Genomic DNA, 57,671 nt, shown 5'->3' on the forward strand with positions numbered 1-57,671 from the left:
CCTTCTGAGGCAAAAAACAGGCTCTGGCCATTGGGATGAATAAAGGGTGAGGCCTCATTCGAAGCCGTATTGACAGGTTCTCCCAGATTGACAGGCTCGGTCCATTCGCCATTAGTATCCCGGTCACTGCGCCAGATGTCGCGACGTCCTTTGCCACCCGGTCGGTCTGAAACAAAGTAAAGTTGCCGTCCATCGGCCGAGAGGGCGGGTTGGGATTCATAATAACGGGTATTGATCGTTGCGCCTAAATTTTCGGGACTCGACCAGTCGTTGCCGGTTTTGTGGCTCATATAGAGGTCGCAGCTACCAAAACCTTTACGACCCTGGCAGGCTGTAAAGACAATCGTGCGTCCATCGGCCGAAAGGCTGGCCGTACCTTCATTTTCGGGGGTATTAATACTACCTGCCAATGAGGTAGGAGGGGACCAGGTTTCGCCATTGAAGGTAGCCGTCATCAGGTCTTCGTCGCCTTCGGGTTTCAGAGCGGTAAAGACCAGGGTTTGTTCATCGGCCGTAAGAACGGGGAAGTATTGTGATGGGGTCGTTTGCAGTACCGATGATAAGGGTTTGGGATCAACAGCCTGTGGATGTTGCATGGCTTCCAGGCCAAACCGGGCGGTTTCCAGCTGACGGGCAATCCGTTTGGCCTGGGTGGACTGGGGGGCAAACAGCGTTTGAAATTTTTCGAGAAAAGGAATGGCTTCGTTGTAGCGACCTAATCGAAGCAGGGTATTGCTCAGGGCCTGATAGGCTGACCCTGAAGCCGGATTGTCGGGTTGAAGTCGGACGGCATTCCGATAGGCAGCCAGAGCAGGATCGTACCGCCTGGTGAATTCGTACAACTGACCGAGTTTCAGATAGGCATCCGTAAAGTTCGGGTCTTCCTTTACGGCCTGCTCCATAAACGGAATGGCATCTGCCGCTTTCCGCTCACTAAACAGTCGGATGGACTGGTCGTAAAGCTCCTTCGCCTTTTTGGTTTGCGCCTGGAGACTGGTGCCGAGGGCCAGGAGCAGAGAAATCAGTAACGTGTTTAGGGCGAAGGACAAAAAGAAACGGTTGCGTCCTGCCGTAGGCACCCTGCCCTCTGCCTTTATGGAATATCCATGTATTTGTGCGTCTGCAACGAGATTTGCCATTGCGGATTATTTTTTACGTAATCAACGATACGAGGCAGCATTTCATTGGAGCGGCTCCACTCTGTTTGCAAAAAGAGTTTACAGTCGGGTCGTAAAAAGGGTACAAAGGACTCTGCAAATGCAAAATCGGACAGGTTATATATGATAACCTTCAGTTCGTCCGCTTTCGCAAAAATGGCTGGATTGGGTTTCTTAAACTTTTTAGGTGAAAAGCAAATCCAGTCCCATGATCCCGTAACGACCTGACAAACCCCCGACGTTTCGATATTGGTACGGAATCCGGCAGCCTGTAGCGAAGCTGTCAGTTCGGTAAGGTCGTGCATAAGTGGTTCGCCCCCGGTAATAACGGCCATTCGACCCGGATACTGCAAAGCGCCTGCCAGAATTGTATCGACCGATAATTTGGGGTGGGCATCGGCATCCCACGATTCTTTAACGTCGCACCAGTGGCAGCCTACGTCGCACCCACCGAGCCGGATAAAATACGCAGCCCGACCCGTGTGGGCGCCTTCGCCCTGAAGGGTATAAAACGCTTCCATGACGGGTAGCGAAGAGGCCGGGTTGTTGTTGAGATGGATGGGTTGTTTCTGTTCTGCTAGCATGATACAAAGATACGAAGGTTCGGTGGAATGGTTATTTTTGTTGCCATGCTCCAAGCCGTAACCACCTTTCTGAATCGGCCAATAGCCGAAGATTTTCGCTTTAAAACCCAGATCTGGCAGGCGATCCAGACAGGTATTTATGTATTCCTGTTTATTTATTTTTTTGGTGGTCCGTCATTCGGGGCGCCTAATCGGGCTGGGATGCTGGCCCTGTTTGGAGCCGGTTGTGCCGTATCAACCCTGATGGCCAATTGGCTTGTTCCGATCCTGTTTAGCCGGATTTATGACGAAGACCGTTGGGTGGTTTGGAAATACATCCTTCATACGCTGTTCGTTTTGTTTTGTATCAGCGTCGGTAATCAACTCCTGCTGGTACTAACCCAGAATGACTATCCGCCGTTCATACAGATGTATCTGATCGTGACGCTGATCGGCTTTTTCCCAATCATAAGTGGGGTATTTGTGACCGAGCGTCGTCGGCTTAAACGAAATCTGGCGCAAGCACAGGCACTCAATCGCCAACTGACGCAGCGAGCCGAACCGCCACTGCCGGACCTGTCGGATTCCCGACCGACAAAAGCAGAGATCGCCACTGAAGTTGAATCGAAACCCCTGGTGTTGAGTTCAGAAAGTGGCAAAGAGCGACTAACGCTGCAACCCGAGCAGTTACTATTCGTTGAATCGGTCGGAAACTACGTAGAGGTGCATTGGCTGAATCGGAACGAAGTTCAGAAAACCGTTCTTCGAAGTACACTTAAAGAAGTGGCCGATGCGCTTCGCACTTATCCGCAATTTTTCCGCTGCCATCGGGCGTTTCTGGTGAATCTGAAATGCATTCATCAAACCGAAGGTAATGCCCGTGGGTATCAGTTGACCATTAGCGCTGTTTCAACAAAAATTCCTGTATCCCGTAGTTATCTGGATGCGTTTGATACCCGGATAAACGAGGTTTTGTAGGCTTCCCGATTGTCCCTGCTACGCCCAAATATCCCTAAAACTACCTGTTTGTCCCGCTATCGAAACGCCCATCCCAGGCTATTGTGCGGCTGTTTCTGCCGATTCAGTTTTGTGTCAGTCAATCGAAACAAAACTGAATCGCCATGCTGAACACACTGAAAATTACCCGCTCGGACTTAGCCAACGTTAACTGGAAATCGGTTAGTAGTTTTTACCTGCTGGCTTGTTCGCTCTCGTATGGATTACATTTCTTACCCAACCTGAATAAAGGGATTCTGCCCGTTCATAATGTATTTACGTATGGCATGGGTCCATTGCTGGCGGCTGTAGTTTGCCGGTTTCTGTTTCCACGTCAGCCACGCACACTTTCGGTATTCGGCTCCGCACCGCTAAAAGCTATTGTATTGGTAATGACCCCAATTTTGCTTTCTGCTATAATCGGCGTTCCGAATAAAGCAGGTCAGAACGTTCATCTTTTTGGATTCCTGCTTGGGGTTTCGGGATTGCTCTATGGGTTTGGTGAAGAGATGGGCTGGCGCGGCTACCTGCAGGAGGCTCTTCGGCCGTTGCCCACGTTTTACCGAGTTACGTTGATTGGCGTACTCCATGCGGGCTGGCATTTGACCTTCCTCTCCGATTTGTCCGGCATAGTCGGTGGGCAGACAACTGGATGGATGGTAGTTGGGGTGCTGATTTTGATGGCCTGGGGGTTAGGGGCACTAGTCGATACGACAAAGTCGGTTTTGGTGGTTGCCTCTGCCCACGAACTGATGAACATTGCCGTACATCCGGTTGCCCTCGCAATCACGTTACTGGTCTGGATTGGGCTAGTACGAAACTGGCGGAAACAACGCCCGCATTTTAAGAATTTTCTTTTTACCTTTGTGCCATGATTTCAAAACGGGACACTCATTCGCCTTTCCGACATCGTCGTCACCATTCGGGCTGCTAATCTGGCCTGCCACTACGTTGTTGTATCCCCGTTTTCCTGTAGGTTTGCCCCCTGATTTTCTGGCCGCATGCTGTATGAAAAATAAGTTGCGGGATACAGCTTCAAAACTAACGTATTACGGGAGGTGTGGGGCATCTCATACATCCTATCTCATACATCCTACATCAAGTAATGTCTTCTGTATTACGAATTGCCTTACAAAAATCGGGTCGGCTGAGCGAAGATTCGTATCAGCTTTTTAAAGAGTGTGGTATCCGTTTCGACTATGGGACCGGTAAACTCAAATCAGTGTCATCCAACTTCCCGGCAGAGTTTCTTTTTTTACGCGACGACGATATTCCTGGTTACGTCGAAGATGGCGTTGCTGATCTGGGCATCGTGGGCGAAAACGTAGCGGTCGAAATGGGCCGCCAGGTACAAACGATTCATAAACTTGGGTTCTCTAAATGCCGGTTGTCTATTGCTGTGCCACGGGGTACCGACTGGACGGGTATTCAGTGCCTGGAAGGAAAGAATATCGCTACCTCGTACCCGAATCTGTTGGGAAACTACCTGACCGAACAGGGGGTTCAGGCCGAAATTCACGAGATCAGCGGGTCGGTAGAGATTGCTCCCAGCATCGGGCTGGCGGAGGCTGTCTGTGACATTGTTAGTTCGGGAAGTACATTGCTCAGTAATGGCCTGAAAGAAGTGGAAACCATCTTTCGTTCAGAAGCCATCCTGATTGCCCCAAACGAGCTGAACGCAGAGAAACAGGAACTAATCGATAAACTGCTCTTCCGCATCAAAGCGGTACAGGTGGCCAAGAATAATAAATACATCGTCCTGAATGCTCCGAACCACTCACTCGATCAGATTACGGCCTTGCTCCCCGGTATGAAAAGCCCCACGGTTACGCCATTGGCTACCGAAGGCTGGAGTTCCGTACATTCGGTGCTGAATGAAAATGAGTTCTGGGAAAATATCGAAGCCATCCGGGCCGCTGGTGCCGAAGGCATCCTCGTGATTCCGATTGAGAAAATGATTTATTAACATTAAGTAGACAGGAGTGATGAGCGAGGAGTGAGAATAGCTGACGCAGGAAACTTATTAATGCGTCAGCTATTCCCGCTCCTCACTCCTCGCTCCTCGCTCCTAGAAAATGAATATCATTCCTTTTCCCGCCCGAACGGAATGGCCAGCCTTGTTGGCCCGTCCGGTGCAGTCGACGCAACAGATCGAAGCGGCTGTAGCTCCGATTTTGGCTCAGGTGAAAGCCGAGGGTGATGTGGCCTTGCTGGCCCTGGCTAAAAAATTCGACAAGCTTGACCTGACAACCGCGCAACTGCGTGTCGATAACACCGAATTGGAGGCTGCCGAAGCGCAGTTAAGTAGTGAACTGAAAATGGCTATACAACAAGCCTATCAGAACATTCGCCTGTTTCATGAAAAGCAGAAGCAGCCTGTCGAAAAGATTGAGACCATGCCGGGGGTAACCTGCTGGCGGAAAAGCGTCGGAATCGAAAAAGTGGGGCTATATATTCCGGGAGGAACGGCACCGTTGTTTAGTACGGTGCTTATGCTGGGCATACCGGCTCAACTGGCTGGTTGTCAGGAGATCGTTCTATGCACCCCGAGCAACCATCCCGCCATCTATTTTGCCGCCAAACTAGTGGGCGTTACACAGGTGTTTCGGATTGGTGGGGCGCAGGCTATAGCGGCTATGGCTTACGGAACCGAGTCAGTGCCGCAGGTGTACAAAATTTTTGGGCCGGGAAATCAGTACGTTACGGCTGCAAAGATGCTGGTCGCCAAAGAGGGTATGGCTATCGATATGCCCGCCGGGCCAAGTGAAGTGGCGGTCTACGCCGATGATTCGGCTGTTCCATCGTTTGTAGCGGCTGACCTGCTCTCACAGGCCGAACATGGTGCCGATAGTCAGGTGCTGCTGGTGTCGACCAGTAAAAAACTGCTGACCAGTGTAAACCTGACTCTGTCGACCCAGCTTGGCCGATTGCCCCGGCAGGATATGGCCGCTAAAGCACTGGAAAATAGTAAAATGATATTGCTTGAAAGTCAGGAAGATGCCGTTGATCTGTTGAATCAATATGCTGCCGAACACCTCATTCTAAGTATAGAGAATGCGGAAGAAGTGGCCGATCAAATTATCAATGCGGGTTCGATTTTCCTTGGTAACTACACCCCCGAATCGGCGGGTGATTATGCCTCGGGAACCAATCATACGCTGCCAACCAATGGCTTTGCACGCGCCTACAGTGGGGTATCGCTGGATAGCTTCGTGAAGAAGATAACCGTACAGCATATTACCCCCGCCGGGTTGCAGCAAGTCGGTCCTGTAGTGGAAGCGATGGCCGAAGCCGAATCGCTGGAAGCTCACAAGCGTGCGGTGAGCCTGCGATTGGCTAGCCTGGAAGAAACGAATCTCGTTTGATTTCGTTATTTTGCTAAAAAAAGTACAGCTATGAGTCAGTTAGTCATTGAGATCGATAATCCAGAAGATGAAGCACTATTGATCCGTTTATTGCCTAAGCTAAATGGGCGAATTGTCTCTAAAGAAGCTAGTACAGCTATAAATGATCGCAAGGAGAAGTTGTCGGCTATTTTTGATCGACTAAGGGACAGCGGAGTTGCTGAGAAATATGGTGACCCATCAGAATGGCAACGAGAAGTGCGACAGGATCGACCTTTAGCTGGCCGCGAAGATGATTATTGACAGTAACGTCATCATTTATTCGATTCGGCCTGAGTATAGACAATTGCAGGCTTATCTGCTCAAGCACAGTAATGTGTTGCAGGTATCAGCAATCACCAGACTTGAGGTAGTTGGCTTTTACAAATTAGCTGAGGAAGAAAAAGAACAGTTTGAGCAATTTTTTACTACCATTCTCATTCTTCCCATAACGGATGAAGTCATTACCGAAGCCATTCGGCTCCGCCAACAACGCAAGCGGTCGCTGGCGGATTCCCTTATTGCCGCAACAGGAATTCTGTATAAGCTACCCGTTCTGACAAATAATGTAGCCGATTTCTCGGACATTGAAGGTCTACAGATTATTCCGCTGTCCGACATTTTAAACACATGAAACATCTCGCTGATCTGCTGCTTCTGGGCGACCCACGCTTATACGAAACCTGCGAACCTGTACTGGAATCTGAACTGCCACTGGTAGCTGGCTGGGTAGCCGATCTGCATAATGTGATGGAGGAAATCCGGGCGAAATATCAGTTTGGGCGGGGTATTGCCGCTCCCCAACTGGGAATTATGAAGCGCCTGATCTACCTGAATATAGACCGTCCCCAGGTAGTCATCAATCCCGAACTGATCGCCCTCAGCGATGATATGAACGAGCTTTGGGACGATTGTATGAGCTTTCCAAACTTACTGGTGCGTGTTCGTCGGCATCGAAAGCTGACGATGATCTACCGGGATGAAAACTGGCAAACGCATACATGGGAAGTAAACGACTGGGCCTTGTCGGAACTGATACAACATGAATACGACCATCTGAACGGGGTTTTATGTACCATGCGGGCGATCGACGAGCAGGCATTTCGCTGGCGACCAACCCCCAATCCTTAATTCGAATAACCACTTATGTTTAATCTTAGTACGATTCTACGCCCACATATTCTTTCGTTGACACCGTATTCATCGGCTCGTGATGAGTATACGGGTACGATCGGCGTGTTTCTGGACGCCAACGAGAACCCAATTGGCTCAACGACTGATGCGGGTACTTACAACCGCTATCCTGATCCGCATCAGTGGGCCATCAAACAACGGCTGGCACCGATCAAAGGGGTTCGGGTGGGGCAGATTTTTCTAGGCAACGGTTCCGACGAACCCATCGATCTGCTGGTACGGGCCACCTGCGTACCGGGCCAGGATAACCTACTGATTATGCCGCCCACATACGGGATGTATGAGGTATCAGCAGCTCTCAACGATGTGGCTTTGCTCAAAGTACCACTCACGCCCGACTTTCAGGTGGATACGGAGGCTGTGCTAGGGGCTATCACCAAAAACACGAAGCTGATCTGGCTTTGCTCCCCCAACAATCCGTCGGGCAATCTATTACAGCCCGAAGCCATCCGCCGGATTCTCGAAGCGGCCGAGCATTCACTGGTGATTGTTGATGAAGCGTATATTGATTTTGCCGATACACCTTCCTGGACAACCCAACTAGACAGGTATCCGAATCTGGTAGTGCTGCAAACCTTCTCCAAAGCCTGGGGACTGGCGGCTTTGCGGCTGGGTATGTGCTTTGCGTCGGAAGAATTGATTCAAGTCCTGAACAAGATCAAACCTCCCTACAATATCTCAGCACCCACCCAGGCACTTGCGCTGGAAGCGCTGACGCAGGGCGCGAAAAAGGAGGGAATGGTGGCCCAAATTTTGGCCGACAGGCAGATTTTGGCAGAAAAACTACGTTCTTTGCCCAATGTACAAGTGGTACACCCGTCTGATGCCAACTTCCTGCTCGTTCAGTTCGACGATGCAAAACAGGTATTCGAACAACTGATCGAACAACAGGTTATTGTCCGTGACCGATCGAAGGTGAAGCTCTGCGAAGGGTGTCTGCGCATTTCGGTGGGTACGCACGAAGAAAACGAACGGCTGCTTGACGTGCTTGGGCAGATGAGTCAAAATCCGGAAGAGCCGATAGAAACCAGCCAGAAAGCTGCCAAACCCGAACTGGTGTCGAAAACCTGATTGTTTTGTCGAATAAGCTGGTTACGTGGGTGGGTTCCGGTAGTCTAAGAGTGATTAATGTTTGCTCTATGAGAAAATCGTTGTTGATAACAGGTCTGGCCCTCCTCGGGCTTTTGGTGCAGACTCCTGAGGTCTGTGCACAGTATAACAATTGGTCATTGGGGTTCCGAATAGGGGAGCCCTCCGGTATTAATGTCCGTAAATATTTCGGAAACAATCATGCCTTTGATCTGAATATCGGGACCTATGGTGGTATTTACGGAACTAACCGTAGCTATCGTTCGGGCGATTATAAGACCGTTGGCCTCTCGATTCAGGGACATTATCTATGGCATACGGCGCTCACCAAAAGTGAGAGTATCCGGGCTTATTATGGCTTTGGAGGGCAGATAAACAATCGTCGGTATTATCCAGACTATCTGGCTGGTCAGTCCGTTAATTATGTGAAAGGAAATATTTCACTGGGTGGATCGGGTATTGCTGGCATTGAGTTCTTTCCGCCCAACAAACCGTATTCATTCTTTCTGGAAACCGGCGCTTACGTCGAACTCTTGCAAGCTCCCTTCTTCCTGAGTTTAAATACAGGGTTGGGATTGAGGTATAATTTTTAAAGGAGTGAGTAGTTAGGAGTGAGGAGTGAGAATGGCTGGCGTATAAAACTGATTGATGCGTCAGCCATTCTCAATCCCCGCTCCTCACTCCTCACTCCTAACGACTATGTTCAAAGTCTACAGTTCTTCGGCGGGGTCGGGTAAGACGTACACGCTTACCAAAGAGTACCTGAAACTGGCCTTGCAACCAGAAGCGAAGGACGATTATTTCCGGCATATTCTGGCGGTAACCTTTACCAACGCGGCCGCCAATGAGATGAAGAACCGGATACTGGAACGGCTTTCCGACATGGCCGGAGAAAAAGAGCTGGCCCTCCTCGATGAACTGGTCGTTGACCTCTACGGTACAACGATCGATTCAGAGGGGTTCGAAATAGCCAAGACCAGTCTTCGACGGAAAGCCGCTTCGGTCTTCAAAACGATCCTTCATCGTTACGCCGATTTTAGCGTTACAACCATCGATTCGTTTACCCAGCGCATTGTAATGGCGTTTACCGATGAACTGGGTTTGCCCTATTCATTTGAAGTTGAACTGGAAACCGACGAAGTACTCGAACTGGCAATCGATAACCTGATCGAAAAGGCCGGAACCGAGGAGATGGAGGAAATTACCACCATTCTGAGTGAGTACTATACCCATGTAGCTGCCGAAGGGAAAAGCTGGAACCAACTGCCCGACGTGCTGAAAGAGTTTGGCCGTAACCTAACCTCCGACCAATTTTATGAAGCGGTCAATGCTGCCCAGGAATTGTCGCCAGGTGCGTTGCGGATTATTCGCGAGCAGTTAATCCAGCACAATCAGCAGGTTGAAGCCGACATTGTTCTTTGTGGCCAACGAGCCTGGCAACGGATTATTGATGCGGGTTTATCGGAAGCTGATTTTACCTATGGCTCAAGCGGTGTAGCAGGTTTTATTAAGGTCGTGGCCGAAGGGAATGCCCAGAAAGAACCGGGTACCCGGGTGTATAATGCCATTCAAAAGGGGGAGTGGTACGGAAAAAAAACACCGTTGCCCGTTCAGGGAATGATCGACGCCATGGCCGACGAACTGACCGAATGCCTGACCCAAATCAATACCATTCGGGAGAAGAATGGCCGGGAGGTTACCCTGTTTGAGTGCCTGTTGCCCCATTTACAGAAACTCGCCTTGTTGAAACAGATGCGGGTTGAGTTCGATGAACTGCTGCGAAAAGATGGCCGGGTACACATTTCCGAATTCAATAAGAAAATCCTGTCCATTGTGGCGTCGGAGCCGGTTCCGTTTCTGTATGAACGACTGGGGGTACGGTACAATCATATACTGATCGACGAATTTCAGGATACCTCCCGACTGCAATTTGCCAATCTATTACCTCTGATTGAAAATGCACTTGGGGGAGATCATTTCAATCTGGCGGTGGGCGATGGTAAACAGGCGATTTATCGATTTCGGGGGGGCGATATGGACCAGATTGTGGCCTTGCATCGCCGGGATTTGGCAACCCTGAAAGAGGCTCATAATCCCGAGTCGTGGACTGCCGATCGAATCGACATGCTTGATGGGCATCTACAGCCCGAAATGCTTAATACCAACTGGCGAAGTGCCGAACCGATTGTTCGGTTCAACAATGACTTCTTTGAGTTTACGGCTCGTCGGTTTGAACATCAACACCCTAAAGTAGCCGACGTTTTTGATCCCGAACAGCAATTTCACCAAACCCCTTCGCCCAAAGCCCGGCAGGCTGGTCATGTGCAGCTCGACTTTGTGGTTAAAGAGGAGGAGGCTGAAAAAGACCTGACCACGCTGATGCTCGAAAAGACCATCGAACACCTGAATGGAGCGTTGTCCGATGGGTATCGATACGGTGATATCGCCATTCTTTGTCGTAAGAAATCGCAGGCCAAAGCATTGGCCAACGAATTGAATGCTCGGCAGATTCCACTGGTATCTGCCGACTCGTTATCGCTGGAGTTTTCGGACCCGGTAAAGTGGCTGGTTACGTTTATGCAGGTATTGCAACGCCCCGACCAGCGTATGCTTCGTTATGAAATGCTGTACCTGTTTCATCGCGTGGTGCAGGGTATTTTTCCCGATGATGCCCTCACGGAGAAACTGCGAGCGGTAGCCGAAGGGCATATACTGGCGATGTACGACTACCTCGCCGATCAAGGGTATGTGCTGGATATGTATGCGTTGGGTCAGTTAAATCCCTACGAACTGGCCGAACGGCTGACGGCTCAGTTTGGCCTTTTCAATCAGGCCGAGCATAATCCGTTTCTCTTTCGGTTTCTGGACGAAGTGCTGACGTTTAACCAGAAGCGGAGTGGGCATCTGAGCGATTTCCTGGTGTACTGGGAAAGCGTGCGGCAAAAAATTTCAGTAGAAGGCAGTACCCGAAATGCAGTCAGTATCCAGACTATTCACAAATCGAAAGGGCTGGAGTTTCCGGTTGTCATTATTCCATTTGCCAACTGGCGGGTCGAACCCATAAGCGATAGCACCATCTGGCTCAATCTCAATCAGATTCAGGCTGATGTTCTCACCCATTCGACCGATAAAGGCCAGTCGGTCCGACTCCTGACTGCTCCCGTCAACACAACAGGTAAACTCCGCGCAGCGCCTGAGTCCATTGCCGTTCAGTACGAAGAGGAATTGACCCGTACGTTTCTGGAAAATATGAACCTGCTCTACGTGGCCTTTACCCGCCCCACCGATCGGCTTTATGTGATCAGCGAAGCCAGAGATTTTGGCAAAGGACCTCAGAATACCGTTGGGCACTGGCTCCATGCGTTTTTGCGGGATAGTGAAGTGGCCCGCAACTGTGGTTGTACCTGGCAGGAAGGGGTGTATTCCTATCCGGTTAGCGTTTGTAACGACGTATGGTCGCATAAACGCGTAGAGGAGTTTTCCGAAGAAATTGTCCTGAACGATATTGTGAGCGGACACCGGGGCCAGGATTTGCAATTGCGCCGACTGGCCGACCGTATTTTTGATGTAGCCACGTTTGAACACACCCGCGAACGCGACCGGAAACTATGCGCGGCCCTGAGCCTGATTAAAGGCCCGGAAACGATAGATTCCGTACTGCGCCGGCTCGTCAGTGAAGGGCTGGTCAGGAAGGTTGAGTGCGAACTGATGAAAGAGAACCTGCTGGCTATTATTTTACACCCCGATCTGGTCCATCTCTTTGACTCCCGGTTGCGTGTTGATACGGATCGAACCATTTTAAGTAGTAAACGCATTCACGGTGCTCCCCACCGTGTTGTCCATTTTCCAGATGGGCGTGTTGTCCTGGTGCAGTACGAATCAGTGACGATTGCTCCGGCAGGGGAAGCATCGGACGGTCAAGGTGAATCGATCAGAAATCCAACGGCTTCGTTGAAATACTTTACAAACCTGTATCGCGATATGGGGTTCGCAGAGGTAGAAGGACGACTGGTTTATCTGACCGAGAAACCTGAAGTAATACGGGTATAATAGCTAAATAATTAAAACGGTATGGCGCAAATGAGTAAGCAGATGGGAATTTTGTCGAAGTGGATGGGGCAGCGAAAGCGCATGTTTGTAGGGCTTTTTTTCATATATCTGTCAACAGCAAGCAGTGCCAGCGCGCAGTCACCCTATCAACTTCGTACAGGTCGAGAGGTGGGTTTGATCGGAGCAGGTGCCTTAACCCTTGGGGCATCGGTGGCATTAACCAAGGCCATCGACCCACTCACACCGGCTGAAATAGCGTCGCTCAATCGGGGAGATATTTCTTCGTTTGACCGAAATGCAACCTTTCATTGGTCTACGTCGGCCGATAAATGGAGTGATGTGGCTTTAGTGGGTACGGTTGGGGCGGCCGGAGTAGTAGCTCTGGGTTTACCAACGGTGCGGCAGGACTTTAAGACCGTGGCCGTGATGTACATTGAAACCTTGCTTCTGGCGAATGGGATTGAACGGACGGTGAAATCAGTCACGCAACGCACCCGGCCGTATGTGTATAACCCGCTGGTTCCCCTGGATGAGAAGCTGGATCGAACCTCCCGGCAGTCCTTTTTTTCGGGGCATGCCACCAATGCGTTTGCCTCGGCTGTGTTTACAAGTGAAGTTTTTCGACATTATTTTCCCCATTCTAAGTTAAAGCCTGTCGTTTGGGTAGGAACGCTCGGTCTGGCGTCGGCTACGGCTCTGTTTCGGTATGAAGCCGGGCTGCACTATCCGACCGATTTACTGGCTGGTGCTGCGTTTGGGTCGTTGGTGGGTTGGGGAATTCCCAAAATTCATCAGATCAAAAACGGTAGTCAGTTAGGGAAACGGCTGGATGTGCAGCCCTGGAGCAACGGTATGGCCAACGGAATCTATATGCGCTTAGCCGTGTTTTCGCGTTAACAGGGGCTTGCCAGGGGCTGCGTATCCGGCAATTGTTTTTTGGACTGATGACTAAAATTACCGATCATATAAAAGCCGCGAACGGCAAACCTATCTTTTCGATTGAAGTTATACCGCCCATCAAAGGCGATAATCTTAAGAACCTGCTCGACAACATCGAGCCGTTGATGGAATTTAAACCGCCATTTATCGACGTTACCTATCACCGGGAAGAATACATCGAACGCCCTTTGCCCGATGGAACCATTCAGAAGATAGTAACCCGCAAACGTCCCGGTACAGTAGGCATTTGTGCGGCTATCATGCATAAGTTTGGGGTCGATCCAGTACCACATGTGCTCTGTGGCGGCTTTACCCGCGAAGAAACCGAAGACTTCCTGATCGATTTACATTATCTGGGCATCGATAATGCGCTGGTGCTGCGAGGTGATCCGGCCAAGCCATTTTCGACCTTCAAGCCGAAAGAGAACGGCTACTCCTATGCGAGCGAACTGGTAGAACAGGTGGCTAATATGAATCGGGGCGTCTATCTACATGAAGAAGATACGGCGTTGGCTCCCAGTGATTTCTGTATTGGCGTGGCCGCTTACCCTGAAAAGCATTTTGAAGCGCTCGATCACGATATTGATTTTCATTACCTCAAGCAGAAAATTGATAAAGGGGCGCATTACATCGTGACGCAAATGTTTTTCGATACTAAAAAGTTTCTGGATTTTGTGGCTCGGTGTCGTCAGGAAGGCATTACGGTGCCGATCATACCGGGTCTGAAACCCCTCAGTACACGGAAGCAACTTCAGATCCTGCCCAAACTATTTCATCTGGAAATACCAGAGGAGTTGCGAAAGGCCGTCGAGTCCTGCGAGAACGACCAACAGGCCCGACAGGTGGGTGTAGAATGGTGTATTCAGCAATGCCGCGAACTGACAGCGGCTGGTGCACCGGTTCTGCATTTTTACACAATGGGGAAAGCCGATAACATCATGAAAATTGCCCGTGAACTGTTCTAGTGTAGGGTAGTGCAGCAAAGGTAAAGGGAATAGTATGCTACGTGAAGCCGAGGTTAATCAGTTTATCCGCGACGGATTTGTCCGAATCGACCATGCATTTCCCCGCGATCTGGCAGACGCAGGTCGGGCTATTTTGTGGAAAGACACGGGCTGTGATCCGGCCGATTCTACGACCTGGACTCAACCCGTCATTCGGCTGGGGGGCTATGCGCAGGAGCCATTCCGGCTGGCGGTCAATACGCCCAGGCTGCACGAAGCCTTTGATCAGTTGGTCGGGAAAGGGCGTTGGGAGCCTCGCAATAGTTTAGGGACGTTTCCCGTTCGATTTCCAAATCCCGACGATCCAGGCGATACGGGCTGGCATGCCGAAGCCAGTTTTGCGGGCGACGATGGTTCCTGGCGGTTGAACGTTTCGTCTAAAGGCCGGGCTTTGCTGATGCTGTTTCTGTTTTCGGATGTAGGCCCTGACGACGCTCCAACCCGAATACTAGTGGGGTCACATCTGGATGTGCCGAAATGGCTCTATCCGGCTGGCGAGACGGGTTTATCGTTTATCGAGCTGGCTCAGCAATTTGACGACATCACCCTGAATCGCCCTGTAGAATTAGCCACTGGTGAAGCCGGAACGGTTTATCTCTGCCATCCGTTTCTGGTTCATGCTGCCCAGCCGCACCACGGTTCTGAGCCTCGGTTTATGGCCCAGCCCCCATTACATCCAACTGAGCCGCTACAACTTTACCGGGCCGACGGGGCCTACTCGCCAGTCGAGCAAGCGATTCGCATGGGCCTGAACGAAAAAAACGGCCGCATTCTCGGTTGACCTGAGAAGCGGCCGTTTTTTTTATCCTCAGATAGGGTGAATGAATGGACGAATTTTCTTTATGGTTTAAAGAGAATTGCCAATTCCCACCAGGACGATTGAAATAAGGATCACAACAATGCCGGTGATGAAGGTACGAAATGTAGCGCCCGACACGCCCGACCACTCTTTCAGATACAAACCCCACAGATTCGCGGTCAGAATGATAGTGGCCATGTGTATAATCCAGGAACTGGCTCCATTCCCCAGTTTACTTTCACCCATTCCGTAGAAGAAAAACTGGAGAAACCACATCGTACCAGCGGTTGCAGAAAAAAGAACATTGGCCAGAATGGGCGTCTGGGTATTCGTGTAATTGCTGAAGGTCTTATTTCTGGCGTTTAGATACATGCACCACAAAAAGTTTGTTGTCAGGCCCCCCCATAGCAATACTACGTAGGTTACGTTATTCTGAAACAGGGGATTGCAACCTTGCCTGACCGCTTGTTCGGCCATAGGTTTACCCGCTTCGATTCCATAGTTGAAGAAAGCACTTAGTATACCCGAGATGACGGCGATTATTAGACCCTTCACGATGCTGAACTCTTTAACAGAGGCTTTCTTTTCCGCGTCTGAAAGTTCCGCTTCTTTCATCATACCCGCTTTACCCGAAATGGCGATTCCGATGAGGCAAACTAATACACCCAGCAACACTAACCTGCCCCCACTTGAACCGAGCATATCCGTAAACGAGACTTTCCCGTTGACAGGGTTGATCGTATAATAGATAGAAGGCACCAGTGCTCCAAACGCTGAACTGAACCCTAATACGACGGAATTACCCAGCGACATGCCGAGGTAGCGAACGCCCAGTCCATACGTAAGGCCACCGATTCCCCAAAGCAACCCAAATACGATCGTCAGCATCTTAACACCTGAATCGGCCGAAGCAATTATGGCTGTAAAATCGGGGATGGTTAAGTAGGCGGCTAAAGGAGGGACAATGAGCCAGGAAAAAAGGCCTCCAACAATCCAATAGCTCTCCCAGGCCCATCCTTTCACTCTATTGAAGGGCATGTAGAAGCTGCCCGAAAAACCGCCACCAATTGTGTGGTAAATGATGCCAATCAGAACTTGCATAAAGAAATCAATTACAATACGAACTTAAAAGCTGGTTGGTAGCCGATACGGCCTATGATTTGAGGTTGCTGACTGTCGCCCACTCCATTCTACGTTTTTGTTGTCAAAAGGATTACCGGAAGCCGTTCTATTTAGTGAATTTGCCTTTAAACAGGTTCTTTAATACCCCTCATTTTACGTGATCTGACGACAATGGCGAGTTGGAAAAGAACTGGATTTGCCAGCAAAACTACCCAAAGTGCAGCCACGATTGTTAAAAATTATGGATGTTGAATTTCAGTCATTATTCATAATTTTTAACAAATTTATCCTTATTTGCTCTGCGAACTCACCTGCTCTCTCCTGTATGGAATGATCAGTTCAGTCGGTAGCCACTGGTGGCCATTACCAGCCTATGACTACCAGTGGCTACCGACTGAACTGATCATCATTCCAGCCGAAAAAAAGAATCTCTTTATAGCAGGAGAGTGCATGACACAGGAGAAATCAAATAAAACGTACTTTGCTTAAAAACAAGATTTCGGAAAGATACTACTTACAATTTATCTATGAATACGACGCAAGCGTTCAACTACGTTAGCTATCTCTGGGATGAGCAGAAAGCCGCAGAGCTCGCGGGTGATGAAGTAGCTTTGTTTATTTATCGTTCCAACCTGCTCGGTGCTGACCTGCGTCTGACGAATTACGCTGGGGGGAACACATCTGTTAAGCTTCTGGAAACCAATCCGCTGACTGGCGAACCCGTTGAGGTAATGTGGGTAAAAGGCTCTGGTGGAGATATAGGTACACTTACCAAAAAAGGGTGTGCCAATCTGTACGTTGATCGTTTGCACGCGCTGAAAAGCCGATACCGGGGCCTGGAGTTTGAAGATGAAATGGTGGGACTGTTCGATCATTGCCTCTTCGATCCCAAATGTGCGGCTCCTTCGATCGATACACCACTTCATGGGCTGCTTCCGTTCAAACACATCGACCACCTGCACCCCGATGCGTTGATTGCCATTGCCGCCAGCAAAGATGGTGAAGCCATCATGCACGAAATCTGGGGTGATCAGATGGCCTGGATTCCCTGGCAGCGCCCCGGTTTCGACCTGGGTTTGAAACTCGAAGAAGCGGTGAAGAAAAACCCGAACCTACGCGGTATCATTCTGGGCGGCCATGGCCTGTTCACCTGGGGAGCTACCTCCTACGAATCGTATATGAATACGCTGGAGGTTATTGAGCAGGCGTCGGAATACCTGCATCAGAACTTCGGCAAAAAACGTCCGGTGTTTGGTGGAGCCGCTCGTCAGAGTGAGACAGCCGAAAACCGGAGAAAACTGGCCGCCGATCTGATGCCAACCTTGCGCGGTCTGGCATCCAGCTACCGGCAGATGATCGGTCATTTTACCGACGATGAGCGGGTACTGGAATTCGTAAACTCGAATGATCTGCCTCGTCTGGCCCGGCTGGGTACAAGTTGCCCCGACCACTTCCTCCGTACCAAAATCCGTCCGTTGGTTCTCGACCCCGAGAAACTCACCAGTGCCGATAGTACGGCCTATCTTGGGCAGGCGTTTGCCGATTACCGCGCTGATTATACGGCGTATTATGAGCGTTGCAAACATCCCAACAGCCCCGCTATACGTGATACAAACCCTGTGGTGCTCCTGTGGCCGGGCGTAGGTATGATGACCTTCGCTAAAGATAAACAAACGGCTCGGGTCGCTGCCGAATTCTATACCAACGCCATCAATGTGATGAAGGGCGCTGAAGCCGTATCCGATTACGTGGGGTTGCCCGAACAGGAAGCCTTCGATATTGAATACTGGCTGCTCGAAGAGGCAAAGCTACAGCGTATGCCCAAACCCAAGCCGCTGTCGGGTAAGATAGCCCTGATTACAGGTAGCGCCGGGGGCATTGGTAAAGCCATTGCCAAAAAATTCCTATCGGAAGGAGCTGTCGTTGTCATCAATGATAACGATGCTGATCGGTTGGCTGGCGCAAAAGACGAATTTCAGAAACAATACGGTAAGGATGCCTACGCAGCCGACCAACTGGACGTAACCAAGGCGAATACCATTGCGGCTACGTTCAATACAGCGGTACTGGCATTTGGTGGCGTCGATATTGTGGTCAACTGCGCTGGTTTGAGTATCTCGAAGCCGATTGAAGAACATACCGAACAAGACTGGGATTTGCTGTACGATGTACTCGTGAAAGGCCAGTTTCTGGTTACGCAGAAAGGCGTTGAGATCATGCGGAAGCAGAAACTGGGTGGGGATGTGATCAATATTGTCAGCAAAAATGCCCTGGTTTCCGGTCCTAACAACGCTGGATATGGTTCGGCCAAAGCAGCCCAACTGCATCTGAGCCGCCTGAATGCCGCCGAGTTGGGTAAAGATCACATCCGGGTGAACGTGGTGAACCCCGATGCCGTTATTTCGGATTCGAAAATCTGGGCTGGCGCCTGGGCCGAAGGTCGGGCAAAAGCGTATGGCATTACCGTGGAAGAACTACCCGCTTACTATGCCAAACGGACGTTGCTGAATGAGATCATCCTTCCCGACGACATTGCCAATGCGTGTCTGGCCTGTGTAAACGGCCTGCTGGCTAAATCGACAGGCAACGTTTTGAATGTAGACGGTGGCGTAGCGATGGCGTTTGTGCGATAATAAAATGGATCATCCAGAACTGGATACCTATACCTTGTAGACCTTATTATGCAAATCGAACGCGAACACATTGCGGATTATAACCAGTCGCAGTTGGAAGGGCATCAGCGGAAATTGTCATACTGGACACAGGAGGTTGCGAAGGCAGAGCCCATCATTCAGAAGTTGATCGATTTTCAGATTGCCATCCCTAGCTGGGCATTAGGTACGGGCGGTACACGCTTCGGGCGGTTTCCGGGTGGGGGAGAACCCCGCTCGCTCGAAGAGAAAATTGAGGATGTTGGTTTGCTGCATGCGCTGAACCGCGCCAGCGGAGCCATTTCGTTGCATATTCCCTGGGATATTCCGACTGACCCTCAGGCGATCAGGCAACTGGCGGCTAAACACGGGCTTCGGTTCGATGCGGTCAACTCCAATACCTTTCAGGATCAGCCCGACCAGCACCATAGCTACAAATTCGGGTCCTTGCAACATACCGATGCGGCCGTTCGCCAGCAGGCTATCGACCATAATATCGAGGTGATCAGGCATGGTGTGGCTTTAGGCTCTGATTCGCTGACGGTCTGGTTGTCTGACGGGTCCTGTTTCCCGGGTCAACTGAACTTTCGCAAAGCGTTCGACCGGACCCTGGGAAGCCTAGCTGAAATCTACGCGGCTCTGCCCAACGACTGGAAGATGTTTGTGGAATACAAAGCCTTTGAGCCTAACTTCTATTCGATGACGGTTGGCGATTGGGGCAGTAGTTTCCTGTATGCCAGCAAACTCGGTCCCAAAGCGTATACCCTTGTGGATTTAGGGCATCACCTGCCCAATGCCAACATCGAACAGATCGTAGCGATTCTGTTGCATCAGGGCAAACTGGGTGGATTCCACTTCAACGATTCGAAGTATGGCGATGATGACCTGACTGTAGGAAGTATCCGGCCTTACCAGTTGTTCCTGATTTTTGCTGAATTGATCGATGGCATGGATGCCCGTGGCATGAACCACGCGAAAGATCTGGGCTGGATGATCGATGCCAGTCATAACGTAAAAGATCCGCTCGAAGACCTTCTCCAATCGGTCGAAGCAATTCAGATTGCCTATGCACAGGCACTACTCGTTGACCGCGAAGCACTGGAAGAAGCTCGTGAAGCCAACGACCCCGTTCGGGCGCAGGAAATTTTGCAGGAAGCTTTCCGCACCGATGTACGCCCGCTGGTAGCCGAAGCGCGTCGTCGGGCAGGCGGGGCTCTGAATCCATTGGCGCTGTTCCGCAGCCTGAACATCCGTCAGCAACTCATCGGCGAACGGGGTGCCAAAACCGTAGCAACGGGACTTTAACTAATGAGCGAAAGGGTGAAAGAGTGAAAGAGCGAAAAGTCGGCGCAATCCTATTCACTCTTTCACTCTTTCACTCTTTCACTCTTTCACTATGGACGTTGTTGCAATTTTTGACATCGGAAAGACCAATAAGAAGCTGTTTCTGTTTGACGAACAGTACCGTATCGTTTGGGAGAAGTCGGAGCAGTTTGCCGAGGTGCCTGACGAAGACGGGGATATGGGCGAAGACCTAGAACTTCTTCGGAACTGGGTAACGGCGTCGCTGGCTGACGTGATGACTTTGCCAGACTTTTCAGTAAAAGCCGTCAATTTTTCCACGTACGGGGCCAGCCTGGTGTATGTCGATCAAACTGGTCAGGCCATTGCCCCGCTTTATAACTACCTGAAAGCCTACCCCGCTGTCTTACTCCATCAGTTTTTTACGACCTACGGGGGCGAAACAGAATTGACGCGCCAGACCGCGTCGCCTTCGCTGGGAAGCCTGAACTCGGGTCTTCAACTGTATCGCTTTAAATATGAACAACCCGAGCCGTTCGCCAAACTGGCTTTTGCTTTGCATTTACCGCAGTATGTAAGCTCCCTGATAAATAACTGGCTGGTTTCAGACCTGACCAGCATCGGGTGTCATACCATGTTGTGGGATTTTGATCGGCAGCAATACCATAAGTGGGTGCTTGACGAAAAGCTTGATGGCCATCTGGCACCTATTGTTCCTTCAGATTCGGTTCGTAGCATAGCTATTGGACAACGTACGGTGCAGGTAGGGGTGGGGTTGCACGATAGTTCATCGGCGTTGATTCCGTATCTGGCGTCATTTCAGGAACCGTTTGTGCTCATATCGACCGGGACGTGGTGCGTCAGTATGAATCCATTCAATAATCGTCCGCTAACTCCTGAAGAATTACAATACGATTGCCTGAACTACATGCACTACAAAGGCCAGCCGGTAAAATCGTCCCGGCTGTTTGCCGGATATGAGCATGAGCAGCAGGCAAAACGGTTGGCGGACCATTTTCAGATGCCTGTCGATCAATACAAAAAGGTAGGCTATAACCCGGATACGATTGATCGCTTACGGCATACACTGAGTCAGGTAACCACCGGGAATGATGCGAAGGGCGATCAACTCCTGTCGATGAAAGGTTCGTTGTTTGGCCAGCGTAAACTGGCTGATTTTGTCAGTTACGACGAAGCGTATCACCAGCTTATTCTTGATATTGTATCGCAGCAGTTGATTTCAACCAACCTGGTGCTGGCGGGCTCGCCTGTGAAACGGATTTTTGTGGATGGAGGATTTGGCAAAAACCCCATTTATATGAATTTGCTGGCTATAGCTTTTCCGTCCATCGAAGTCTATGCTGCATCGGTAGCGCAGGCGTCGGCTCTTGGGGCGGCCCTGGCTATACATCCGCATTGGAATACCTACCCGCTGCCCGGCGATTGTGTTGAACTTAAAAAATACACAGCCCAGACCGTTACTCATTAACCCCAAAATTTGAACTTATGAAATGCCGACCGATAAGGTACGGGTTTACCCTCTTGTTTGTCGTAACTGCTCTGGTTGTTCAGGCGCAGAAACTTCCAGGCAGAAAGGAAATTCTGGCTAAAATGACCCTGGTCAATGCGTACTTTATGAAAACCTGGCCCGATCCGGGAAAAGAAATCGTGACCAATAAGACCCGACCCAGCAACATCTGGACACGGGCTGTTTATTACGAAGGGCTGATGGCGTTGTATGGGATCGATAAACAGAAGGCGTATTACGATTATGCGGTTGAGTGGGGCGTAAAGCATAATTGGGGACTTCGTAGCGGGAATAAAACCCGGAACGCCGACGATCAGTGCTGTGGACAAACGTATATCGACCTCTATTGGATCGACCGGGAGGCCGGCCATCTGCAACCCGAGCGGATCCGTGATATAAAGGCGTCTATCGATGCGATGGTAGCGAGTGATAAAGTCGATGACTGGAACTGGATCGATGCCCTGCAGATGGCCATGCCCGTATTTGCTCAGTTGGGAACCCTGGAGAAGAAGGGGAGTGATGCGGCTACTGCTTATTTTGAGAAGATGTACCAGATCTATACCTATTCGAAAACGAAGCATGGCGGTATTGGCCTTTACAATCCCGCCGACCATCTGTGGTGGCGGGATAAGGACTTTGTGCCACCCTACAAAGAGCCCAATGGACAGAACTGCTACTGGTCGAGGGGCAATGGTTGGGTTGTAGCGGCTCTGGTGCGAGTACTCGACATCATGCCCAAAGATGCCCCACACCGCGATGAATATCAGAAAACGTATCTGGAAATGATGCAGGCCCTGGTGCCTTTACAGCGTCCGGATGGCTACTGGAATGTCAGCCTGCATGACCCGACGAACTACGGAGGTAAAGAACTTACCGGAACCGCTTTGTTTGTGTACGGCATGGCCTGGGGCATCAACCACGGCTTGCTCGATCGGAAGACCTATCTCCCGGTTATTGCCAAAGCCTGGAATGCGATGGCGACTGAATCGGTCCATCCAAGTGGCTTTTTAGGGTATGTGCAGGGAACGGGGAAAGAGCCTAAAGACGGCCAGCCTGTTACCTACGATAGCAAACCTGATTTTGAGGATTACGGGCTGGGCTGCTTGCTGCTGGCGGGAACAGAGTTATATAAACTAAACGAGTCCTCGGCTTACCGAAAAAACTGAGCCGAGGACTAATGGAATATGGAAGAAATTGCGTTTACAATGAAGTTGAAGCCTGGGGTAGAGGCCGAGTACCAGCGTCGCCACGACGAGATATGGCCCGAATTGTCGCAGGCATTGACCCATGCAGGCATTCGGGATTACTCGATATTTCTGGATCGGGCCAGTGGCACCTTGTTTGGCGTTCAGAAGCGGCTACCGAATCACACCGCCGATGCCCTGCCCGAATTGCCTGTTATGAAACGCTGGTGGGCCTATATGGCGGATCTGATGGACACGAATCCCGATAATTCCCCGCTAGCTGTTCGGCTGGAGCGGGTGTTTCATATGGATTAGCGCAGATCGGCCAACCACTGCTGGGCAAACGTGCGGGCTTCCAGTACGGGCCCCTTACCAAGTCGATACAGGAATTTCCACTCCGCAGGCTTTCGCTGGTAAACAGGGTTAGCAAATTCCTGCTTCCGACCCATCGGAATCAGTCGGGCATTGAAGTCGACGGTTTCGGTCAGGGTAATAAAATCCTGCAATCGTTTTTTCAGCAAGGGCCGGAAATCAGTATGGGCGTCGAATTCGGCTTTTTGCCGACGTTGTTGTGCCAGTTGATTTTTATCGACTTCGGGCGTGGTCGTCGACTGGTCGATGTTCGACAGAGCCTGCCGTTTCAGCAGCGCCAGATACTGTTTTTTGCAGTCGGCAGGGGGTAAGTTCAGAACCTTTTTCAGTTCAGCGATAAATTGCGTTTTGCTGCTTCGTTCGCTGCCCGACAGAGCTGCCAATTCCTGTTCTTCCTGCACTAACTGACTCCGTACAGCCATCTGGATCATAGCGGGATCCATGCCGGCAAACGCCTGATCGAGTGTGGCTAACTGGTTTTTCATGGCGGAGCGATTGGCGTCGTTGTCCTGTTTCTTTTGGGCCATACGTTCGTCAGTATACGCTTCGTCGTACGGATAATACGTTCGCAAATCCTGTAGCCAGGCATCTTTAAAATTCGAGGACTCCACATAAGTCCGAACTACGTGGCCCAGTGCCCGAACGGTCGTTGTTCGCGACGACTCTGGGATTCGGCGGGCCATTTGTCGCATTGAGCTGGTGGCGTTAAAAAAGAACCATTGTGGCTCTTTCAGGTTGAGCAGCACATCCTGCCGTAGTTTACCCGTATCGATGCTAAGTTCGGTCATAACATCGCTTACCCGGGCAGCAACGAGCCAGTAGCACACGCTGAATAGAAGAAGAAGGGTGATGCGTTTCGTGGTTTTCATGAGCGGTAAGAAAAAGAGAAAGGTGAGCAGGTATTTTTTTGCAGTGTAAAAGTCTGAGTAGCAGTTGCATTACGAAAAGCGAACATCCATCAACCCACAAAAGCAGGCAATGAGTTGATGGATCTGGCCTTTGAACGGATATATTCCGTACCGACAAATAGCGGATTTCCCAATGAAACAGGTAGCTGATTGACTCCGTAGCAATACAAGGTTTGCGAGGGTTGACCCGGCTCGGATTCGAAGGTTACCTGACAGTGGTTCATGGCGGCCGGGGTTTTGGTAAAGGGCCATGGATGACCTACCTGAGCAACCGTAAGCAAGCCGGCATCATTTCCCAGAATGGCTAACTCGGCCGATGGCGCAAAGCGCCGAAACGTGGGCAGGCCGAAGCGTTGCATAAGCTGCCGGGTGGTTGTCGGGGTGCATTCTGTGGCAATGCCTACCTCACTGATTCCCTGAAACAGATCATCGACCGTCAGATTCGGGTTAAACAATGTCAGGTCGTTTCGGCTGATAAATTTGACCAGATTGCCGTTGTTGTCGTAAAAAAAACTGGCCCGGGCACGCCAGGTTGGCAATTCGATTGTTTCCTGTCCGTTGGTGGTCAGATAGTTCAGCGGATAGCTGTGCAGGCAGACTTCCAGCATACCCACGGGCACGTTGATGGCAAAATGATACGGTGCTACCGGCTCATCGACGGCCCTGAAAGTCAGGCGGGTCCAACCCGCCTGAACCGTCAGGGTGTCGACCGATTCACCAACGATCGGTAAGCCGAGCTGCCGGGTGTAAAAGGTTCGCGTTCCCGGCAGATCGGTCGTGTAGAGTTCAAGGGCTATGATTTTCATGAGGCCGTTCTACTGATTAACAACCGACTTTAAGGTCACCGTTGTTGTTGATGTTTGATTGTGCTCGGTAGCTGTTTTCTCGATCTTTACCCCGGCAGCCGATGCTTCGAGTACTTTCCATTCCGATACCAGGTGGGCATCTTTGTCGCTTACGATGCGGATGGTGGCTGTTTTCTCGTTGTAGGTCCAGTGGCTGGGTCTGCTCACTATAGGCAGCGATTCGTCTGATGAGCACGAAAGGGCACCTGTATTGCCAGTTAGTTTACCATTTTCTTCGAAAGTCAGGGTGTTGTCTTTGTCGCAGGGGCGTAGAAATGCCATCAGATCAGTATCTACTTTGCCATCACCATCCAGATCAATAGCAGGGCTTACCTGAAACGCGGTCATACTTAAGTTCTTGCCAGTGAAGGCCAGACTTTTGCTGTTAGAAGGAAGTTTGTACGATGCGGCTGTCAGCATAAATGTGGCAACAGCGGCCAGGAAGAAGGTGTTAAACGCTTTCATTGTAGTTGTTGTTTTTGGTTGAAAAAGAGGTCTTTAATGGATTGTTGTTCATTTTGTCTGATTGACCTGGCAAAGTTGTCGTTCAATCAGGGGCTGTCCTACCATCCTGTTTGTCAATCGGGAAAAGACGCGTATGAACTGATGCGAAAGGCCCGTCAAGCGTATAGAAGGACACATCGATTCGCTGACAAACGGCTATACAAGTTCGAGTGAGTGCTGGAAAGCCGGTGCATAGTCGGCCAAAAAATCAGCGTAGCTTCGAGGGGTACGGCCCAATACGTCAGTACAGAGGGTGACAGCTTCAGATGATACATTCTGCCCCTCCTGCAGCATGAACAGGTACGTTTTGCGCCAGTCATCAATCAGCCAGGTGGCAGGCGATTGGTCAGCAATGGACGTACGGGTAGGCGTTGTGAACGGTGCGCTTAGCGAATGGTTGAGTTGGGGGACCTCATTCGTTTGAAGGCCAACTACCGGAATCGACTGGCCGTTGAAATCATCGGTAAGAAGGGCTTTCAGCGTTGCATCCGCTACATCGCGGGCATCGACCCGATTGATCCCATTATCGTTGATAAACTGGGTTGGAAGGGTGTATGAAGCGATTTGTGTACCAATGGCCAGATCATGCTGGTAAATCAGTGTAGGGCAGATCATGACGAAGGCCATGCCGGTTTGCATCAGCACGTTTTCGACAGTGACCCGGGTTTTCATGTGGGGCATCTGGCGAGCGTTATACTGGCTTAGATAGACCATTTTACGAACGCCCGCTCGTTTGGCTGCGGCAATCGCGTACTGCCCCTGTGCACCTTCGGTTGGACAACGCTGATTTAGTAAAGCTACCGTATCGATATCGTTGAACGCTTTCGGCAAGGTGGCTGGCTGCTCCAGATGGCCTACAACCGTTTCAACACCGTTTGGGAATAGAGCAGCTTGTTCGGGAGATGAAATCAGTACCCGGATCGATACAGGTTGTTGGAGTAATTCGGCTACGACCAGACGGCCAATCGTTCCGGTGCCGCCAATGACTAAAATTTTCATGATTCACTAGTTGTTGTTTGTGGTTAAAAAAGAGGAGATGCCGAAGCAAGGTTGTTGTTCATGAAGTAGAACTTGCTAGCTGAACGACTGAACAAAATTGCGTGATGTGCTCCCTTTAGCCTATGCCCGGTCAGGTCAACCGGAAAAAGTAGGTGTTGAAATGAAGGATAAGGACGACAAAGTGTCTTTGTCGGAACCGGCATACATCCGGGCTGATTGCGTATGGAAAACGGACGGTTGCGGACAGATACTGTACGTTTTCGGACAGTGGCTTTTGCCAGAAAAGGCCCTTGTAAGCTACAGAGGGTGTTTTTTGCCTTTGGCAGGAGATTTGTTTTGCAAAATTACAACTAATGGTCTTAACCAACGTAGCACCATGCGAAGAGCCTTTTTAGGAGAGTTCGAAGAAATTGTCCTGCTGGTGGTAGCTGCCTGCCCAGCCGAAGCCTACGGGGTTACAATCTGGGAGGACCTTCAGCAGCAAACCGGCCGTTCGATCACCCTGAGTGCTGTACATGCCACCCTATATCGGCTGGAAGAGAAAGGGTTTCTATCGTCCACAATGGGGGGAGCTACTGCCGAGCGAGGAGGTCGACGAAAACGATTCTTTACCCTGACAGCCATAGGAGTTCGTGCCTTAAACGACGTGCAGGAAGTCCGCAGCCGTCTATGGCGAGCCATACCACCTGGAAAATTTCAACTGATCGGTATTTAACGAACGTGTCTATGCCCCCCAAATCCCGACCACCTCGCTGGGCCGACTGGCTACTGGAGCGTTTTCTGTCACCGTACCTGCTCGAAGATGTTCAGGGCGATTTGCATGAAGTATTTTACAAACGCATGGCTCAGGTAGGGGTAACCCGCGCCCGACATGAATATAGCTGGGCCGTGCTGCATTACCTGAGTCCATTCTTTTTTAAACCCGCTCCATCGGAACCTAACTCATCGGTATACCCGTCACCCTCTTTACTAAATCTGAGTATGTTACGCAATTATCTAACCATAGCCCTGCGCACATTGGCCCACAACAAAGCCTATTCCATCATCAACGTGGTAGGCTTGAGCATCGGCCTGGCTGCTGCCATGCTGATCATTCTTTATACCAAGGACGAAGTCAGCTACGACCGCTTTCACGCTAACAATCCGAACCTGTACCGCATTACCAGCCGCGATATTACCCCCGGCGACCAGAAGCCAGGCTATAATACGAATACGGGGATTTTTCAGGGACCTAAGTTTACGGCGGGCACACCCGAAATTCTGTCGTTTGTTCGCTTTCAATCAAACCAGCATGATATAAAGCAGGGAAACGAGGTAAAGAGTCAGGAGACATTTTCGACCGACCCCGAATTCTTTCAATTATTTAGTTTTCCGTTGCTGAGCGGTGATCCAAAAACCGCGTTGACGCATCCGAAGTCGGTAGTTGTTTCGGAGGATATGGCCGAAAAACAATTTGGAACCCGGGAAGCGTTGGGTAAGATCATGTTCATCAAGACGAATGAGCAATTTGAGCCGTATACCGTATCTGGGGTGGCGAAGAAATGCCCCCAGAATTCATCCATAAAATTCGACATCCTACTGCCAATAACGATCTCAAAGGAAGACTTTGCCCAAAGCGACAACTGGTTTAGTTTCTTTCTGAATACGTTTGTATTGCTACGACCCGATGCGGACAGTAAGGCGGTTGAGGCTACCATAAATCGGATATATCAGACGGATGCCAAAAATACGATTGTAGAAATGGCTAAAAAGTTTGGGATAAAGAGCAAAACAATCTATTCGCTCCAACCGCTTACAGAGATGCACCTCAGTACGGACCTGCCGGTCAATAATGGTCTGGTCGATGAAAGCAGTCCCGCGTTTTCGTACATTCTGTCGGGTATTGCGCTGTTCGTGCTGTTGATTGCCTGCATCAATTTTGTCAATCTGACCATTGCCCGTTCGCTGAAACGCGCCAAAGAAATTGGGGTTCGAAAAGTAGTGGGCGGAGGCCGTAGCCAACTGGTAGTCCAGTTCCTGGGCGAATCGTTTCTACTCTGCTTCGTAGCGTTTGGACTGGCTATTCTGCTTCTCCTGCTCGTTTTGCCGACATTCAATCAGCTTGCCAACAAAGCTCTGTCATTCATGTATCTGCTCGATATAAAATTAATGGCTGGCTACGTTGGCCTGTTTCTCATGACTGGTTTGCTGGCAGGGTTTTATCCGGCGGTTATCTTATCTGGATTTAGCCCGGTTCAGAGTTTGTACAGCCGGTTCCGGTTTACGGGCCGGAATTATCTGCAACGGGGTTTGATTGTCCTGCAGTTTTCCCTCGCATCCTTCCTTATCGTGGCTACGCTAACCATCAATTCGCAATTCAACTATCTGACAACGAAAAGCCTCGGGTATGACGACAGTAATCTGGTCTCTGTAAATAAATCGTCCCTGAAACGTAATGAAGCCCGTCTGCTCAAAAGCGAACTGATGAAGTTCCCATCCATCGTCGACGTAGCGCCTAAGAATCAGGGTTTCTGGGGAACGGTGGCTAAAGTTAATGGTGAAAAGCAACTCTCCTTTGCTTACGAAACCGTGGATGAGACATACCTGCCCCTGTTTAAGATTCCGGTCTTGACGGGGCGTAACTTCTCCCCCGATTTTCCCAGCGATTCAACGCAGTCGGTACTGGTAAATGAAAGTTTTGTGAAAGAAGCAGGCTGGAAAAATCCGATCGGGCAGGAGGTGAATTTCTTTGCGTACGAAACCCCGGAGCGATACAAAGTGATTGGGGTGGTAAAAGACTACCACTTTGTCGCTTTAAACCAAAAAATCCGGCCTCAGTTGTTCACCATGAAACCGAAAAATGACTTCGGGAAAGTGTTCGTCAAAATAAAACCGCATACCGAAACCGAGAGCCTTCGGGCCATCGAGCAGACATTTAAAAAACTGTTTCCGATCAGTCCCTATTCGTACAGCTTTCTGGATCAGGACAACCTGAAAAAATACGAATCGGAAGCTAAATGGAAGCAGATCATGCTGTTTGGGGCTATCCTGACCATTTTTATTTCCTGCATTGGCCTCTTAGGGTTGGCAACTCTATCGGCCGAACGACGTACTAAAGAGATCGGTATCCGCAAGGTGCTTGGCGCATCGGTAAGCAGTATTGTTCAACTGTTGTCATCCGATTTTCTACGGCTGGTGGGTTTTTCGTTTGTCTTCGCTTTTCCGGCAGCCTATTACGCCATCGATAAATGGCTTGAAAACTATCCCTATCGCATCGAAATCAGTGCCTGGATGTTTGCGCTGGCGGCTCTGCTGGCTATACTGATCGCCTTTTTTACGGTCAGCTTCCAGTCCATTCGGGCGGCCTTGTCGAATCCTGTAAAAAGCTTACGGGCGGAGTAAAACCCATCCGACAAACGAGAAACTGCCATCCGGTTTACACGTCCGATGAGGGACATCGGTTGTCCGGTAATGGACAACCATTTAACGCATGTTTTATCAAAGAGGCTATTTCTATCCAGAAATAGCCTCTTTGATTTATTGGCAATAGATTTGTACGATAAAATGTAGACTAATCCATCGGGTTTATGCGCCGAACCTATTTAGGGGAATTTGAAGAGATCGTTCTGTTGATGGTGGCTATATTGGACGGTGATGGATACGGGGTTACTGTCAGTCAGGCGCTGGAAGAGCATACGGGCCGAATCGTCACTTTCGGAACCGTTCATAACACGCTTATTCGTCTGGAAGAAAAAGGCTTTGTGTCGTCCGATCTGGGTGGGGCGACTGCTGAGCGGGGCGGCCGACGCAAGCGGTTATTCCGGGTTACGGCATTGGGTAGCCGCGCACTTCAGGAGATTCAACAGCTTCGTCAGGAGCTTTGGCAAATGCTGCCCCCTGGCACACTTCGATTGAGTAGTTTATAAATAAGTCGTCAGGTTATCTATTTGCTAATTGGTCGCTACAAGTTGACCCGACTCTCCACTTTTCTTTATTTACAAAAGCTCAGAGACTGTCTAAAATTTAGTTTGTCGCTTTTTGTGTCATTCCTCCTCCGACTACGCGTCCCGGTCGGAATGACACAAATCTTCATTTAGGCTTTTATTAGAATTTTAGACAGTCCCTCAGGATAAAAAATTATATAGGCGTCAAAGAACGTAAAAAGGTTACGTTGTTGGGTTTGAATCATTGTACCAGAGAACGATCAATAGGTTGATGACAATATCCCGAATGTATACCTGATTACCGTCAATGGAACAGATAAAAGCAATACTCAAAAATGCCTGGCCTTACCAGCAGGATAAAATGAACCTGCCCGTTGCGGAGCTTGAAATCGCTCTGCCGTTTTACGAAACCTATATGGGATTTCAGATCGTATCCCGGAGCGATACGCCCTATCCGTCGGCGATCATGGTCCGTGATGGTATTCAGATTGGCCTGTCCGAAAATGGTGGCGATCCCGCACAGGATGGTTGTTCCTTCGAAGTCAATGATGTAGAAATGGCGTTCGAGGAGATGAAAGTCAATGGATTAACAAAAGAATTGTCAGGGTTTGATTTTCAAACATACGGTACAACCAACTGGAAAGTCTTTTTTGTGGTGGCTCCTGATGGCCTATGCTACTGTTTTGGCGAGCGGCAATCGTAACTGAACCTTAGGGAGTGGTGGGATAATTAGGTATGTTCTTTCCGAGGTAGATGGGCCGTACGGCTTTGTATGTGTTCCCGACATCGATAAGTTTCAGAATGCCGCTACCTCCCCGGTTTTCCAGCTTTGCCCGTTTATCAGCCGTGAGAATCGGGTCATCGTCAAACAGGAATTCGTCGATATAGTATTCATTGAGACCTGGCTCTTTAAGGGTAATATGAATGTGGGCCGGATCGGAATGGCCAGGGTAGGGGGCTGGTCGGAGCGTAACAAATTTATATTCACCTTTTTCGTTCGTTCGCATCCAGCCACGCAGGGAGCCGTGTCGTTTTTCCCAGCCTTTAGCCCCCGATCTGGCTCGGTAACGACCCGTTTCGTCGGTATGGTAGACGTACAGGATGACGCCCGGCGCTGGGGTTATCCCATCGGCTTTGTACACGATGCCGCTGATGTTTAGTGGCTTTTTGCTATTCCAGGTAGCAACGGGCAGTTTGGCCAGCATTTCCAGTTTATCGAATGGAACAGGGCTTTCATAAATCGCTTCGCAGCCTTCACACGGACCGCCTACTTTTTTGTCCTGTCCCGATGCAGGCAAGGTAAACAGCCACAATAGGCCGTACGTAATCAGGAGGTAAGGGGGCTTATGGTAAGTAGGATTTGTTTGGCGTTTAACCATGCCGATCATAGTTGTAGAAAGAAACGTTGGTGATTTTATCGAAGTAGACGAAATTGGTTGATGCTCAATAGTACGCTCACACGAATTAGAGGTAATTATATAGAAGGGTTTGAAAAAGTTCTCTTTAAACGTCCCGGTTAGCTATATTGAAAGCGTAAAAAGCCCTTTGTGGTAAAATATACTTACACAGTAGAATCCATTCATGAAAATCGCATCTCTATCGTTTTGTATTGCCTGCTTGATTCATATCGGCCTATTTGCTCAGTCCAGTAACACCGCCATACGGCAGCGTGAGTTTATTTATGAAAAGGCTCCGACTCCGGAATGCCATGCCTCAACCATTGCCGAAACACCCGCTGGCCTCATCGCTTCCTGGTTTGGGGGTACATACGAGCGTCATCCCGACGTCGGTATCTGGGTGAGCCACCATTCCAAAACAGGCTGGACAACCCCCGTTGAAGTAGCAACAGGTGTACAGCCCGACGGCAAACGACTGCCCTGCTGGAATCCGGTTTTGTTCCAGATACCCAACGGTGAGCTACTCCTGTTTTATAAAGTCGGCCCTAGCCCGTCTACCTGGTGGGGGATGTTAAAGCGGTCGAAAGACAATGGGAACACCTGGTCAGAAGCGGAACGGCTGCCAGATGGCATTCTGGGGCCCATTAAAAACAAGCCGGTTCTATTGCCGTCGGGGGTGTTGCTATGCCCAACCAGTTCAGAAGATCATAACTGGCGGGTCCATTTCGAGCTAACCCGCGATTGGGGCAAAACCTGGGAAAAAACGGCTCCCATCAACGATGGTGTAACGAATGGCGCTATTCAACCCAGTGTTCTGTTTCACAAAAACGGTGAGTTGCAAATTCTATGTCGGAGTCAGAAGCTTGGTTTTATTCAGGAAGCCTGGTCGAAAGATGGGGGAAAAACCTGGTCGGCTTTGCAAAAGACCTCACTGCCCAACCCTAACTCAGGAACTGATGCTGTGACCTTAAAAGATGGACGACAGGTGCTGGTCTACAATCCGACCTCGCCGGTAAATGGTAAAAGTGGTCCACGTACCCCGCTCGACGTGGCTATATCGAATGATGGGAAGACCTGGAAAACACTGGCTGTACTCGAAAACGAACCCGGCGAATATTCGTACCCCGCTGTTATTCAAACGGCTGATGGCCTCGTACATATTACCTATACCTGGAAGCGTCAGCGCGTACGGCACGTGGTCGTCGATCCTGGAAAAATATAGAACACGGCTTTTATAGACTGGGGATGGTTCGGCGGCTTATGATTGATACAGATTGTATTACATCATAAGCCGCCGAACCATCCCCAGTCTGTTTGTCCCATTTGCCAAGATTATTGAACAACCACAGGCGCATCTGGTTCTGGAAGTACACTTACTCTGGACTGTTATGACGCTGAGTGCTGAAGCTCCCCCGAAGGCTACGCATACGCCTTCTTTGCCACCCACGCATACCGTTACGTTGACCGTCAACGGTACCGAAACCCAACTGCAACTAGCCCCCTGGACGTCTTTACTCGATGCGTTGCGCGAGTATATGGACCTGACTGGTACCAAAAAAGGCTGCGATCATGGTCAATGCGGGGCCTGTACCGTTCTGGTCGATGGGAAACGCATTAACGCCTGCCTCACATTGGCCATTATGCAGGAAGGCAAGCAGATTACCACCATCGAAGGGATTGCGCAGACCTGTACCGATGCTCCAGATGGTCTGCACCCGATTCAAAAAGCGTTTATTGACTACGATGCTTTCCAGTGTGGTTATTGTACACCGGGGCAGATATGCTCGGCAGTAGGGCTGCTCAACGAAGGGAAAGCTAAAACAACGGCCGACATTCGGGAACTCATGAGTGGCAACATTTGCCGTTGTGGAGCTTATACGAACATTGTACAGGCGATTGAGGAAGTTATAAATCAGCAGACCGTATGAACAGTTTTACCTACACCCGCGCTGATTCTGTGGAGCATGCCGTCGATGAACGGGTTGCTGAAACAGGAGCCCGATTCATTGCAGGGGGAACCAACCTGCTCGATTTGATGAAGGAAACGGTCGAAAAGCCGTCGCGCCTGATCGACATCACCCGGTTGCCCATGACCAGTATCACCGAAACCATCGAAGGGGGACTGCGACTGGGGGCTCTGGTTACCAATGCCGATACTGCTTACAACAAACGGGTTCAGGAGCGCTATCCATTGCTGTCTCAGGCCATTCTGGCAGGAGCTTCTCCCCAGCTTCGAAACATGGCCACGAATGGGGGTAACCTGATGCAACGAACCCGCTGCTATTACTTCTATGATGCAGCAACGCCCTGTAATAAACGGCAACCCGGTTCTGGCTGCTCCGCGATCGAAGGCTTCAATCGAATCCACGCCATTTTGGGGACGCACCTTTTTGATCAGGAAGGGCGGGCGCTTGAGCCACAATGTATTGCCACCCATCCATCCGATATGTGCGTCGCGCTGGCAGCGCTGGAGGCTGTCGTGCAGGTTACGGGTAAATATGGCGAGCGTACCATTCCCTTCGCCGAATTTCACCGATTGCCCGGCAACACCCCGCACATCGATAATGCATTGGAACCGGATGAACTGATAACCGCCATTGACCTGCCGCCGAATGGTTTTGCAGATAACCATATGTATCTAAAGCTTCGTGACCGGGCTTCCTATGCGTTTGCACTCGTATCGGTGGCGGCTGGCCTGGAGCTGGATGGGGATACCATTACAAACGCCCGCATTGCCCTCGGTGGCGTAGCCCATAAGCCCTGGCGGAAACCCGAAGCAGAGGCTTTACTGGTTGGAAAACCCACTACCCAGGAGTCGTTTCAGGCCGCTGCCGATGCGTTGCTGGCCGGGGCTCAGGGATATGGGGCCAATACGTTTAAAATTGAACTGGCAAAACGGGCCATTGTCCGCGCACTCGGACAGGCCGCTAAACTTGAACCAACCGAATGAGTCAGGTAATTGGAAAACCCATTAATCGTGTCGACGGTCGGGACAAAGTGACCGGAAAAGCAAAATATGCCGCTGAGTTTCAGGTGCCCGGCCTGGCGTATGGGTACGTGGTATCGGGTACTATTGCTAAAGGGAAAATTACCCGGATCGATACCAGCGAAGCGTTGAGTCTGGATGGCGTTTTGCAGGTATTTACGCATGAAAACCGCCCCCGGCTGGCCTGGTTCGACATTAGTTACAAAGATCAGGATGCTCCTCCCGGTTCGCCTTTTCGCCCCTTGCAGGATGCTACGATTAAATACAGCGGACAACCCATTGCGCTGGTTGTAGCCGAAACGTTTGAAGTAGCTCGGTATGCTGCGTCGTTGATTCGGGTTGAGTATAAAGAAGAGCCGCATGAAACGAGCCTGGAAGCGAATCTGCACCGTGCCCGGCCTCAAAAACATGGGGTAGCCGATTTGTTGAAACCACCACCTCCTAAGCCAAAGGGTGATTTCAACACCGTTTATGAAGAATCTCCCGTCAAAATGTATGGTCGGTATAGTCATGCGGCTGAGCACCACAATCCGATGGAGTTGTTTGCCAGTACGGTTGTATATGAAAAAGGAGGGAAGAAACCGAAGCTGACCATCTACGATAAAACCCAGGGGGTAACGAATAGCATTCTGTACGTTTCGCAGGTGTTTGATATTCCATTCAAGAATATCCGGGTGCTCTCTCCCTATATGGGGGGCGGATTCGGTTCTGGCTTACGGCCGCAGTATCAGTTGTTTATGGCGGTTATGGCGTCGCTCGAACTGAAGCGGTCTGTACGCGTGACACTTACCCGCCAGCAAATGTTCACTTTCGGCCACCGACCGGCTACCGTACAGAATGTAGCCATCAGTGCTTCGGCCGATGGAGCCATGAACGCCCTATACCACGATGCCCGAGGGGAAACGTCTCGTTTTGAGGATTATACCGAAATCGTTACGAACTGGGGAGGAATGCTGTACCCGCCCGAAAACGTTACCCAGGATTATAAGCTTGTACCGTTGGACGTGTATACCCCGCTCGATATGCGGGCGCCAGGGGGTGTAACGGGGATCTCGGCACTGGAAATAGCAGTCGATGAATTAGCCTATGAACTGGGCATGGACCCGCTCGAACTCCGACTGAAAAACTATACTGATCTGGATCACAATAGCCAAAAGCCGTTTTCCAGCAAAGAACTTCGGGCGTGTTTTCAGCAGGGAGCCGAGCGATTTGGCTGGTCTAAACGGCAGTTTGAACCCCGCTCGATGCGAAAGGGACATAACCTGATTGGCTGGGGCATGGCTACCGGCATTTGGGAGGCAAACCAGATGCCCGCTCGGGCTGAGGCTGCTTTACTGGTCAATGGCAAACTATGGGTCAGTAGTGCCACTGCCGACATCGGAACCGGAACGTATACCATCATGACCCAGATCGCAGCCGATGCGCTCGGGGTTCCCATGGAAGATGTCCTGTTTAAGTTGGGGGATTCGGATTTTCCCGTTGCCCCCATTTCGGGTGGTTCCTGGACGGCCGCTACGGTCGGTATGGCGGTTCACTCTGCTTGCGAAGCTGTTGGAAAATCGCTGCTGGAATTAGCAAAAAAATTAGCAGGTTCCCCCTTTAAAGGAGCCAAATGGGAAGATATTGAATTTGCCGATAGGCAACTTCGGCTAAAGCGTGAGCCAACTACGGCCGTGTCGCTACAGACATTGGTTGACCTGAACGGAGGTAAGGCCGTTCGGGAAACATCGACTGGATTGCCTAATGCGTTGAAGCAAAAGGATTATGCACGGGCTACTCACTCAGCCGCGTTTGTGGAGGTTATGGTCGATGAAGACCTGGGAACGGTAAAAGTAACTCGGGCCGTGAGCGCCATCGCTGCAGGTAGAATCCTGAATCCTAAAACGGCACGTAGCCAGATATTGGGCGGTATGGTCTGGGGCATAAGCAAAGCCCTACACGAAGAAAGTATTTTGGATCATAACGTGGGCCGTTTCATGAACCATAACCTGGCCGAGTATCATGTATCGGTCAATGCGGATATCCATGACCTCGACGTTATTTTTGTAGAGGAAAATGACACGATTGTCAATCCACTGGGTATCAAAGGGGTGGGTGAAATAGGCATTGTAGCTATGCCTGCCGCCGTTGCCAATGCCATCTTCCATGCAACAGGCAAACGAGTAAGAGACCTGCCTATTACGCTGGATCGGTTGATCTAGTCATTATTGGTCGTTGGTAGTCATTGACTGGCATTCTTAGTAATTGATATGCTTGCAATGACTACCAACGATCATAAAATCAGGCAACCGCTTTCCCTTCCAGAACAGGGCGTTTGTCTTTGGTTTTAGCCAGAACATTTAAGCTGCTCTGAAACTCGACCTGTACGCCATCGGCACCGAATCGGCAGGTAACGGTGTCGTAATGGGCTGTTTCAATAAACCGCCAGACCATTACGAACGTATTGGCATCCTGCCAGCTTCCAGACCCCGCTACTTTACGGGTTTCGCTGCCCGGAACAGGCGTAGGGGTCAACATGAGTGGGGCTACGGCAAATGTGGTGGTGCTTTCCACCCATCGATTTACCCCACACAGTACCTGATGAGGTCCTTTATCATCCTGAAGCTTGAAAATGCAGCCGTCCTTTCCGAAGGTTAAGGATACATCCTTGACATGCAGTGCGTTATCGGCAATGGTGTAAGTCTTCCCGCTGATTTGACTAGCAACCGTTGCAGAGGGCTGGCTGGAGGCTGGCAGCAGAGTTAACGCTGTTAGCTTCTTGGTCAGGGCAGACTGTTGCGTTTTGCCCGATGCCAGATTTGTTCCGCGAAGGGCAGGTAAAATATGATTCCAGGCTGCATCTAGTACCGCCTGCATATTCGCCGTTTCGGAGGTCATCGCAATCACAGCATCTTCCTTGGGTAATACGATACAGTATTGTCCGTAAGCTCCGTCGCCCCGGTAAGCATCGTTCCGGCAACGCCAGAACTGGTAACCGTACCCCTGAATCCAGTCGTTGACACTGGCATCACCCTTGCCGCCTTTCGATTGCACTTCAGCTTTGGTTGCGTCGTTGATCCATGATTCCTGAATCAGTCGTTTGCCATTCCACATCCCTTTCTGGAGATACAGCTGCCCAAATTTGGCAATGTCTTCGGTACGTACCCGAAGCCCCCAGCCGCCCGTGTTGATGCCCTGTGGCGACACCTCCCAGTCTTCGCCTTCAATGCCCAGAGGTCCAAACAAACGTGGTTTCAGATACTCCAGTACCGTTTGGCCCGTCACTTTCTGCACAATGGCCGAAAGCATATAGGTGGCTCCGCTGTTGTAAACGAAAAACGTTCCGGGTTCATGCTCAACGGGTTGAGCCAGAAAGGATTTGACCCAGCTCGCATCGCCATTGCGAAGGGCACCCGTAGTGTCCTTATCGTGCCCGGTCGACATCGTGAGCAGGTCTTTCACCCGCATAGCCGCCAGGTTGGCACTGACCGTTGCGGGCACGTCGTCGGGAAAGAACTTGACCACCTTGTCGTCGACCGTAAATCGCTTTTCGGCAACGGCCATACCAACGGCGGTAGAGGTAAAGCTTTTACTGAGCGAATACAGGGTATGCTTATACTGAGGAGCATACGGAGCCCACCACCCTTCGGCCACCACCTGACCATGCTTCAACACCATAACGCTGTGTACGTTAAGCTTCTGAGTTTCGATGGCGTTCAGAAAGTCCAGGAGGCCACTGGCGGATACGCCCTGCGCTTCGGGCAGGCTTCGGGGTAGTTTGCCCGTTTTGGTCGGAAAAGCCCAACCCGTCGTTGGCAGGTTACTGGAAATCAGCAGGCCAGCCGCGCCAAAGCCGAGCTGTTGCAGGAAATCTCTACGGTTTAACTTCATGGTTTTGCCTAATAGGTTTTGCTGACGTATGGAGTTTGTGAATCAGTCCAGTGGAGCACATCCAAAAGGAGGGAAAGGGATGAAAATTACTTTATACCCAATGAAAATGCAGTATGGAAATCAGTTTGGTTTCTCAAAACGTGTTTAAAGAAATGGAGAGTTGCATTATTTTAGGTTGCTGATCGATTGTTCTATGAATCGGGCTATTTTTATAGCAATTCATTGGATCATCTTGCGATTTTCCAAATAGTATTTGGGCGTTATTTTAACCGTAACCCTCTCACTCATCATCAAAAATGCTAAAACGTCTTCTTCCTCTTTGTTTACTTGTATGTTTGAAAACCATCATCACGCACGCTCAGCCGTTCAAACCCAAACACGTGCAGGAAGCTACGATTGAGCAGCTACACACGGCCATGCAGAAGGGTAAGCTTACCGCCGTTCAACTGGTCCAGCTTTACCTCGACCGTATCGAAGCCTACGACAAGCAGGGGCCATTCCTGAATGCGATTATCCTGGTAAATCCGAAAGCAATATCAGAAGCCCATCGGCTCGATTCACTGTACAAAGCAACAGGTAAATTTGTCGGCCCTCTGCACGGGATACCTGTGATTGTGAAGGATAATTACAATACCTTCGATATGCCAACTACCAACGGAACGCTGGCCATGAAAAAGTCGATTCCCCCCAAAGATGCGTTTGTGGTAAAGCGCATCCGAGAGGCTGGAGCAATTATCATTGCCAAGTCGAACCTGGCGGAGTTTGCTACTTCGGGGCAGGTTTCGGTAAGTTCAATTTTACCGGGCTATTCCCGGAACCCCTACGACACAAAACGGACAACAGCCGGGTCGAGTGGGGGGACAGCCGCTGCCGTTGCCGCCGATTTTGGTACGATTGGATTAGGAACCGACACCGGTAGTTCGATTCGTGGGCCATCGTCGCATCAGAGTCTGGTAGGTTTCCGACCAACGCTGGGCTTGGTCAGTCGCGACGGCATTGCCCCGCTGGCCCTGACGAATGATACCGGAGGCCCAATTTGTCGTACAGTTGACGATGCCGTTCGGGTATTGTAGGTAATAGTGGGGTACGACAAAGCCGATACCGTAACTCGGCGGAGTGCGGGTAAAATGCCCGTTTCGTATCGGCAGTACCTGGATAAGAATGGGCTGAAAGGAGCCCGCATCGGTGTATTTCGCCAACTTTGTACGCCGAAAAATTCGGACCCGCAGGTATATGCCCTTTTTAACAAAGCGCTGGACGAATTGCGGGCGGCAGGGGCAACGGTAATTGATTCGGTACGAGTGCCCGAACTGGATACGATCAACAAGTCGTTCGACACCATTCCACAGCTTCGTCGTGATTTCAATGTCTATCTGGCCAACCTGGGTCCCAATGCTCCACATAAATCGTTGACATCCATTATCAAGTCGCGACAGTTTCACCCGAGTATTGAAAAAACACTGGAGGATTCGGATAAGGATACGCTGGCCCCAGAGGCTCACAAAGGGTGGGGGAAAAATATGGCCTTGCGAGAACGGCTACGTACATTGTTTCTTCGGGCTATGGACTCAACGGGCGTCGATGCGCTGGTATATCCGTCATTTAGCTACCCACCCCGGCTCCTAGGCGACTTGAATACGCCATCGGGTACGAACAACAATGCCCTTTCGCCCCCCACGGGCTTTCCGGCGTTTACGGTACCCATGGGTTTTACCTACAACGACTTACCCGCCGGACTGCAATTCTTCGGGCGCCCTTTCAGCGAGCCAACGCTCATTCGGTTATGTTATGCCTACGAACAGGCTACGCATCATCGGCATCCTCCCGAAAGCACGCCCGTCCTGCCCAGGAAAAAGAGAAAGTGACAAGCGTATTAAAGCCATTGACCAAATTGTGCTCAGATTAGTAGGGTGATTGTGACTTTACCTTTCAGTAAAGCCTACTGATCCTACGAATTGGTGTGCTATCTGTTCCTGTTTCCTGAAGTAATCTTATGACCCGACCCGCATTTTTATTTTGCATACTACTTACTCTCTCAACGGCTGCCTATTCGCAACATCGGGCGGCTTCGCTGACACCGTTTGAACGAGATACGAATCAGACGGCGACCTACGAGCAGATTATCCGTTGGTATCGCCAGTTGGATCAGCAGTATGACCAGGCTAAACTGATCGAAATCGGGAAAACCGACAGTGGTAAACCACTGCACCTCTTTCTGCTGGCGGCTGATAAACAATTTTCTTCCCGGCCTGAGCGAGTTACGTTGTTGATCAACAATGGGATACATCCCGGCGAGCCTGAAGGCATCGATGCCTGCATGATGCTGGCGCGTGATCTGCTGAAAGCCAACAAACTCCCTAAAAATGTATTGGTTGCTATTGTGCCTGTCTATAATGTAGGTGGGAGTTTGAACCGGAGTGTTTCGCGCGTCAATCAGAATGGGCCGGAGTCGTATGGGTTTCGGGGGAATGCCCGTAACCTGAACCTCAACCGCGATTTTATTAAAGCTGAGGCCCAAAATACCCGGGCTTTTCAGACTATGTTTCAGGCGCTGAAACCCCAGGTATTTATTGATAATCATACCAGCGATGGCGCTGACTACCAGCATGTATTGACCTATTTTGCTACACAGAAAGATAAGCTCCATCCGTTGGTTTCAGGCTATATGGTTCGGTCGTTTCAACCTGCATTGGATAAGCAGTTAATGAACAAAGGCTTTCCGCCAGCTCCTTATGTGAACCATGCGGGCGATACACCGGAAACGGGACTGATTGGTTACAATGATTCGCCCCGCTATTCGACAGGCTATGCCGCTTTGTTCAATTGTTTTGGATTTACGCTCGAAACGCATATGTGGAAACCCTTTCCGGCTCGTGTACGAGCATCCTATGTGTTCGATGAAGAAGTGCTACACCTGTGTGATCGGGAATTCCAAACGATTCTGGCCAATCAGAAACGGGCCGACGAAGCCATCCGCCAGCAGACAATCTTTCCGCTAAGTTATAAACTCGACCGTAGCAAGACGGACTCGATTACATTTCTTGGCTATGCGGCTGCCTATAAACCCAGCGAAGTATCGGGGCTGAAGCGACTATATTACGACCGGACGAAGCCGTTTACGAAGCGGGTGCCGTACTGGAATACCTTTGCTGTTGATGTACAGGTCGATAAGCCTCGGGCTTATGTCATTCCGCAGGGATGGGCTGAAGTGATTGATGAATTAAAACGGAATGGCGTGAAGTTCAGGGTGTTGTCGAAAGATACGATGATGACCGTAAGGGCTTACTACATCACGGATCTCAAAACCCCGCAACGCCCCTACGAAGGCCATTACCCGCATACGGGTGTGAAGGTGCGGACTGAATCGCAGTCGATTCAATTCTACAAGGGAGATTATCTGATTCAGACGGACCAATCTGCGAACCGATACATTGTTGAAACGTTGGAACCACAGGGAGTCGATTCCTTCTTTGCCTGGAATTTCTTTGATAGTATCCTGGACCAGAAGGAATATTTTTCGGACTATATCTTTGAGGATACGGCGGCCGAACTGTTAAAGAAAAGCCCGGAGTTACAGAAACAATTGGCCGAAAAACGAGCTTCCGACAAAGCCTTTGCTGAAAACGCGGATGCGCAACTGGACTTTATCTATCGACAGACACCCTATTACGAGAAAACCCATAACCGTTATCCGGTTTATCGACTAAACTGATGACAACTTTACATGTAAGTGCGTTCCTTCTTGGTTGGGTAATCCCCGTTTATGGATGGACTCAGGTCAATGCGACTAAGCAGGCAGAGTCGGCAGATGTTACGGCTATCCGATCGTTGCGGTTACAATCGAATCAGGCCATTCAGGCAAAAGATCTTCGTGGGTTTGGTCAGACGATGTTGCCGGACATAGAGGTGACGCGGGGTAGTGGTTCGCACGTATCGGGCCGGGATTCAGTGCTGGCCTCTGTAGCGGTTCAGTTCAAAGACCCGGCTTTTCTGGGGTATATTCGGTACACCGATCGCATCGACATCAGCACTACGGGGCCACTAGCCGCCGAGCATGGGCATTGGGAAGGTCGATTTCGCAGAACTGATGGCACACAGATCATAACGGGAACGTATCTGGCTATGTGGCGAAGGACCGACTCCGGCTGGAAAATCCGTTCCGAATTGTTTGTGAGTTTAGGTTGTACCGGGAGTGCCGAATGCGGAAAGTGATTGAGAAAATCTATCTTGAATAAACCGAATAGGTAATTTTTGTCAGCCAATCGGTTTTTTTTTTATACGTTGTTAAGTCGATTGATGACGGATGTAAAAAGATCTATATTCTGCAAATATTTGTCCAAAGACATTCTTTGCAGAATATAGACCATATAACGGAAACGTACTCAATTAATAGATTATCCCTTCTTCACTTCCTTCGCCCAGCTATCTTTCAGGGTGACGGTTCGGTTAAAGACGGGCTTTTCGGCGGTGGAATCGGAGTCGAGGACAAAGTAACCTTTGCGCATGAACTGGAAGTTACGAATGGCTTCCGAACGGGCGGCTTCTACCAGGGCCGGTTCCACGAAAGCGCGGACTACTTCCAGCGAGTTGGGATTCAGCAGTTCGCGGAATTCGCGTTCGTCGGCCGCCGGGTTCTCGACCGAGAAAAGCCGGTCATACAGGCGAACTTCAGCTTCGACTGCGTGCGGAACCGATACCCAATGGATGGTGCCTTTTACGTTTATGCCCGACGTATCCGAACCACTGCGGCTTTCGGGAATGTAAGAGCAGCGTAGTTCGATGATCTCTCCCGCATTGTCTTTGACAACTTCATCGCATTTGATGATGTAAGCGCCTTTCAGCCGAACCATGCCGCCGGGAAAGAGCCGGAAAAACTTCTTCGGCGGGTTCTCCATGAAATCATCCCGTTCGATATAGACCTCCCGGCTGAACGGAACCTCTCGCTCACCTGCACTGGGGTCTTCAGGGTTGTTTTCGATGTGCATGATTTCTTCCCGACCAACCTCATAATTGGTGATGACCAGTTTCAGCGGTTTTTCGTCCAGCACAGCCATGACACGGTGCGTGGTTTTGTTCAGTTCTTCGCGGATACAAAACTCCAGCAAGCCTACGTCGATCAGATTATCCCGTTTAGCAATACCAATGCGGTCGGCAAATTCACGGATGCTGGCAGGTGTGTAGCCCCGGCGACGAATACCGGCAATGGTTGGCATCCGGGGGTCGTCCCAGCCGCTAACGTGCCCTTCTTCGACCAACTGCTTCAGCTTCCGTTTACTCATAACCGTGTAGGTCAGGTTGAGCCGGGCAAACTCAATTTGTCGGGAGGGGAAAATGTTTAGTTGCTCAATAAACCATTCATACAGGGGCCGGTGTACTTCAAATTCCAGCGTGCAGAGTGAATGGGTAATATGCTCAATCGAATCTGACTGCCCATGGGCGAAATCGTACATGGGGTAAATGCACCAGGCATTGCCCGTACGGTGGTGATGGGCATGCTTGATCCGGTAGATGATCGGGTCGCGCATGTGCATGTTAGGCGACGCCATGTCGACCTTGGCCCGCAGCACTTTTGCCCCGTCGGGGTATTCACCCGCTTTCATACGCCGAAACAGATCGAGGTTTTCATCCACGCTCCGGTCGCGATATTGGCTCATCCGACCCGGTTCGGTTGGCGTCCCTTTTTGCGCGGCTATTTCTTCCGCCGTTGAATCGTCGACATAAGCCAGCCCTTTCTGAATAAGGGTTTCAGCAAACTGATAAAGCTGATCGAAGTAATCAGAAGCATAGAATTCGTTTTCCCAGTCGAAGCCCAGCCAGTGCACATCGTTCTTGATCGAATCGACATATTCGGTGTCTTCGGTAACGGGATTGGTATCGTCGAAGCGTAGGTTTGTCTGTCCGCCGTATTTATCGGCCAGTCCAAAATTAAGGCAGATGGATTTGGCGTGGCCAATGTGCAGATAGCCATTGGGTTCGGGTGGAAAACGGGTATGAATGCGTCCACCGTTTTTACCAGCGGCTAAATCGTCTTCAACAATTTGTTCGATAAAATTGAGAGAGCTTCCTGCGTTGTTGCGGTCAGAGGAGTTATTCTCACCGGCAAGGGATTCTTCGGGTTCCTTCGTTGCTTCCGCCATATCGTTACTTCGCACGTAATAAAGGCCCGAAATTACGGCCTTTGACCGGGTTTGGCAAACAGAATCGCTATCAATTGCGTTCCAGAGAGTAGCTCAGGGGCCATAAACCGCATAACGAAAAGCCCTGAATTTTCGCTAACAGGGGTATGGAAAAACTACTTAAGTAGGCCATTCGGTTTCGTTAATTTATTATTAATGAACGAACAAAATGGCTGTCAGAACGAGTTGTTGCATTGAGTACGCCGTTTACTATCAGCTAAAAACGGTACTCACGGCTTACAGTTTATGAAAAAAACGTTTATCGGCTTTCTTTTTGCGGTTGGGTGTATTGGATCAAATTTTGGATTTGCTCAGAGAACAACGGACTCGTTGGCTCGACAGGCATATCTGGCCGACTGTATTCAGTACGCATTAAGCCACCAGCCGACCGTCAGACAATCCGTTATCGACCAGGAAATTGCCGAACGAACCATTCAAAGCAGTTTATCGGCCTGGTATCCACAAATTTCGGCAGGGTATAATCTGCAACACTACCTGAAACAACCGGCAACACTATTCCCCGACCCCACTACGGGCGAAGCCGTTCCGCGTGTAATTGGTGCGAAAAATACATCGACAGCCTCACTGTCGCTGACGCAGACAATCTTTAACCGGGATCTTTTACTAGCCAATCAGACGGCAGATGCCTATCGGGTACAGGCCACACAAAACACGGTTCGGAACAAAATCGACGTGGTTGTCAATGTCAGCAAGGCCTTTTACGACGTGATTCTGACCCAGCGCCAGGTCGATATTCTGAGTGGTGATATTGCCCGTTTGCAGCGTAGCTTACAGGATGCCACCAACCAATACCAGAGTGGAATCGTCGATAAAACCGACCCACAACGAGCGGCTATTGCGCTGAACAACACCCGTGCGCAGCAGAAACAGTATCGGGAACTGATCGGCGCCAAGTACCAGACGCTGAAGCAACTCATGGGGTATCCACCAAACACCCCCCTTAATGTGGCTTATGATACCCTGCAACTGGTGAACGATGCAAACCTGGACACGCTTCAGTTGGTCAATCCGCAGAATCGGATCGAATACCAGCAGTTATTGACCCAGGGCCGGTTGCTGGATGCAAATGTAAAATATACGCGCTGGGCGTACCTGCCTTCGGTGGCTGCTTTCGGAAATTACAACCTGTTGTATCAGAACAATTCATTTGGTCAGCTTTTCGGGATGGTGTTTCCAAACTCCCTGGTCGGATTGTCGGTAGCCTTACCAATTTTTCAGGGAGGGCGACGGATTCAGCAGACCAAGATTGCCGAGCTGCAGGTGCAACGATTACAATGGGATCTGGCATCGCTTACCAGTTCGGTCGATGCGGAGTATGCACAGGCACTGGCTACGTACAAAGGAAATCTGGCTAATTATCTGGCCCTGCGCGAAAACCTGGCGATGGCCGAGGATGTGTACCGGATCATCAACCTGCAATATCGTTCGGGCGTGAAGACCTTTCTGGATGTGACCATTGCCGAAACAGACCTGCGAACGGCCCGTCTCAATTCGTTTAATGCACTTTATCAGGTATTAATCAGCAAGTTAGACGTTCAGCGAGCCCTCGGTGTTATTCAATTTTAAACCATGAAACTTTCCCCCTATTTCACCCTGCTTACGAGTGTTGCGTTGTTTGCGTGTGGCGGTAACAAAACAGATCAGCAGCAAGGGCCACCACCACCTACCCCTGTTTCGGTTGCCAAAGCAACAAAGGGGAATGCTACGTATTATGACGAGTTTCCGGCTACGGTAACGGCCTTGCTGGAGGTTGAAATCCAGCCGCAGGTGGCTGGTAATATTACAGGTATATTTTTTCAGGACGGGCAGCACGTCAGTAAGGGACAGAAACTCTATACCATCGATCCGCAGCAGTACCGAGCCAGTTATGATCAGGCAGTAGCCAATCTGAACGTACAGAAAGCCAATCTGAACCGGGCGCAAAAAGATGCAGACCGCTATAATACGCTAGCCCAGCAGGATGCTGTAGCTAAACAATTGGTCGATAATGCGAATGCTACGCTGGAATCGGCCAAAATGCAGGTCGAAGCGGCTCAGGCTACTATTCGGCAAGTGGGTACGAATCTGAAATACACGACGATTTTTGCACCCATGGACGGAACCATCGGGATCTCACAGGTGCGGCTTGGCGCGGCTGTAGCGCCGGGTTCCACACCGCTCAATACCATTTCGTCCGATAATCCGATTGCTGCTGATGTACAGATCGATGAGTCACAGATTCAGCGGTTTCTGAAGCTGCAAAGCCAACCCAACGTAACGCGGGATTCTACGTTTGTTTTGTTATTACCTAGTGGACAACCGTATCCGTCTCCCGGTTCAGTACGCATCGTCGACCGGGCGGTTGATCCGCAAACGGGTACATTACGCGTTCGGATTGCCTTCCCGAATCCAAATCGGCAACTGAAACCGGGTCTGAACGTGAACGTACGCGTGAAAAACAACACAGGCGAACCGCAATTGTTGATCCCGTACCAGGCTGTAACCGAGCAGATGAGCGAATACTTTGTGTTTGTGGTGGGCGACAGCAGTAAGGTCAGTCAGAAGAAGGTGACACTTGGTGCCCGTATTAATGACAAAGTCGTTGTCAAAAATGGCCTTAACGAAGGGGAAACTGTAGTGACGGAAGGGACGCAGAAGATTCGGGAGGGAGCGAAAGTTAAAATTAATGAGTGAAAGAGTGAAATAGCGAAAGAGTGAATCGAACAGATACCCTTTCGCTATTTCACTCTTTCGCTCTTTCACTCATTGAATTATGTTCGCAGAAATATTCATCAAACGGCCTGTTACGGCCATTGTGATATCCGTTGTGATTATTGCCCTGGGGGTACTGGCGTTACAGAGCCTGCCCGTCAGTCAATATCCCGACATTACCCCACCTGTGGTGCAGGTGACGGGTACGTACACCGGAGCTGATGCCCAGACCGTAGAACAGACTGTAGCCACACCCATCGAAACCCAGGTGAATGGTACGCCCGGTATGGACTATGTGCAGACCAATGCTACCAACGACGGCCGGATGACCATGAACGTGACGTTCAAGGTCGGAACGGATGTCAATATTGCCGCGCTGGATGTACAGAACCGGGTAGGTATTGCACAGCCGCAATTGCCCGAAGAAGTTACCCGACTTGGGGTTGTGGTGCGCAAGCGGAATCCGTCGCTGTTTATGCTGGTGGCCATTTATTCCCCCAACAAAACCCATAACGTTTCATTTCTCGACAACTATGCGAACATCTACATCCGTGATGCGCTGCTTCGGGTGCCGGGTGTAGGGGATATTTTCAGCCGGGCCGATGATTTCAGTATGCGGATCTGGCTCAAACCCGACCGACTCGCGCAGCTTGGTCTGACCCCCGATGATGTGGTAGGGGCCCTTCAGGAGCAAAACTTACAGGTAGCAGGTGGTTCGGTAGGCGCATCACCCCAGCCATCCACGCAGGCGTTTGAATACACGGTTTTTACCAACAGTCGGCTTAGTAAAGAAGACGAGTTCAAAAAGATTATTGTGCGCAGCGACCCGGCTCGTGGCTCGTTGGTGTATCTGGAGGATGTGGCCCGTGTGCAGCTAGGTAAGTTTTCGTATGCCAGCAACTCCTTTGTCGATGGCAATCGGGCGGCCTATCTGCTTGTCTATCAGTTACCGGGTAGTAACGCCATCGCCACGGCCAAAGGAGTCTATGCCGCGATGGACAACCTGAAAAAGACTTTCCCCAAAGATATTAACTATGTAGTGCCCTTTGAGTCGGTATCGGTTATTCAGGTATCCATCTCCGAAGTGGTCGAAACACTGCTCGAAGCGTTGGGGCTGGTGGTATTGGTTGTGTTTCTGTTCCTCCAAAGCTGGCGGGCAACCTTGATTACCCTGTTGGCTATTCCGGTGTCGATTGTGGGTACGTTTGCCTTGTTTGTGCCGCTTGGTTTTACTATTAACACGCTGACTCTCTTTGCCTTCGTGCTGGCCATCGGTATCGTAGTCGATGATGCGATTGTGGTGGTTGAGGCAGTTCAGGTAAATATTGACAAAGGCATGTCGCCGAGAGACGCGACCAGGGCGGCTATGGCCGAAATTTCGGCTCCGGTTATTGCGATTGCTCTGATTCTGGCGGCTGTATTCGTGCCGGTTGGTTTTATTCCGGGCATTGTCGGGCGGTTGTATCAGCAGTTTGCGATTACGATTGCCGTATCGGTGTTGATTTCAGCCTTTGTGGCCCTGTCGCTTACACCGGCTTTGTGTACGCTGCTCCTGCGTCCGATGCATATCGATGAAAAAGCCACCGGGCTCAACAAGTTCTTTTATAAGTTTAACCAGGTATTCGAACGTATGACCAATTCGTATACCAATGGGGTTAAACGACTGATCAAAGCAACCCCCCTGGTGATTGTCGGGTTGGTGGTTATTTATATCGGAACGGGGCTGTTGTTTCGGGCAAAGCCTACGGGCTTCCTGCCAACGGAAGATGAAGGCCGACTGATCGTTACCTACGAAATCCCCGAAGCGGCTTCGACCTCCCGAAGTCTGGTCGTGTTGAATAAAGTGATGGCGATATTAAAGGCACAGCCGTATGTGGCCCACTTTTCGGCCCTGGGTGGACTGAACGCCATTACGTTTGCGTCGAAATCGAACAGTGGTACGGTCTTTATTCAGTTGAAACCCTGGGAAGAACGAAAGGAACGAAATATGCAGGCCGATTCGCTGGTGGTTAAACTTCAGCGTGCCCTGTCGAGCCTGAACGACGCCCGGCCACAGGTGATCCAGCCCCCCGCTATTCCCGGACTGGGTCAAAGCTCTGGTTTTACGTTCGAGATTCAGCAGCGCGAAACCAACGATGATGTACGGGCGTTCGACAACGTAGTCCAGAACTTCCTGGCTGAGGTCAACAAACGTCCTGAAATCGGTCGGGCCTTCTCCTACTTCACCGCGAAAACCCCGGCTTACCGAGTCGATGTCGACCGGGATAAGTGTAAAAAACTGGGTATTCCAGTGAGCAGCGTGTACCGAACCATGCAAACCTATCTGGGAAGTCAGTATGTGAACGACTTCATTATTTACGGGCGTAAGTTCCGGGTGGTGGCGCAGGCCGATACCATGTACCGAACTGATGTGCGGAATCTGGGTAATTATTACGTTCGGAATCAGGCTGGTCAACTGGTGCCCATCAGCACGGTGATTAAAACGACCGTTATCGAAAATGCGCCGTTGATATCGCACTTCAATCTGTTCAGGTCGGTAGAGTTGAATGGAGGGGCGAAACCCGGCTTTAGTAGTAGTCAGGCCAACGATGCCTTACGGGAGGTGGCCGCGAAGGTACTGCCCGCCGGGTACTCGTACGATTTTGGTGGCCTGAGCCGGGAAGAGATCAATGCCGGTAATACATCGATCTACATTTTTATGCTGTCGATCGGGTTTGTATTCCTGTTCCTGGCCGCTTTGTACGAAAGCTGGTCGGTTCCCTTCTCGGTGCTGCTGTCGGTGCCAATTGGCGCATTAGGGGCTATTGTCGCCCTTATCCTGTTCCCGTATTTAAGCAACAATGTATACGCACAGATTGGTTTGATAACTCTGATTGGTCTGGCTGCAAAAAACGCCATCCTGATTGTGGAGTTTGCAAAAGAACGGGTGGATCGGGGAGAAGACCTTATTCAGTCGACGCTGGAAGCGGTTCGTTTGCGGCTCCGGCCTATTCTGATGACCTCTCTGGCCTTTATTCTGGGTGTATTTCCGCTGGCCATTGCCAGTGGGGCAGGTGGTGTAGCACGGGCTACCATCGGCCGAACGGTATTGGGTGGAATGCTGGCCGCTACGTCCATTGCTATTTTCGTGGTGCCGGTCTTGTATGTGGCGATCACTCGATTGGCTTATGGCAAAAAAGGCCTCGACGAGTTGAAACAGAATGCGAAACAAGAAGAGATTCAGGAACACCCCCAGCCGATCGATAAGTAAGAGACGGTAACCTCCGATGCATAAGGTTAGCAGAAAGCATCCAAAACGGGTTGTGGGCAAATACGCTCCAGGTATTCGCTCATTTACCCTACTGGTCAATTGTCGATTTTAGAAATGTTGGTCGGCCTGTAGGTTTACATGGGCTTTTAATCAAAAGCTTAGGGAATCATGACAGGGCAAAAAAAACGATTTCTGACGGCTGGCAATCTGCAACAGCCCTCCATTACTGACCAGGCACGGGTTCAGTATACGAACGATGGCCGAAGCGGTACTGTACACTATGTAAGTCCGCAGGCTTCGTTCAGTATGTGGTACGAATTGGCCGGGGGCAACGCGGTGGCAATCATTGACATTCCAACGAAGGCGTCCTGGGAAGAGCGTACCCAGCTTTCGCTTGCTCACAGGACGTCCGTTTTGCAATTTATTGGCGAGCAGGTTGTTCGGGATCAGATTCCCAGCGGAGGGTATTTCGAATGCTCCGATACGACCATGACCCTCTACAAAGGCAGCAGGTCGTAGCGTCTGTTGGGTTAGGGAACAGCCAAAGGGAGTTGGGAAAAATCGGCTATGGTCACTGGTAGTGGCCGGACTTTTTCCGACACCATTTGCCGGACTATACGTCACGCTCCAATGGCTGAATACGAGGGGCAAACAGATGGATCAGAAGCCAGGCTAGTAAATACGCACTGCCACACATCACGAACAGGTAGTTGTAACCAACGGTAATGTTTCCCTGTGCTTTATAGGTATCCAGTAGGGCGCCAACCACGATTGGAAACAGCAAACCGCCTACTGAACCCGCCATACCACCCAGCCCTACTACCGAACTCACCGCACTTTTAGGAAACATATCGGAAACGAGGGTGAACAGGTTGGCACTCCACGCCTGGTGAGCGGCAACGGCCAGACTTAACAACCCAACAACCTCCCAGATCGATGTGGCGTAGCGGGTCAGTACAATAGGAACGATACACAGGGCGTATAGGAACATAGCCGTTTTGCGCGAACGGTTGATGGTCCAGCCCCGACTCAGAAAATAGCCTGATAAATACCCCCCGCCGACACTACCGATGGTAGCCGCCGTATAAACAATAATCAGGGGCAGACTTGGTTTTTTAAGATCGAGGTTGAACGAAGCGGCAAAGTAGGAGGGCAGCCAGAATAGAAAGAACCACCACACCGGATCGGTCAGTAGTTTGCCGAGGATAAAGGCCCAGGTCTGTCGGTACTGAATCAGGTCAAGCCAGCGAACGTTGGGGGCTTTGTCGGTTGTCATTTCGGTATCCTGAGTAATAAAAGCCAGTTCCTGAGCCGAAACATGCTTGTGCTGTTGAGGGGTATTGTACGACCACCACCAGAAAAAAAGCCAGATGAACCCAATAAGCCCCGTCAGTATAAACGCTACCTGCCAGCCATAGGCCCCCAAAATCCAGGGGACGGCAATCGGAGCAACCACTGCTCCGATATTGGTGCCTGCATTGAAAAGACCCGTTGCCAATGCCCGTTGATGGCGTGGAAACCATTCGGCTACGGTTTTGATAGCAGCCGGAAAGTTTCCCCCCTCACCCAGGCCCAGCAGAGCCCGATACACCCCAAAGCTGAAAGTACTGGTGGCGATGGCGTGGAGAACGGCCGCGATCGACCAGATGAATACAGCCAGCACATATCCTAACTTGGTGCCAATTTTATCAATCAGCCGACCGAAAACGACATAACTGAGTGCATAGGCCGCCTGAAAAGCCATTACAATATGGCTGTAGTCGGTTTCGGTCCAGTTGAAGATTGTTTCGAGTGTTGGTTTGAGCAGACTGATGACCTGACGGTCCAGGTAGTTGATCGTCGTTGCCACAAACAGTAATCCAACAATTCGCCAGCGGTAATTGGTCATAAATGAGGAGTCGTTAGATGGTTATTCAGGGGCATTGATCGTCATGCGTAGTCATTAGGTTGGCATCGATGGGCGGTACGCTATCAACACATGCCTATTTACTGACAATTTATGACCATCAATAACCACCAAACCATAAGAAGTTAAAAGGGTAACGTGCGTAGCGATCGACTGCTTTCCTGGGCTAAATCAATGACGCGGGCTAACTGCTGAATATCCGTTGGGGTTATTTCAGGCTGGGCACCATGGATAATTACGTCGTAGAGATTGTCGTAGAACGGGGTGTAATTGCCTGGGGCACTTTCAATGATGTCGGCTTTCCCATCCCGATACAGTGTTCCCCAGCGGTCGTCAGGTTCGATGCCTAAAGAAGGATCACTGGGCAGCCGATTCGTTCGTAGTCGTTCTTCCTGCGGGTCCAGACCGCCTTTCAGAAACGAGCCTTCAGTGCCGTGCAGACTGTATCGTAAGCTGTTTTTGTACATCATCAGGCTGGATTCAAGCCGCACAACCTTATCCGTATAGCCTAATTTGATATCGAAATAATCGGGGACATGGCTATTGGGGCGAAGGATTCGGACGGTGGCCTGTACGGTTTCGGGAGCACCGAACAAATGCAAGGCCTGGTCGAGCAGGTGCGGCCCCAGATTGTACAGATTGCCCCGCCCCGTACCTGCCTGCTCTTTCCAGCTCTGCGAATTGGGGGGTACTGGTGTGTATCGATCGTACCGACATTCATAATCGACCAGTTTGCCCAGGGCCCCATCGGCCAGTAGCTGTTTGATGGTCAGGAAATCGGAGTCCCAGCGTCGGTTCTGGTAAGCGGTTGCCAGCTTACCCTGTCGCTGGGCAAGTTCCAGTAAGTCTGTGGCTTCGCGTTCGGTGAGGGCAAACGGTTTTTCAACGACGACATGTTTACCTTGCTCAAGTGCTTTTCGGGCGTAGTCAACGTGGGTTTCGTTGGGGCTGCAAATAAAAACCAGGTCGATCGACGGGTCAGCAAAGAGTTCCTCCGGGCTAGCGACCCAGTCAATCGACGGATCGAATTCCCGGACCGCATCGGGGCGGCTACTGGCAATTTTTTTAAGATGAAACTTAGGGTTGACTGTCAGAAAAGGCGTATGGAAATAACGCCCCGACAGGCCAAACCCAACCAAACCTACTTGAACAACCTGAGACATAAACAGAAAAGGAATGACGGTTGCGGTAGCCCGCAGACTACCCTATAAAGCAACTGCCCCGTGTGTATCTCCTGTTTTTCAGGAAAAGTTTTCGGTTGGCTACTAAGACATGCGGCTTCCTTTTACCCAGAAATGAAAGGTAGGATTCTTGATAATGCCCTGATCCTGGGTAGCTTTTAAATGACTAAAATGGGAGTCCAGACAGCGCCGATACGTATCCGATACTTGTTTAAAAGCCCGTGGTTTCAGGTGCAGTTCATCGAACCAATTCTGGTCACGGGCATTGCCCCGACTGTCGATATGATACAAATAGGGGAATTCATCCCGTTGTGCCAGCCCAACAAACATCTCATTCAGCTCAAAGATCATAGCCATGAAAATCGACCTTTGTACAGAAAGTGACTTGATCCCACGAATCATGAGCGGTTGCGACATCCATTTATCGCTGCCTAACAGCGCGTTCAGAATGGGCTGATAAGGAGTAGCCCAGTCGAACCACCATGTCATTTCCACCCCCGCTGACCAGAAAAGCCGAAGGCTTGTGAATAGAGAGTTCTTCGACGTATTTTTCTTCAAAGAGAATATTTGCCAGCCAGTCGCCCGCATACGACATACTAAAAATGGCGTAGTCATGGTGGTCGTCCAGCCAGTTGATAATGTCACGGCCAAAAAACTGGAACCAGGAGTCGCCTTCAGCCACTATAACTTTATGTCCATCCGTACCGACAAAGCCCGCATTGATTTTACGAAAATAGGCTTTCTGTCGTCGGGCCGTCATGTAGCGATTAAACTGACCCAGTACGCCCGTGGTGGCATCCGACTCGGTTCGGAGTGCAGATTCATTGATGTTATATACCCGCTTGAGAGCCATGCGCAGGTCGTCGAATTGTAGACCCGTTGCGGGATCGGTAAGGTGTTTGAAATCCAGGTCGCCAAAATCGAGTGGATGCTTAATCAGTTTTTCAAGGAGGGCATCTTTCTGAGTCATTGAGGAAGGGGAAATAAAAGGCAAGGCATTGAATTTACGGATTCATTTTTTTTGAATACGTTGTCCTTCCAGCTTTTCAACTCGTTTTTTCAGGTCATCGTTGGCTTGCTGTAAGCTTGCAATCTGCTGTTTCTGGGCGGTATTGAGCTTTTCAACGGCATCCAGTCGGCTCAGTATAGTACTGAGATCGGGGCCAGAAGTCAGAATAACATCGCCCTGGGTATTCACTGAAAGTACTTTCCCATTGCTGGGGGTAGCTGTTGAACTGCTCGTCAGGTTGGTGAAGCGCAAGCCGCTTTGGTTGGCCGATACGGCAGTTATTTCAAGCTTGGCACGAGGAGCCGAATTGCCGATACCCACATTGACATTGGTATTACCCAAGATTAACGAGTTGCTAAGGCTGACAAAGGCACCTGCACCTATGGCGGTGGCATTGTCGAGGTTATCGGCTCCAGCCGCTTCAAAGCCTATATACGTACCCTTATCACCAGTTTTAGGAGAAGGGGTCACCCGGCCTGAGCCTGCCAACTGGCCTATACATACCGAGCGTAATAGACCTGTATAAGTTGTGGCGGCATTTTCACCGATCAATGTGTTCCCGAAGCCACCTCCCAAATTACTGCCAGCATTATAGCCCATAATGATCGATTCGTCCATAAGATTCGCATTTCCGGCAGCCCGAAAGCCGATCAGAACGTTGCGTTGGCCCTTCTTCATTTTAAAGGCTACCTCGGTTCCAATGTACACACTTTCGCCAATGTTTTTGCTGGTATCACTGGGGGCTGCCGCATAACCCAGATAGACGTTGTCTCGTGAGGATTTAGCATTGGAACCCGCTTCGTTTCCCAGTATCACATTCCGTTGGGCGTCCACTACACTTCTCCCGGCACTAATGCCAACAATAGTGTTATTCCCGCCGGGCGTTTGGGAGGTAGGCGAGGTGGCTACATAGTTGTTTTGCGCCAGAGCAAAGCTTCCCCACAACAGGAAGCAACCAGTAACAAGTTTTTTCATGGGATTGATCTGTGAATGGTTTAGAAAAAGAGACTAAATACGCGTAAAATACTATTTCTTTAGAAATGTATAATTGTCGGGTAAATAATGCAGATTGTGGCAAAAAATAAACGGGAAAATTCCCGTTTTTCTGGAATAATCCCGTCTGGTTGATTGACTTATGGATTGAAATAGAACTACTTGTCGGCTCCCGATACAGGCACCAACTGGGCCGACAGGTCCGGCGTTTTCATGTCTTTGTCGAACGGAAACATCGGGCGTTTGATTCGTTTGTAAGGGAGTCGGAACAGATCCTGATCGACGCCACCGGGTGTAAGGGCCATAATCCAGTCGGCTCGCATATTGTACAGCTCGGGTTCGAGGTAGCCGATCTTAACGACCACTATATCCGCTTCGCGTGGCTTTAGTCCTAACCGGGTGAAATCGATTTCTTTGTGATAGGGTTTACGCTTTTGGGTGATGATCACATGCACGCTTCCGACCTTAATGACCGCTTCTACTTCGGCATCTTTGTCGCCCTGAACGATGGATTCGACGGTACCTTTGAGGGGAATAGGGGGAGCATACCGGGCATCGACAGCCGCGCCTGCTTTCCCATCGACCGTACCACCCACGCCAGCGGCAATAGCCTTTTTGATGAGGTCAGGAGCAGGAATCGACGCATAAATTAACGATGGACCATCGGCCTTCTGAAACGCAGGGCGAGACAAAATCTGGGTCAACGTCCAGGTTACATCGCCCGCTCCGCCTGCGGTTGGATTATCGCCCGTATCGCTGATGAAAAACGGGTGTTTCGGACTGGCTAAGGCTTTCGCCAGGCATTCGTCCAGTGTGCCGGTAGGGGCTACAAACCCAAACTCCGAACGAACGCTCCAGAAGTGCTGCGCTAGTTTCTCGGCCGCCTTGGTCACACTGGCTTTGTCGTCGCCCGTAACCATCACAACCGCATGGTTACGGGGCTCATCGGCCCAAGCGTATCCAATCCAGATACCGGCATCGACAATACCCGGCTGATGGTCGGCCAGTGGAGCTACCTCCTGATAGAGGCTTTTTCCGGGTTCGATACGGGTACTGGTTTTTTCGCCGGGTAGTAAAATCGGAATGGGTATCCAGGCTTTGTAGGCTGGTTTGCCTTTGCCACTCTTAATGCGTTCAAGCAAATGAACGACAGCCCGCTCCTTGGTTTGCATGGCATCCTCGTGCGGAGCCATCCGGTAGCAGGTCATCAGGTCGGTGTTTTGCGCCAGTCGCCAGGAAACGTTACCATGCAAATCCATCGACGTTGAAATGATGGTTTTATAGCCAATTACCTGCCGGATTCGGGTAATCAGATCCCCTTCTGGATCATCGAGCCCTTTGACGCTCATGGCACCGTGAATATCAAAATATAGGCCATCGTAGGGGCCATACTTCCTAAGCGAATCCAGCATTTTGCCAACGAGTGATTCATAGGCATCCCGCGTGACGGCCCCACCCGGAAGCGATTTGCCGACAATCGTCGGAAACCAGATGGCCTGCTTTCGTAAAGGGGCTACGGGCATCATGAACGGGTAGGCATTAAAAACCTCAGGACCATACCGGGCGTGGAAGGCCTCTTCCAGCGTAACGGCCGGAGAAAACGTGCTGGATTCGATGCCTAAACCTGCAATGGCGATGCGCGGTAAACGGGTGTCAGGCCCTGGTACTGACTGGGCTTT

Annotated in this window: 48 protein-coding genes and 1 pseudogene (2 of these 49 running past the window's edge); 33 read left to right on the forward strand and 16 right to left on the reverse strand. The window is 50.4% G+C overall.

Annotated features, from left to right (window positions below; all coding sequences use genetic code 11):
• Positions 1-1,139: the 5' portion of an OmpA family protein gene (locus tag B153_RS0106120; RefSeq protein WP_026261942.1), read on the reverse strand. It extends 859 nt beyond the left edge of the window; only the first 1,139 of its 1,998 coding nucleotides appear in the window; its start codon is at positions 1,137-1,139; the stop codon falls past the left edge of the window.
• The gene (locus B153_RS0106125; protein WP_020595804.1) at positions 1,094-1,741 is read right to left on the reverse strand and encodes a 7-carboxy-7-deazaguanine synthase QueE; all 648 of its coding nucleotides are present in this window, start codon (positions 1,739-1,741) and stop codon (positions 1,094-1,096) included. The genes B153_RS0106120 and B153_RS0106125 overlap by 46 nt, the downstream gene beginning before the upstream one ends.
• Before the next feature lie 45 nt (positions 1,742-1,786).
• Between B153_RS0106125 and B153_RS0106130 the strand changes: the two genes are divergently transcribed.
• The 13 genes from B153_RS0106130 to B153_RS0106190 all read left to right on the forward strand — a co-directional run bounded on the left by B153_RS0106130 (position 1,787) and on the right by B153_RS0106190 (position 15,156).
• Positions 1,787-2,698, forward strand: coding sequence for a LytR/AlgR family response regulator transcription factor (locus B153_RS0106130; protein WP_157634592.1), 912 nt, complete (start codon positions 1,787-1,789; stop codon positions 2,696-2,698).
• A gap of 143 nt (positions 2,699-2,841) precedes the next feature.
• Positions 2,842-3,591: a CPBP family intramembrane glutamic endopeptidase gene (locus B153_RS0106135; RefSeq protein ID WP_020595806.1), complete on the forward strand. Its 750-nt coding sequence runs from the start codon at positions 2,842-2,844 to the stop codon at positions 3,589-3,591.
• 230 nt (positions 3,592-3,821) lie between these two features.
• Positions 3,822-4,682, forward strand: coding sequence for an ATP phosphoribosyltransferase (gene hisG, locus B153_RS0106140; RefSeq protein ID WP_020595807.1), 861 nt, complete (start codon positions 3,822-3,824; stop codon positions 4,680-4,682).
• 109 nt (positions 4,683-4,791) lie between these two features.
• Positions 4,792-6,081 carry a histidinol dehydrogenase gene (gene hisD, locus B153_RS0106145; RefSeq protein WP_020595808.1) on the forward strand — a complete coding sequence of 430 codons (1,290 nt, stop codon included), beginning with the start codon at positions 4,792-4,794 and terminating at the stop codon, positions 6,079-6,081.
• A gap of 30 nt (positions 6,082-6,111) precedes the next feature.
• Complete coding sequence (locus B153_RS0106150) at positions 6,112-6,363, forward strand: hypothetical protein (RefSeq protein WP_020595809.1); 252 nt, start codon at positions 6,112-6,114, stop codon at positions 6,361-6,363.
• Positions 6,353-6,733, forward strand: coding sequence for a type II toxin-antitoxin system VapC family toxin (locus tag B153_RS0106155; protein ID WP_020595810.1), 381 nt, complete (start codon positions 6,353-6,355; stop codon positions 6,731-6,733). Before B153_RS0106150 ends, B153_RS0106155 begins: the two co-directional genes overlap by 11 nt.
• Positions 6,730-7,230, forward strand: a complete 501-nt coding sequence (locus B153_RS0106160; RefSeq protein ID WP_020595811.1) for a peptide deformylase — start codon at positions 6,730-6,732, stop codon at positions 7,228-7,230. Before B153_RS0106155 ends, B153_RS0106160 begins: the two co-directional genes overlap by 4 nt.
• A gap of 15 nt (positions 7,231-7,245) precedes the next feature.
• Positions 7,246-8,364 (forward strand): histidinol-phosphate transaminase, encoded by a 1,119-nt coding sequence (hisC, locus tag B153_RS34735; RefSeq protein WP_020595812.1) that lies wholly within the window; start codon positions 7,246-7,248, stop codon positions 8,362-8,364.
• Positions 8,365-8,432: 68 nt separating this feature from the next.
• Positions 8,433-8,975, forward strand: coding sequence for a hypothetical protein (locus B153_RS0106170; RefSeq protein ID WP_026261943.1), 543 nt, complete (start codon positions 8,433-8,435; stop codon positions 8,973-8,975).
• A gap of 106 nt (positions 8,976-9,081) precedes the next feature.
• The gene (locus B153_RS0106175) at positions 9,082-12,432 is read left to right on the forward strand and encodes a UvrD-helicase domain-containing protein (protein ID WP_020595814.1); all 3,351 of its coding nucleotides are present in this window, start codon (positions 9,082-9,084) and stop codon (positions 12,430-12,432) included.
• 21 nt (positions 12,433-12,453) lie between these two features.
• Positions 12,454-13,329 carry a phosphatase PAP2 family protein gene (locus B153_RS0106180; protein ID WP_245564837.1) on the forward strand — a complete coding sequence of 292 codons (876 nt, stop codon included), beginning with the start codon at positions 12,454-12,456 and terminating at the stop codon, positions 13,327-13,329.
• Positions 13,330-13,376: 47 nt separating this feature from the next.
• Positions 13,377-14,336, forward strand: a complete 960-nt coding sequence (gene metF, locus B153_RS0106185) for a methylenetetrahydrofolate reductase [NAD(P)H] (protein ID WP_020595816.1) — start codon at positions 13,377-13,379, stop codon at positions 14,334-14,336.
• Positions 14,337-14,370: 34 nt separating this feature from the next.
• The gene (locus B153_RS0106190) at positions 14,371-15,156 is read left to right on the forward strand and encodes a phytanoyl-CoA dioxygenase family protein (protein ID WP_020595817.1); all 786 of its coding nucleotides are present in this window, start codon (positions 14,371-14,373) and stop codon (positions 15,154-15,156) included.
• A 66-nt stretch (positions 15,157-15,222) separates the two neighbouring features.
• Here the strand turns inward: B153_RS0106190 and rhaT are convergent, their stop codons facing one another.
• Positions 15,223-16,275: an L-rhamnose/proton symporter RhaT gene (gene rhaT / locus B153_RS0106195; protein WP_020595818.1), complete on the reverse strand. Its 1,053-nt coding sequence runs from the start codon at positions 16,273-16,275 to the stop codon at positions 15,223-15,225.
• 548 nt (positions 16,276-16,823) lie between these two features.
• On the opposite strand from rhaT, the gene B153_RS0106200 reads away from it, so the two are divergent.
• From B153_RS0106200 to rhaM, 5 genes are all read left to right on the forward strand, one after another.
• A complete protein-coding gene (locus B153_RS0106200) occupies positions 16,824-18,929 on the forward strand; it encodes a bifunctional rhamnulose-1-phosphate aldolase/short-chain dehydrogenase (protein WP_020595819.1) in 2,106 nt (701 codons plus the stop codon).
• A gap of 48 nt (positions 18,930-18,977) precedes the next feature.
• On the forward strand, positions 18,978-20,252 hold the full coding sequence (locus B153_RS0106205; protein WP_020595820.1) for a sugar isomerase: 1,275 nt from the start codon (positions 18,978-18,980) through the stop codon (positions 20,250-20,252).
• A gap of 91 nt (positions 20,253-20,343) precedes the next feature.
• Positions 20,344-21,738 (forward strand): FGGY-family carbohydrate kinase, encoded by a 1,395-nt coding sequence (locus B153_RS0106210; RefSeq protein ID WP_020595821.1) that lies wholly within the window; start codon positions 20,344-20,346, stop codon positions 21,736-21,738.
• A 17-nt stretch (positions 21,739-21,755) separates the two neighbouring features.
• A complete protein-coding gene (locus B153_RS0106215; protein ID WP_040760920.1) occupies positions 21,756-22,943 on the forward strand; it encodes a glycoside hydrolase family 88/105 protein in 1,188 nt (395 codons plus the stop codon).
• Positions 22,944-22,961: 18 nt separating this feature from the next.
• Complete coding sequence (gene rhaM, locus B153_RS0106220) at positions 22,962-23,276, forward strand: L-rhamnose mutarotase (protein WP_020595823.1); 315 nt, start codon at positions 22,962-22,964, stop codon at positions 23,274-23,276.
• On the opposite strand, the gene B153_RS0106225 is transcribed toward rhaM, so the two are convergent.
• The 4 genes from B153_RS0106225 to B153_RS0106240 form a co-directional block, all read right to left on the reverse strand.
• The gene (locus tag B153_RS0106225) at positions 23,273-24,202 is read right to left on the reverse strand and encodes a hypothetical protein (RefSeq protein WP_020595824.1); all 930 of its coding nucleotides are present in this window, start codon (positions 24,200-24,202) and stop codon (positions 23,273-23,275) included. The two genes, rhaM and B153_RS0106225, sit on opposite strands and share 4 nt — an antisense overlap.
• Positions 24,203-24,291: 89 nt before the next feature.
• Positions 24,292-25,047: a VOC family protein gene (locus B153_RS0106230; protein ID WP_020595825.1), complete on the reverse strand. Its 756-nt coding sequence runs from the start codon at positions 25,045-25,047 to the stop codon at positions 24,292-24,294.
• A 9-nt stretch (positions 25,048-25,056) separates the two neighbouring features.
• Positions 25,057-25,551 carry a hypothetical protein gene (locus B153_RS34740; protein ID WP_020595826.1) on the reverse strand — a complete coding sequence of 165 codons (495 nt, stop codon included), beginning with the start codon at positions 25,549-25,551 and terminating at the stop codon, positions 25,057-25,059.
• A gap of 195 nt (positions 25,552-25,746) precedes the next feature.
• Positions 25,747-26,589, reverse strand: a complete 843-nt coding sequence (locus B153_RS0106240; RefSeq protein WP_020595827.1) for an SDR family oxidoreductase — start codon at positions 26,587-26,589, stop codon at positions 25,747-25,749.
• A gap of 376 nt (positions 26,590-26,965) precedes the next feature.
• Here B153_RS0106240 and B153_RS0106245 point away from each other — a divergent pair, with 376 nt between their 5' ends.
• The 4 genes from B153_RS0106245 to B153_RS0106260 all read left to right on the forward strand — a co-directional run bounded on the left by B153_RS0106245 (position 26,966) and on the right by B153_RS0106260 (position 31,215).
• Complete coding sequence (locus tag B153_RS0106245; RefSeq protein ID WP_020595828.1) at positions 26,966-27,304, forward strand: PadR family transcriptional regulator; 339 nt, start codon at positions 26,966-26,968, stop codon at positions 27,302-27,304.
• 11 nt (positions 27,305-27,315) lie between these two features.
• Positions 27,316-29,970: an ABC transporter permease gene (locus tag B153_RS0106250; RefSeq protein ID WP_020595829.1), complete on the forward strand. Its 2,655-nt coding sequence runs from the start codon at positions 27,316-27,318 to the stop codon at positions 29,968-29,970.
• Between the two features lie 185 nt (positions 29,971-30,155).
• Positions 30,156-30,494 (forward strand): PadR family transcriptional regulator, encoded by a 339-nt coding sequence (locus B153_RS0106255; protein WP_020595830.1) that lies wholly within the window; start codon positions 30,156-30,158, stop codon positions 30,492-30,494.
• A 325-nt stretch (positions 30,495-30,819) separates the two neighbouring features.
• Positions 30,820-31,215: a VOC family protein gene (locus B153_RS0106260; protein ID WP_020595831.1), complete on the forward strand. Its 396-nt coding sequence runs from the start codon at positions 30,820-30,822 to the stop codon at positions 31,213-31,215.
• A gap of 7 nt (positions 31,216-31,222) precedes the next feature.
• Here the strand turns inward: B153_RS0106260 and B153_RS0106265 are convergent, their stop codons facing one another.
• Positions 31,223-31,891: a dioxygenase family protein gene (locus tag B153_RS0106265; protein ID WP_157634588.1), complete on the reverse strand. Its 669-nt coding sequence runs from the start codon at positions 31,889-31,891 to the stop codon at positions 31,223-31,225.
• Positions 31,892-32,093: 202 nt separating this feature from the next.
• On the opposite strand from B153_RS0106265, the gene B153_RS0106270 reads away from it, so the two are divergent.
• The 4 genes from B153_RS0106270 to B153_RS0106285 are packed head-to-tail and all read left to right on the forward strand — an operon-like array spanning position 32,094 to position 37,096.
• Positions 32,094-33,131: a sialidase family protein gene (locus B153_RS0106270; protein WP_020595833.1), complete on the forward strand. Its 1,038-nt coding sequence runs from the start codon at positions 32,094-32,096 to the stop codon at positions 33,129-33,131.
• Positions 33,132-33,183: 52 nt separating this feature from the next.
• Positions 33,184-33,837, forward strand: coding sequence for a (2Fe-2S)-binding protein (locus tag B153_RS0106275; RefSeq protein ID WP_020595834.1), 654 nt, complete (start codon positions 33,184-33,186; stop codon positions 33,835-33,837).
• Complete coding sequence (locus tag B153_RS0106280) at positions 33,834-34,859, forward strand: FAD binding domain-containing protein (RefSeq protein WP_020595835.1); 1,026 nt, start codon at positions 33,834-33,836, stop codon at positions 34,857-34,859. Before B153_RS0106275 ends, B153_RS0106280 begins: the two co-directional genes overlap by 4 nt.
• On the forward strand, positions 34,856-37,096 hold the full coding sequence (locus tag B153_RS0106285; protein ID WP_020595836.1) for a xanthine dehydrogenase family protein molybdopterin-binding subunit: 2,241 nt from the start codon (positions 34,856-34,858) through the stop codon (positions 37,094-37,096). The genes B153_RS0106280 and B153_RS0106285 overlap by 4 nt, the downstream gene beginning before the upstream one ends.
• A 79-nt stretch (positions 37,097-37,175) precedes the next feature.
• Here the strand turns inward: B153_RS0106285 and B153_RS0106290 are convergent, their stop codons facing one another.
• Entirely contained in the window at positions 37,176-38,765 is a 1,590-nt protein-coding gene (locus B153_RS0106290; protein ID WP_020595837.1) for a serine hydrolase domain-containing protein, read from the reverse strand.
• A 416-nt stretch (positions 38,766-39,181) separates the two neighbouring features.
• Here B153_RS0106290 and B153_RS34745 point away from each other — a divergent pair.
• The 3 genes and pseudogenes from B153_RS34745 (at position 39,182) to B153_RS0106305 (ending at position 42,977) form a co-directional block, all read left to right on the forward strand.
• Positions 39,182-40,630 (forward strand): annotated as a pseudogene (locus tag B153_RS34745) (amidase family protein).
• A 128-nt stretch (positions 40,631-40,758) separates the two neighbouring features.
• The gene (locus B153_RS0106300; protein WP_020595840.1) at positions 40,759-42,477 is read left to right on the forward strand and encodes a M14 family metallopeptidase; all 1,719 of its coding nucleotides are present in this window, start codon (positions 40,759-40,761) and stop codon (positions 42,475-42,477) included.
• On the forward strand, positions 42,477-42,977 hold the full coding sequence (locus tag B153_RS0106305; protein WP_020595841.1) for a YybH family protein: 501 nt from the start codon (positions 42,477-42,479) through the stop codon (positions 42,975-42,977). The genes B153_RS0106300 and B153_RS0106305 overlap by 1 nt, the downstream gene beginning before the upstream one ends.
• Before the next feature lie 182 nt (positions 42,978-43,159).
• On the opposite strand, the gene B153_RS0106310 is transcribed toward B153_RS0106305, so the two are convergent.
• Positions 43,160-44,902 (reverse strand): glutamine--tRNA ligase/YqeY domain fusion protein, encoded by a 1,743-nt coding sequence (locus B153_RS0106310; protein ID WP_020595842.1) that lies wholly within the window; start codon positions 44,900-44,902, stop codon positions 43,160-43,162.
• A 285-nt stretch (positions 44,903-45,187) separates the two neighbouring features.
• Here B153_RS0106310 and B153_RS0106315 point away from each other — a divergent pair, with 285 nt between their 5' ends.
• From B153_RS0106315 to B153_RS0106330, 4 genes are all read left to right on the forward strand, one after another.
• Complete coding sequence (locus B153_RS0106315) at positions 45,188-46,528, forward strand: TolC family protein (protein WP_020595843.1); 1,341 nt, start codon at positions 45,188-45,190, stop codon at positions 46,526-46,528.
• A 3-nt stretch (positions 46,529-46,531) separates the two neighbouring features.
• The gene (locus B153_RS0106320; protein WP_020595844.1) at positions 46,532-47,635 is read left to right on the forward strand and encodes an efflux RND transporter periplasmic adaptor subunit; all 1,104 of its coding nucleotides are present in this window, start codon (positions 46,532-46,534) and stop codon (positions 47,633-47,635) included.
• Between the two features lie 79 nt (positions 47,636-47,714).
• On the forward strand, positions 47,715-50,903 hold the full coding sequence (locus tag B153_RS0106325) for an efflux RND transporter permease subunit (protein ID WP_020595845.1): 3,189 nt from the start codon (positions 47,715-47,717) through the stop codon (positions 50,901-50,903).
• Between the two features lie 168 nt (positions 50,904-51,071).
• Positions 51,072-51,422, forward strand: a complete 351-nt coding sequence (locus tag B153_RS0106330; protein WP_020595846.1) for a hypothetical protein — start codon at positions 51,072-51,074, stop codon at positions 51,420-51,422.
• Between the two features lie 94 nt (positions 51,423-51,516).
• Here the strand turns inward: B153_RS0106330 and B153_RS0106335 are convergent, their stop codons facing one another.
• From B153_RS0106335 to B153_RS0106360, 6 genes are all read right to left on the reverse strand, one after another.
• Positions 51,517-52,791 (reverse strand): MFS transporter, encoded by a 1,275-nt coding sequence (locus B153_RS0106335; protein WP_020595847.1) that lies wholly within the window; start codon positions 52,789-52,791, stop codon positions 51,517-51,519.
• A gap of 143 nt (positions 52,792-52,934) precedes the next feature.
• The gene (locus B153_RS0106340) at positions 52,935-53,972 is read right to left on the reverse strand and encodes a Gfo/Idh/MocA family oxidoreductase (protein ID WP_020595848.1); all 1,038 of its coding nucleotides are present in this window, start codon (positions 53,970-53,972) and stop codon (positions 52,935-52,937) included.
• Positions 53,973-54,074: 102 nt separating this feature from the next.
• The gene (locus B153_RS0106345) at positions 54,075-54,479 is read right to left on the reverse strand and encodes a hypothetical protein (RefSeq protein WP_157634589.1); all 405 of its coding nucleotides are present in this window, start codon (positions 54,477-54,479) and stop codon (positions 54,075-54,077) included.
• On the reverse strand, positions 54,412-54,960 hold the full coding sequence (locus B153_RS0106350) for a hypothetical protein (protein WP_020595850.1): 549 nt from the start codon (positions 54,958-54,960) through the stop codon (positions 54,412-54,414). The genes B153_RS0106345 and B153_RS0106350 overlap by 68 nt, the downstream gene beginning before the upstream one ends.
• A gap of 42 nt (positions 54,961-55,002) precedes the next feature.
• Positions 55,003-55,974: a tropomyosin gene (locus B153_RS0106355; protein WP_020595851.1), complete on the reverse strand. Its 972-nt coding sequence runs from the start codon at positions 55,972-55,974 to the stop codon at positions 55,003-55,005.
• Between the two features lie 176 nt (positions 55,975-56,150).
• Positions 56,151-57,671: the 3' portion of a M81 family metallopeptidase gene (locus B153_RS0106360; protein WP_020595852.1), read on the reverse strand. 54 nt of this gene lie beyond the right edge of the window; 1,521 of the gene's 1,575 nt are visible here — the last part of the coding sequence; its start codon lies beyond the right edge, outside the window — the gene reads right to left on this strand; its stop codon occupies positions 56,151-56,153.

Origin of the sequence: Spirosoma panaciterrae DSM 21099, assembly GCF_000374025.1 — a bacterium.
GTDB lineage: Bacteria > Bacteroidota > Bacteroidia > Cytophagales > Spirosomataceae > Spirosoma > Spirosoma panaciterrae.

Excerpts from the sequence above, each read along its gene's own strand:
- B153_RS0106125 (WP_020595804.1), bottom strand. The coding sequence starts at position 1,741 with ATGCTAGCAGAACAGAAACAACCCATCCATCTCAACAACAACCCGGCC.
- B153_RS0106130 (WP_157634592.1), top strand. The coding sequence starts at position 1,787 with ATGCTCCAAGCCGTAACCACCTTTCTGAATCGGCCAATAGCCGAAGAT.
- B153_RS0106135 (WP_020595806.1), top strand. The coding sequence starts at position 2,842 with ATGCTGAACACACTGAAAATTACCCGCTCGGACTTAGCCAACGTTAAC.
- hisG (WP_020595807.1), top strand. The coding sequence starts at position 3,822 with ATGTCTTCTGTATTACGAATTGCCTTACAAAAATCGGGTCGGCTGAGC.
- hisD (WP_020595808.1), top strand. The coding sequence starts at position 4,792 with ATGAATATCATTCCTTTTCCCGCCCGAACGGAATGGCCAGCCTTGTTG.
- B153_RS0106150 (WP_020595809.1), top strand. The coding sequence starts at position 6,112 with ATGAGTCAGTTAGTCATTGAGATCGATAATCCAGAAGATGAAGCACTA.
- B153_RS0106155 (WP_020595810.1), top strand. The coding sequence starts at position 6,353 with ATGATTATTGACAGTAACGTCATCATTTATTCGATTCGGCCTGAGTAT.
- B153_RS0106160 (WP_020595811.1), top strand. The coding sequence starts at position 6,730 with ATGAAACATCTCGCTGATCTGCTGCTTCTGGGCGACCCACGCTTATAC.
- hisC (WP_020595812.1), top strand. The coding sequence starts at position 7,246 with ATGTTTAATCTTAGTACGATTCTACGCCCACATATTCTTTCGTTGACA.
- B153_RS0106170 (WP_026261943.1), top strand. The coding sequence starts at position 8,433 with ATGAGAAAATCGTTGTTGATAACAGGTCTGGCCCTCCTCGGGCTTTTG.
- B153_RS0106175 (WP_020595814.1), top strand. The coding sequence starts at position 9,082 with ATGTTCAAAGTCTACAGTTCTTCGGCGGGGTCGGGTAAGACGTACACG.
- B153_RS0106180 (WP_245564837.1), top strand. The coding sequence starts at position 12,454 with ATGGCGCAAATGAGTAAGCAGATGGGAATTTTGTCGAAGTGGATGGGG.
- metF (WP_020595816.1), top strand. The coding sequence starts at position 13,377 with ATGACTAAAATTACCGATCATATAAAAGCCGCGAACGGCAAACCTATC.
- B153_RS0106190 (WP_020595817.1), top strand. The coding sequence starts at position 14,371 with ATGCTACGTGAAGCCGAGGTTAATCAGTTTATCCGCGACGGATTTGTC.
- rhaT (WP_020595818.1), bottom strand. The coding sequence starts at position 16,275 with ATGCAAGTTCTGATTGGCATCATTTACCACACAATTGGTGGCGGTTTT.
- B153_RS0106200 (WP_020595819.1), top strand. The coding sequence starts at position 16,824 with ATGAATACGACGCAAGCGTTCAACTACGTTAGCTATCTCTGGGATGAG.
- B153_RS0106205 (WP_020595820.1), top strand. The coding sequence starts at position 18,978 with ATGCAAATCGAACGCGAACACATTGCGGATTATAACCAGTCGCAGTTG.
- B153_RS0106210 (WP_020595821.1), top strand. The coding sequence starts at position 20,344 with ATGGACGTTGTTGCAATTTTTGACATCGGAAAGACCAATAAGAAGCTG.
- B153_RS0106215 (WP_040760920.1), top strand. The coding sequence starts at position 21,756 with ATGAAATGCCGACCGATAAGGTACGGGTTTACCCTCTTGTTTGTCGTA.
- rhaM (WP_020595823.1), top strand. The coding sequence starts at position 22,962 with ATGGAAGAAATTGCGTTTACAATGAAGTTGAAGCCTGGGGTAGAGGCC.
- B153_RS0106225 (WP_020595824.1), bottom strand. The coding sequence starts at position 24,202 with ATGAAAACCACGAAACGCATCACCCTTCTTCTTCTATTCAGCGTGTGC.
- B153_RS0106230 (WP_020595825.1), bottom strand. The coding sequence starts at position 25,047 with ATGAAAATCATAGCCCTTGAACTCTACACGACCGATCTGCCGGGAACG.
- B153_RS34740 (WP_020595826.1), bottom strand. The coding sequence starts at position 25,551 with ATGAAAGCGTTTAACACCTTCTTCCTGGCCGCTGTTGCCACATTTATG.
- B153_RS0106240 (WP_020595827.1), bottom strand. The coding sequence starts at position 26,589 with ATGAAAATTTTAGTCATTGGCGGCACCGGAACGATTGGCCGTCTGGTC.
- B153_RS0106245 (WP_020595828.1), top strand. The coding sequence starts at position 26,966 with ATGCGAAGAGCCTTTTTAGGAGAGTTCGAAGAAATTGTCCTGCTGGTG.
- B153_RS0106250 (WP_020595829.1), top strand. The coding sequence starts at position 27,316 with ATGCCCCCCAAATCCCGACCACCTCGCTGGGCCGACTGGCTACTGGAG.
- B153_RS0106255 (WP_020595830.1), top strand. The coding sequence starts at position 30,156 with ATGCGCCGAACCTATTTAGGGGAATTTGAAGAGATCGTTCTGTTGATG.
- B153_RS0106260 (WP_020595831.1), top strand. The coding sequence starts at position 30,820 with ATGGAACAGATAAAAGCAATACTCAAAAATGCCTGGCCTTACCAGCAG.
- B153_RS0106265 (WP_157634588.1), bottom strand. The coding sequence starts at position 31,891 with ATGGTTAAACGCCAAACAAATCCTACTTACCATAAGCCCCCTTACCTC.
- B153_RS0106270 (WP_020595833.1), top strand. The coding sequence starts at position 32,094 with ATGAAAATCGCATCTCTATCGTTTTGTATTGCCTGCTTGATTCATATC.
- B153_RS0106280 (WP_020595835.1), top strand. The coding sequence starts at position 33,834 with ATGAACAGTTTTACCTACACCCGCGCTGATTCTGTGGAGCATGCCGTC.
- B153_RS0106285 (WP_020595836.1), top strand. The coding sequence starts at position 34,856 with ATGAGTCAGGTAATTGGAAAACCCATTAATCGTGTCGACGGTCGGGAC.
- B153_RS0106290 (WP_020595837.1), bottom strand. The coding sequence starts at position 38,765 with ATGAAGTTAAACCGTAGAGATTTCCTGCAACAGCTCGGCTTTGGCGCG.
- B153_RS0106300 (WP_020595840.1), top strand. The coding sequence starts at position 40,759 with ATGACCCGACCCGCATTTTTATTTTGCATACTACTTACTCTCTCAACG.
- B153_RS0106305 (WP_020595841.1), top strand. The coding sequence starts at position 42,477 with ATGACAACTTTACATGTAAGTGCGTTCCTTCTTGGTTGGGTAATCCCC.
- B153_RS0106310 (WP_020595842.1), bottom strand. The coding sequence starts at position 44,902 with ATGGCGGAAGCAACGAAGGAACCCGAAGAATCCCTTGCCGGTGAGAAT.
- B153_RS0106315 (WP_020595843.1), top strand. The coding sequence starts at position 45,188 with ATGAAAAAAACGTTTATCGGCTTTCTTTTTGCGGTTGGGTGTATTGGA.
- B153_RS0106320 (WP_020595844.1), top strand. The coding sequence starts at position 46,532 with ATGAAACTTTCCCCCTATTTCACCCTGCTTACGAGTGTTGCGTTGTTT.
- B153_RS0106325 (WP_020595845.1), top strand. The coding sequence starts at position 47,715 with ATGTTCGCAGAAATATTCATCAAACGGCCTGTTACGGCCATTGTGATA.
- B153_RS0106330 (WP_020595846.1), top strand. The coding sequence starts at position 51,072 with ATGACAGGGCAAAAAAAACGATTTCTGACGGCTGGCAATCTGCAACAG.
- B153_RS0106335 (WP_020595847.1), bottom strand. The coding sequence starts at position 52,791 with ATGACCAATTACCGCTGGCGAATTGTTGGATTACTGTTTGTGGCAACG.
- B153_RS0106340 (WP_020595848.1), bottom strand. The coding sequence starts at position 53,972 with ATGTCTCAGGTTGTTCAAGTAGGTTTGGTTGGGTTTGGCCTGTCGGGG.
- B153_RS0106345 (WP_157634589.1), bottom strand. The coding sequence starts at position 54,479 with ATGACATGGTGGTTCGACTGGGCTACTCCTTATCAGCCCATTCTGAAC.
- B153_RS0106350 (WP_020595850.1), bottom strand. The coding sequence starts at position 54,960 with ATGACTCAGAAAGATGCCCTCCTTGAAAAACTGATTAAGCATCCACTC.
- B153_RS0106355 (WP_020595851.1), bottom strand. The coding sequence starts at position 55,974 with ATGAAAAAACTTGTTACTGGTTGCTTCCTGTTGTGGGGAAGCTTTGCT.